This is a genomic window from Streptomyces sp. NPDC088124 (genome assembly GCF_040685895.1).
Lineage (GTDB): Bacteria > Actinomycetota > Actinomycetes > Streptomycetales > Streptomycetaceae > Streptomyces.
In genome coordinates, this window is record NZ_JBFBJB010000014.1 from 112,549 (window position 1) to 168,728 (window position 56,180).

Here is a 56,180-nt window from a genome sequence, read left to right on the forward strand (position 1 = left end):
GTTCCGCCCTTACGTACGGGAAAGGCCGCCGGCGGCGTCCTCAGCGCGCCCCCACGGCCGCGTGGCTCTGGGACGAGGTCGGAGCCGACACCGACTGCGACTGCGACTGCGAAGCCGGGCGGACCGGAGCGAGCCGCCGCTCCAGGGGTGTGACGACGCTTCCCCAGAAGCGGTCCACCGCGTCGTCCACACTCCGGATGAAGCCGGACTCGGCGCTGCCGCGCGTGGCGCCCATGCTCTTGAACAGGGAGAGCCGGAAACCGGTGATCTCGCCACCGCCCTTCGGCAGCAGATCCGCCGGCTCGGGGCGCAGCCGCTCCAGCGTGCCGCGCGGCCCGTCGCCGTGCTCCGCCAGCAGCGTCTGGACATGCAGGTCGGCCGGTGCCTCGGCGAGCTGCCGGATCAGTCGCTTCGCCCAGGTGAGCGGGTACCCCTGGTCGGGCGCGGGGACGTCGACGGAGGTACGGAGCCGGCCGGTGCGCAGATCCGCGGTGAGCGCGAGGATCCCCTGGATGCCCTCGATCCGCAGCTCTGCCTGGAGCCGCCCCTCACGGCCGTGGTGGCGTCCTCGCTCAGCGACGCCAGCCCGACATTGGCCCCCTTGGTCATCTCGTGCATCGTGCCGCACCCACCCCCCACTACGGGGCCGCCGCGCCCCCGTACGGGCGGCCCATCGCATCGCGCTCATGTGACGCGCCGCACAGAGTGCGGCACGGGAAGTGAACATTAGCGTCCGAAGTACCTGTTTGATGGCGCTTTGCAGGGAACTGCCGACCTGGCGTCACCGCCTACGCGTGGGGCGAGGGAGGGGCGAGGCGCACGGTGAGGCTGACACGGTCCTTGCCGTCGACATGGGCGATCGCGTGACCGGGGCGGTCGACTCCGTCCAGGTGCAGTGATATCGGGCCGCCCTCCCCGGTGAAGTTGCGCCACCAGGTCTTGCGTTCGGGCAGGCCGACGCGGATCGTGACGACATCGGCGGCCCGCCGATAGGCCACGGGCGTGCTAAAGGTACGTCCCGAGCGTCGTCCCGTGTAGGTGACGACGGTGAGGCGCCTGTTCACCAGCCGGCCGCTCCGGGGCGAGGAACGCAGCCCGACCACACACCCGTTGAAACGGTCGACGAAACGCTTCGGCATCGGCGCTTTGAGCTCCACGGAAACTCCAGGAATCGATCGGCACCATCAAGTGGAAGACGCTCTCCACTTGCTGTCACTGTAGCGCCGCGGGCGGCGTGATCGGCTCAGGTGACCTGAAGTGAGAGTGATGGGCGTCGAGACGTCTCGTATGCGAGGCCCGCGCCTCCGGCGAAGCCCTTACCTCCGGCGGAACCCGCGCCTCGGACGAGGCCCGTGCCTCCAGCGCGCTCACCGCGCCGTGGGCGTGGCGTGCCGCCGTGCCCGGGAAGGCGCCGCGTGCGAACTGGGCCGCGCGCAGCCATGGTTGGGCGTAGACGTACCGGGCCCGGCGCTCGATGCCGGTCGCGAGGCGGTCCACCGCCGGGACCAGGGGGTTGATACGGCGCGTGGGCCAGGGCAGGGACGTGCGCAACTCGCCCACCTGGTCGACCTGTTCGGCGGCCCGCACCATGTCCGTGTCCGTCCAGCTCAGATAGGCGACGCCCGTTCGCGCTCCGTGGTGGGCGAGTTCGGCGCGGAGGCTGTGCGCGAAGGCCTCCACACCGGATTTCGAGGCGCAGTAGGCCGACAGGGCCGGGGTGGGAGCGAGGGCGGCGAGGGAGGCGATCTGGAGGTAGTAGCCGCGGGACCGGATCAGCGCGGGCAGGAAGGCACGGGCGGTGTGCACACTGCCGAACAGGTTGACCTCGACGACGCGCCGCCACACGTCGGGGTCGGCGTGGCGGAAGAGGCCGCCCGTCCCCACGCCCGCGTTGGCGACGACGACATCGACCGTGCCGAAGCACGCCTCGACGGAGCGGGCCGTACGGTGCAGCATGTCCTCGTCGGTGACGTCGACCTTCCAGTACGCCGCCTCACCTGCCAGTTCGCCCGCCACACCCGCCAGTTCCGCCTCGCCCAGGCCGAGGAGGGCGACCCGGGCGCCGCGCGCGGAGAGGGTACGGGCGAGCTGGGCGCCGACGCCGCGGGCGGCTCCGGTGATGACGACGGTACGACCCCGGAGGGGCGGGCGCCTGCGCATGGATGGACCTCCGAACAGGAACAGGGACAGGGGTGTCAGGCACGTTCCAGTGCCAGCACCGCGTTGTGGCCGCCGAAGCCGAACGAGTGGCTGACCGCCCGGTCGACCCGCTGCCGCAGCGGCTGTTTGGTCACGCAGTCGAGGTCGAACTCGACGGCGGGCGCGTCCAGGTTGGCGATCGGCGGTACGACCCCGTGCTCGATGGTGAGCACGGTCAGCGCCGCCTCCATCGCCCCGGCCGCCCCCATGCAGTGCCCCAGCACGCCCTTGGGCGCGGTGACCGGCGGCCGGTGCGGATAGACCCGGCTGATCAGCGCCGCCTCGGTCGCGTCACCCAGCGGCGTCGACGTGCCGTGCGCGTTGACGTGCTCGACGTCCCCCGCGTGCCACCCCGCGTCGCGCAGCGCCACCTCGACGGCCCGCTGCGCCACGGCGCCCGAGGGGTGCGGGCTCGTCGGGTGGTGGGCGTCGGTCGTGGCGCCGGCGCCCGCCAGCAGCGCGCGCGGCCGGGCGCCGCGGGCCCGCGCGTCCCGCTCCCGTTCCAGCACCATGATCGCGGCGCCCTCGCCCATCACCAGCCCGGCGCGATCGGCCGCGAAGGGGCGGCAGAGCAGCGCCGGGTCGTCGCCGGGGCCGGCGAGCGCGGCGGCGCCCGACCGGGCGAACCCGATCACGGCGAGCGGGAAGACGGTGGCCTCCGTGGCCCCGGCCACCGCGATGTCGCACTGTCCGGTGGTGAGCAGGTCCCGCGCCACGGAGAGGGCGGTGACCCCGGAGGAACAGGCCGTGCAGGGCGCCATGCTGGGGCCGGTGGCCCGCATCTTGATGGCGATCTCGGCCGCCGCCATGTTGGGGATGGTCAGCAGCGTGCCCGTCGCCGAGATGGCCTCGGCACCGCGCCGGTCGAGCGCGAGGGCCTGCTCCGTCACGCTCGCGGAGCCGCCGCTGCTCGTCCCGACGACGACGGCGACCCGGGTTCCGTCCCAGCTCCGCGGGTCGAGCCCGGCGTCGGCGACCGCCTCACGCGCGGCGAGCAGGGCGAACTTCACGTGCCGGCCCATCCGGAAGGCCGTCCGCCCGCCGATCGCGGCGTCCAGGTCGATGCCGTCGACCGTACAGGCGAAGTCGACGACGCACCCGCTCAGCCCGGGGACGGTACGGGCGGGGGAGACGCCCGCGCACACCCCGTTCCAGGTGGACTCCGTGTCGTTCCCTGCCGGGGTCATCATCCCCAGCCCGGTCACGGCGACGGCGGGCCGGGCCCCGGCACCACCGGTCATCGGCCGACGCCCACGGCCGCCTTGTCGAGGAACGCGGTGATCTCGGCGAGCGTGGCGCCCTTCAGCAGCGTCTCCGAATCGGCGACGACGCCCAGCCGCTCCTTGATGATGACGGCGAACTCGGCGACCGCGAGGGAGTCCATCTCCAGGCTGTCCATGGTGGCTTCGGGGTGGATCTCGACGGCCGGCACCTTGAAGGTCTCGGAGAGGACCTCCGTGATCTTCGGGTGGATCGCGATCGCGGAACGGGTCACCGGGCGGAGCACATGACAGGTCGCGTGGCTGGTTCCGTGGCCGGTCGTGTGGCCGGCCGCATGGCCGGATGCGGGGCTGGTGGCAGGACGGGTTGCATTCATGGCATGTCCTTTCAAAAGGTACTCAAAGCACTCAAGGGGCCTAGTACGGCAAGTTTCTCAAAGTGTTGATAAACCTCAAAAGCCGATGGACAACATGAAATCGATCTGATAAGGGCGGTACGGACGGCGGCGTCCGACGGCACGCGGCACACCGTGGCGACGTCTCCGCCACGGCCCACCCGCCCTCCGGGTCGTCGTACGCGTCGGTGTACCCCGCGCCGGAGATGGGCCGGTCCGCGAGCATCTCCTCGGGCAGCGCGAAGGATTCGACCAGGGTGGGCGCGTACGTGGCCAGCTCGGCGATGAGCCGCTCGATCACCTCCGGGAGTTCATCGACGAGACGGGGTGTCAGCAGGGCGTGGGCCAGCAGGTCGCCGCTGTTCCGGTCGATCCACTGGAGCGCGAAGAGCCGGTGCAGCGACCGGAGCGGCCCGAGCGCCGAGCCTGCCTCGCACCCCTTGCCGGTTCCGGACCCGCAACCGTCGCCGGCCCCGGAACCGGAACCGGCCACCGCACCGGGTCCGGAGCCCAACTCGGCCCCCAACGGCTCCAGTTCCAGCTCCGGCTCCAGCTCCGGCTCCGCATCCAGCTCCAGCTCCGACTCCGGCTCCGGCTCCGGCTCCGGCTCCGGCTCCAGTTCGCGCAGCCGCCGCTCCGCCGCCGTGTACGCCTCGGCCGCCCGCCGGTACGCGTGCGCCTCCACGGCGCGGAGCGCCGCGCCGGACGCCGCGTTCCAGCGGGAGAGGGGGTCGCCCTGCGGTGCGCGGGCCATCCGGCGGCGGGCGCGGTCGAGCCACAACTGCTCGACGGCCACCAGGAGATCACCCAGATGGCCCGTGTCGTACCACTCCGGGGAGACACCGTCCGTATGTCCGGGAGCCGGCACCGGCCCCGGCTCGTCCATGCCCGGCCGCGCCGCCCCGGTGGCCCGCTCCGGGGCCCGCGCCGAGAACAGCAGCTCCGCCGCCGCCTTCGCGTAGATCGCGGTGTTGTCGCCCTCCGCCGTGATCGCGCCCTCGATGTTCGCGAGCAGCTCGGTCATGCCGTTGCGTGCCAACAGCCCCTGGGCGCCGCACCGTTCACGGCACTCCATGATGATCTCGCGCGCCCGCCAGGTGATCCACCCCTTGGCGACCGCCACCAGCCGCTCGGTCTCGCCCCGGTTCGCCTCGGTGCACGTCTCCCACGCGTCGACCGCCGTACGGTGCAGCAGTGTCATCGCGAAGAGCGTCGCCAGGCCCCCGGCCAGCGGCCCGTGGTGGCTGCGGTGCGCGAAGACCGGCACCCGTTCCGCCGCCCGGGGCCCCGAGATCATCCGGTGCCCGCCGTACCGTACGGCGAGCGCGAGCGCGACGCGCGCTCCGCCGAGGGCGCCCGCGCTCATCGAGAGCTTTCCCGCCGTGACCCGGCCGATCGAGGCCAGGAAGCGGCGCCTCCGGTTGTTCTCCGCGCTGCTGAACGCGCCGTCCCCGTCGAACCGGCCGAGCCGCCCCCGGACGCCGCCCAGCAGCGCGTCCCGCGCCACGAAGACCCGGTCGAACGAGGTCACACAGTGGTCCAGCGGGCTGCCGAACCGCTCGGACAGCAGCCGCACCCGTACCCCCGGGAGCGTCCGGGAGCCGTCCGTCAGCGGCGCCAGGAAGAGGAAGACGCCGTGGTCCGCCCCGTCCACGAGCAGCCGCGCGGCCACCACCCCGCTCTTCGCGCCGCCCGTGGTGCTGGTGTTGGGCATGAACTTCTGCGCACCCGCGTGCGGCGTGTGCAGGACGAAGCCGTCCCTGGCGCGGTCGTACGTGGCCGTCGTCTCCAGGGCGACCGCGTCGTTGCCGTGCGCCACCTCCGTACAGAGGAAGGTGCCGATCCGGCGCAGCGTCAGGAAGTCCGTCAGATCGCGCTCCACGGCCCCGGGGTCGCCGTCGGCGGCGGCGTCGTGGTCGAGCAGGCTGCCGAGGAAGAGGTTGTAGTGGATGCCGGCCACGGTCGTGAAGGACGGGTCGATCGGCCCCAGCCACTCGTGCAGCGCCGCGACCCCGCGCGGGTCGGCGGCGAGCCCCGCCGGGCTGTCGATCGCGCCGTTCACGGCCCGCAGCCGGTCGTACGCGAGGGCCAGCCGCTCGGCGTCCGTCGCGTCCGGCCGGTCGCGGAAGAGCCCGTCGGCGGCGAACCGGCGCCACGGTCCGTGCTCCCGCTCGAAATCGTCCCCGTACAGCACCCGCGTCAGCTGCCTCGTCATCGCCTTCCCGGCGTCCACGGCACCGCTGTTGATCATTACGCTCACCTGAGAAGAACGAGCGACGGTTGATGAAGAAACGAATTTCCCGCACCCAGGGCCACAAGACATTCGTTCGGCCGATCCGTCCCGCGCGCCCGTCACCAGCACGTTCCGCACCCCGTCAGACTCTCCCGAACGCCAGTGCGACATTGTGTCCGCCGAAGCCGAAACTGTGGCTGACCGCGCTCCGCACCCGCTGCCGCCGCGCCTGCTTCGTCACGCAGTCGAGGTCGAACTCGACCGCCGGGGCGTCCAGGTTGGCGATCGGCGGGATGAGTCCGTGTTCGAGCGTCAGGACGGTCGCCACCGCCTCGATCGCCCCCGCCGCCGCCAGCGTGTGCCCCACCACCCCCTTCGCCGCCGTGACCGGCGGCCCGTGCGGGAAGACGCGCTCGATCAGCGAGGCCTCCATGGCGTCGTTGAGCGGCGTGGAGGTGCCGTGCGCGTTGACGTGCTCGACGTCGTACGCGCTCCACCCCGCCTCCCGCAGCGCCGTCTCCACGGCCACCTGCGCGATCCGGCCGCCCGGCGCGGGCGCCGTCGGATGGTGCGCGTCCGTGCTCGCGCCCGCGCCGGCCAGCAGCGCGCGCGGCACCCGGCCCCGGGCACGCGCGTCCGCCTCCCGTTCCAGTACGAGCATCCCCGCGCCCTCCCCGATGACGAACCCGTCCCGGTCGGCGGCGAACGGCCGCGACGCCCCGGCCGGGTCGTCCGTGCGGGTCGACAGCGCGCCCATCCGCGCGAACGCCGTCACCACCAGCGGGGTCAGTACGGACTCGGCGCCCCCCGCGACCACCACGTCGCACTCCCCGCCGAGCAGCAGGTCCCGGGCGACGACGAGCGCGGTCGCCCCGGACGCGCAGGCGGTCACCGGGGCCAGGCTCGGCCCCCGGGCCTTGAGCGCGATGGCGACCTCACCGGCCGCCGCGTTCGGGATCATCATCGGCACCAGCAGGGGCGAGACGGACTCCGGCCCGTGCGCCTGGAGTTTGAGCGCGTTGTCGGCGAGTACGGACACGCCGCCCACCCCGACGCCGAGGACCACCCCCACCCGGGCGCCGTCCCAGGTCATGGGGTCGAGACGGGCGTCCGCGACCGCCTGCCGCGCGGCGATCAGGGCCAGCTTCACGAACCGCGCCATGCGCCACACGGAGCGGCCGCCCACCGCCGCGTCCACGTCGAGCACGCTGTACGCGGCGTCACGCGCCGCGCCGGGCGCCGGGTCACGCGCGGTCCCGTTCGCAGTGCCGTACGCCGTCCCGCTCGCGGTGCCGTACGCCGTCCCGCTCGCGGTGCCGTACGCCGTCCCGTCCGCCCTTCCGTCCGGGGCCCCGTTCGCGGCAGCCCCTAAGTCGCCGCCGCCCCAGCCCCGTTCAGGTTCTCCCTCAGGCCCTCGCTCCGACGGGTCGCCGATCGCGCACACGAAGTCGACCGGCATCCCCGCCAGTTCGGGCCGCCGCCGGGCGACGGACCGGCCCGCGCACAGCCCCGCCCAGAAGGCCGGCTCGCCGACACCCGCCGGTGTCACCACCCCGAGCCCGGTCACCGCCACCCCGGCCCGCGCCACCCGCTCAGCCGTCCCCGTCATGATGCGTTCCTTCCCATGGTGCGTACTTTCCGTCGTCGAAAGGCGCGGCCCGTACGGTTCCGGGCCAGCTCAGGGCCGCCGTCCCCCACGTGAGGCCGCCGCCGAAAGCGGTGAGCAGCACGCGGTCGCCCGCGCGGAAACGCCCCCGCGCCGCCGCGTCCGCCAGGGCCAGGGGGATGGAGGCCGCGCCGGTGTTGCCGACGCGGTCGAGGTGGGTGACACAGCGTTCCGCGCCGATGCCCACCCGTTCGGCGACGGCCCGCAGGATGCGGGCGTTGGCCTGGTGCGGTACGAAGTGGTCCACCTGGGCCGGATCCCAGCCCACGGTGTCCAGCAGGGCGCGGCAGGAACCCGTCATCCGCTCCACCGCGTGCTGGTAGACGGCCCGGCCCCGCATCCGGAAGAACTCGTCACCCGCCGCGACCGGAGCGCCGGGACCACCGAGGCCACCAGGACCACCGGGGCCGCCGAGGGCGCCGAGGGCGCCGAGGCCACCGGGACCGCCGGAGCCGACCGTCTGGGAGCGGGCCCGCGAGCCGCCCCCCGCCACGGTGATCAGTTCCCGTCCCGAGCCGTCGCTGCCCAGGTCGAAGCCGAGCAGCTCGCCAGGCGAACCGGTTCTGCCCGCGCCGATCAGCGCCGCCCCCGCGCCGTCCCCGAACACCACGCCCGCCGCCCGGTCCCGGGGGTCCAGCCAGGTCGAGTACACATCGGCGCCCACCAGCAGCACCCGGTCGTAGAGCCCGGACACCACCAGGCCGTGGCAGACGGCGAGGCCGTAGACGAACCCGCTGCACACGGCGCCCAGATCGAACGCGGGCACCGCGCCGAGCCCCAGCCGCGCCGCGAGTTCGGGCGCCGTCGCGGGGCAGGGGTGGTCGGGGGTGGCCGTGGCCAGCACGACGGCGTCCACGACATCGACCCCGTCCACCGCCCGCTCCGCCGCCGCCCCGCACGCCCCGCCCCGGCAACCGCCCCGGTGCGCCCCCGATCCGCCGAAGCCCCCGTGCCCCCGGCCCCCGTCGCCGATCAGCAGCCGGGCCGCCTCGTACGCCAGATCCCCCGTCGCCATCCCGGGCCCGGCGCGGTGGCGGGCCTCGATGCCCGTACGCCTGCGGATCCACTCGTCGTCCACGCCCCACGCGGCGGGCAGCGCCTCGTTACGGACCGGCTCGCCCGGGACCCAACCGGCGACGGCCTCCAGTACCGCCGTCCGCGCACCCCGCGTACCCCGCGCGCCCCGCACACCCTGTGTATCCCTCACACCCCGCACGACCCGCGAGTCCCACCGACTCCGGGCCTGCCCGCTCGCCACTCACGGCCCCCATCCGGTTCACGATCACGGTCGACCACTTCGACCGGATGTCAAACTCCTTGCCCGGCAAGGGGGTTACTGGGCCATTCGGGGGACAGCGGAGGGGCGCGCGGAGGGCGCGGACCCGCCGGTCGCGGACCACCCCGGGAAGTGGATGCGCGCCGCCGAGACGCCGATGCCCGTCGGGCCCGGGGGCGCCCAACGGCCCGTACGGCTCCGGTCCTCAAGGATCTCGTGCTCCTTGTAACGCCTGCAGCCGTGGTGCCAGTTGAGGATCCCGGCCAGCCAGTTCTCCAGCTCCCGCACCCGGCCGTCCAGCATCCGCCGCGTCTCCGCGTCCAGTTCCGCGTCGTCGTACAGCACCGGCAGTTCCTCCGCCACGACGTGCTGGAACTGGCGCATCCGCGACTTCATCAGGTCGTCCACGACGGTCAGGGCCGCCGGATAGTCGCAGTTGAAGAAGTTTTGCACCACCAGCAGAGCGTTGTGCGCCTCGCCCTCGAACTCGATCTCCTTCTGGTACGAGAAGACGTCGTTGACCAGGCACGCGTAGTCCTGCGCCGCCTTCTCCAGGGACCTCATCGGCCCCGACCGGAAGACCTCCGGCTCCGCCTCGCGGCCGTGGCCCAGCCGCGCCAGGGCCATCGTCAGGTCCGAGCCGAAGGTCGCCCGGCGCATCTCCAGATAGTCGACGGGGTCGGGGATACGGTTCTGCGCCTGGTTCGTCAGCTCCCACACCCAGGAAGCCGTCATGTCCTCGACCGCCGTGCGCAACGCGCGCCGCGCGGGCTCCGCCATCGGCCCGGCCGTACGGACCCACAGATCGGCCAGCCCGCGCTCCAGCGCGGTGGCCGGTGGCGGCGTCGGTCCCGTCCCGGTCGGCATGAAGAGGGCCAGCCGCTGGTTGCACGCCTTCGCGCCCGCGACATCGCGCGCGGCGCCGTAGACCACCGGGTAGTAGTCGTCCGCGTACGTCCCCCAGGTCAGCCAGTCCGAGGTCAGGTCGAGCCCCTCCGGGGTGGCGTCCGGATGGATGCCGGCCGAGCAGAGCGGCAGGTCGATCCGGCGCAGCCGCTCCTCGTCCCAGATGCCCGATCCCGGCAGCCCCGGCTGGGCCGCCAGGAGTCCCATCCGGTGGGCCCACTCGACCGTGTGCGCGCGCGAGCGGTCGAGATGCGGGCTGAGGGAGAGCGCGTACGGCATCTCGAAGTCGGGCAGCACGGAGGGCCCGACACGCCGGAACGGCACATGGCTGAAGCTGCGCACCCGCGCCGCCGCGCCCACCCCGAGGGCCTGCCGTGCGGGTCTGGCCGGGCTCGCGTGCCCTGGTGCCGCGCCTCGCGGCGTTGTCGTCACTCGACGACGCTCCGCGTCGCCTCCCTCCTCCGCCTTGCGATCCACGGCACCAGACCCCGCTCCCTGATCCGACCAGACCCGAACGACAGACCCGAGACTGCGCGGGGTGACCGTACCCAGCCCCATGGCGCGCGTGATGTCGGCGGCGGCCGTACCGAGCCCGACGGGCGTCATGGAGAACCCGGGCCACCCGCCCCCCGCGCCCGCGTGGTCCCCGTCCTTCCCCGAGTCGCCCGTCCCGGGCTCCCCCACTCCGTTCATGTAGCGGCTGGAGCGCAGGTGCCACTCGTGGCCGCCCGACTGCCAGTCCTGGAGGCCCTTCACATAGGCGAGCGTGTCGGCGCACTCCCGCGGCCCGAGCCCCCGCTCCGCGAAGAGCGGCGCCAGTTCGGTCAGCGCCGTGTTCTCGAACTGCTGGATCCGGGAGGTCAGCAGGTCGTTGACCGCGTCGGCCGCCTCCTGCGTCGTACAGCCGAGGAAGGTCTCCAGGACGAGTACGCCGTTGCTCAGCTCGCCCTCCTCCTCGATCTCCCGCTCGTACGAGAAGAGGTCGTTGCGCAGGTGCACCGCGTCCGAGAACGCCTCCTTCAGCACCCGCAGCGGCCGGGAGTCCGCGACGGCGTCGGGCACTTCGGCCCTGGCCGCGTACTCGACGAGCCCCGCCGACCAGGGCGCCCCGCCCACCTTGCGGCGCATCTCGATGTACTCGACCGGGTTCGCGACGCGCTCCGCGTCGATGTTCGCCAGTTCCCAGTCGGACTCGTTGAGCAGGTTCTCCGTCGACTCGGCGAACCGCCGGCGCCACGCCATGGACATGCTCGGGACCGTACGCGCCCACAGGTCGGCGAGCCCCGCCTCGACGGGGTTGGCGGGCTCGGGGAAACCGGCCGACAGGTCCATCGGCATGAAGGCCGCGAGCCGTTCGAGATACGCCTTGCCGCCCGCCCGGTCCTGCGGGCGTTTGTAGACCTCCAGGAAGTGGTCGTCGAAGAAGAAGACCCACACGTACCAGTCGGTGACCAGCGACAACGCCGGTCCGTCGCAGTCGGGATGGGTGTACGCGCACAGCAGCGCGTAGTCGTGGGAGTCGAGGTCGCGCTCCTCCCAGACTCCCGAGCCCTCCAGCATCCCCATCGTCCTGGCCCACTTCTTCGAGTGCGTCCTGGCCTCTGCCAGGTGCGGATTGAGGCGGGCCGGATAGGCCAGGTAGAAATCCGGCAGTTCAAAGGGGTGCGTCACGAGCGGGCGGCCTTTCACGGGTGCGGCGGCGAAGTACCTGCACCGCGATCTACCCGTCGCCCCGCTCCCCCATACGGACCACAAAATAGTCATATGAACGCATTGTCAGTGCGTGTTGTCCGCCCCTCTCCTCCGCCCCGCGCGATCATCGCCCCATGAGCACCACGATCCGGCTCGCACAGCAGCCCGAGGCCGACGAACTGCTCGGCCGCAGCCCCCTGGCCGCCCTGGTCGGCATGTTGCTGGACCAGCAGGTCCCCATGGAGTGGGCGTTCTCGGGCCCCTACACCATCGCCGTCCGCATGGGCGGCGACGACCTCGACGCGCGCGAGATCGCCGCGTACGACCCCGACGCCTTCACCGCCCTGCTCTCCGACAAGCCCGCCGTGCACCGCTACCCCGGGTCGATGGCCCGGCGCGTCCAGCAGCTCTGCCAGTACCTGGTCGAGCACTACGACGGCGACCCCACGGCGATCTGGCGCGACATCACCACCGGCGCCGAGGTACGGGACCGGCTGAACGAACTGCCCGGCTTCGGGACGCAGAAGTCCCAGATCTTCCTGGCGCTGCTGGGCAAGCAGTTCGGGGTACGGCCCGAGGGCTGGCGCGCGGCGGCGGGCGCGTACGGCGACGAGGGGTCCTACCGCTCGGCGGCGGACATCACGGGCCCCGAATCGCTGGCGAAGGTACGGGCGTTCAAGCAGGAGGCCAAGCGCGCGGCGAAGGCGGCGAAGCAGCACTGACCAGGGTCGCCGGGCCGCCCGGCGGTCGCCGGACGGGGTCGTTCCACGCATGATCGACCGAAACGTTCCGTGACCTGCGCCACACCTGTTCCCAGACGGCGCCGCCCCCGCTACTTTTCTCCGACATTCGCTCACATTCGTTCGCACCGGAAGGACCCTTGTGAACGCAACGTCCCGCAGACTCATGGCCGCGGCGGCCGCCACCGCGCTCGCCGCCCCGCTTCTGCTCTCCGCCTCCTCCCCCGCCGCCGCGCGACCGCACGACCCGGCGAAGGAAGCCGCGCGGAACGCCGCGAAACTCTCGAAGAAGCTGGTGCGTTCGGCCTCCGCGAAGGACGCGTACCGCCACCTGGAGAAGTTCCAGCAGATCGCCGAGGAGTCGGACGGCAACCGCGCCGCCGGCACCGCGGGCCACGAGGCCTCCGCCGCCTATGTGTACGGCCAGCTCAAGAAGGCCGGCTACAAGGTCTCGTACGACACCTTCGACATCACGTACATCGAGACGCTCGCCGAGAAGCTCTCGGTCACCGCGCCGACGCCGCGCGACATCACGATCACCGCCATGTCGTACACGAAGTCCACCCCGGAGGGCGGTGTGCGGGCCGAGCTGGCCGCCGTACCGCTCGACGCCACGACCGGGTGCGAGCCGGGCGACTACGCCTCGGCCGACTACACCGGCAAGATCGCACTCATCCAGCGCGGGGGCTGCGCCTTCGCCGACAAGCAGCGGGAGGCGGGCGCGGCGGGGGCGGTCGCCGCGATCATCTACAACAACACCGAAGGCGCGCTCAACGGGACGCTCGGCGGCCCGGAGGCCGGTGTGATCCCCACCGGCGGCATCACCCAGGAGGCGGGCGAGGCACTGGCCGCCGAGGCCGCGGCCGGCCCCGTGACGGTCTCGCTCGACGTGCGCCAGCTCCAGGAGGAGCGCACCACCCGTAACGTGATCGCCGAGACCAAGGGCGGCAGGTCCGACCGTACGGTGATGCTCGGCTCCCACCTCGACTCGGTCACCGAGGGCCCCGGCATCAACGACAACGGCTCGGGCTCGGCGGGGCTGCTGGAGGTCGCGCTCAAGCTCGCCAAGACGCACGACAAGCCGGCGAACAAGGTGCGCTTCGCGTGGTGGTCGGCGGAGGAACTGGGCCTGCTGGGCGCGGAGTCGTACGTCGGGAAGCTCACCGACCGGCAGCGCGCGGACATCTCGCTCTACCTGAACTTCGACATGATCGCCTCACCGAACTACGCCCAGTTCGTCTACGACGGCGACGACTCGGACGGCGAGGGCGCGGGCCCGGGTCCCGAGGGCTCGGCGCAGATCGAGAAGGGCATCACCGACTTCCTCGACAGCAGAAACGTTTCGCACGAGGGCACGGACTTCGACGGCCGCTCCGACTACGGCCCCTTCATGGACGCGGGCATCGCCTCGGGCGGCACGTTCACGGGCGCGGAGGGCCTCAAGTCGGAGGAGCAGGCGAAGCGGTACGGGGGCGAGGCGGGGGTGGCGTACGACAAGTGCTACCACGCGGCCTGCGACGACCTCTCGAACATCAGCATGCGGGCCTTCGACATCAACGTCGACGTGATCGCGAACGCGGTGGGCACCTACGCCCATGACCTCAGCTCGCTGAAGAAGCCGGCGGCTTCGCAGCAGTCGGCCCATTCGCAGCAGTCGGCCCAGACGGCACCGTCGGCACCGACGGGCGCCGACGGCTCGGCCGGGAAGACGACGGCTCCGGTGCGCGACAAGGGCCACACGCCCGCCTCGTAACACGAGGAAGCACAGGTAATACGGCTGACAGGAGCGGCGGAAGCAGAAGCGGGGCGCGCGGGGAGTCGGCATCCCCCGCGCGCCCCGCCCGCTTCCGCCCCGCGGCCCCGGTCCGTACGGCTACTCCTGCGGCGGGGCCGGCCTGATGACGGCGAAGCGCGCGCCGAAGGGGTCGGCGAGCTGCGCCATGCGGCCGATGTCCGGCGCGTCCGTCGCGGGCATGACGACGGAGCCGCCGTTCCCCTGGACCGCGGCGACCACCGCGTCGGCGTCGTCGACGGCGAAGTACGGCAGCCAGCGCGCCCCCTCGCCGTCCTGGACCGGAGCGACCCCGCCGAACGAGGCGTCCTGCTGGTCGCCCTCGCCGGTGGAGAGCACGGTGTACGTCATGCCGGGCGCCGGCAGCTCCTGGAAGCGCCAGCCGAAGAGGGCCCGGTAGAAGGCGAGCGCGCCCGCGCCGTCACCGGTGTGCAGTTCGGCCCAGCAGAGGGTGCCGGACTCGGAGGCGGTTTCGAGGCCGCGTACGGAGGCGGGCTGCCAGACGGCGAAGTCCGCGCCCTGGGGGTCGGTGAAACAGGCCATGCGCCCGGCGTCCATCACATCCATCGGTGCGACCCGTACGGCGCCGCCGTGCTGGGTGACCGAGCGCGCGGTGGAGTCGGCGTCCGGGCTGTTGAAGTACACGGACCAGGCGGCTTCGGCGCCGTCCCCGCCGAGCGGCCCGATGGCCGCGAGCGTCCTGCCGTCCTTCTGGAAGAACCCGTAGCCCCCGGCGTCCGGACCGGCCGACTGTACGGTCCAGCCGAAGACGGCGGTGTAGAAGGCGGCCGAGGCGTCGATGTCGGGGGCGGCCACGTCGAGCCAGTTGGGCGAGCCGGTCACGAACTCGGTGCTGAGCAAGTCGTACACCCTTCCTTTCCCGCATTCCTGAGGAATTCGGAGATGTCGGAGATTCCGCCAGAGATTACGGCGGAATCGGCCGGAAGCACCTCGCCGAAACGCCAGGAGGCCCGGCAAGAGGGAAGAGGCAGGTCAAGCGGGCTAAGTCGGGGCGTGGCCGCTCAGGAGAGGGGTCTCTTGACGCCCGAAAGGAAGATGTAGAAAGCTCCGGTACGAAAAACCAGCACGGGGCCTCCGGTGCTCTTGCTGTCACGAAGGGGAACGGAGCCGGGGATACCGAGGCCTATTTCCACGCAGTTTCCGCCGTTGTTGCTGCTGTAGCTGCTCTTGACCCACGCCGCCGCCACCCACGCCGCCGCCGTCACATCGCGGTTCCTCATGGTGGCCATACCCTTCCATCGCGTCACGGATCAGCACGGCGGACTCGGAAGCGGATAGGGCATCCGCCCTGAGCACATCATAGGACTGCGCATGACGGGCGGTGACTTCCGGATCATCGCTGAAGTGTCCGCGGTCGAGGGATTCCGAGTACACCCACAACTGGCCGTCGGGCATGGTGATGAGCGACATGGAGGTACTGGGACGCACCACGCCCCGGGAGCCGGCCGGGACGACTTGTACACGAATGTTGGGCAGCTTCCCCACGCGCAGCAGATGCGCACACTGATTCCGCATGACGGCATCACTGAATACGGCGTTCCGGATACAGCTTTCGTCCAGGACGGCAATGAGAAGCGGTCCTCCGGTCGAAAGGAACCGGTGCTGCCGGCTGAGGCGCGCGCGGACCATCTCCGCCAATTCGTCGCCGGTGGCGACCTGGGCGAAAAGGTCCCGCGCGTAGTCCTCGGTCTGCAGGAGTCCCGGCATCACCTGGTTCTGGTACTCGCGCAGCGCGACCGCCTGGGCGTCCATGGCGGCCCGGCGCTTGAACCAGTCCGGATGTTCCACCTCCGGATACCAGTCGATCTTCTCCCAGAGCTTGCGCAGGATCCCGCCGGTCCGCAGCACCACATCACACGTGTCGGTGAACTTGTCGTCGGGAACGCGCGTGCCGGCCTCCACACGTGCTACGAACGACCTGTCGCACGGCACTCTCTCCGCGAGCCCGGCCTGGGTGATGCCGATGGAGTCCCGTGAATGCTTCAGCACTTCACCGAATACGGCCGCCGTACCGGCCGCCTTCTCCCCACCTTCCGCATTGCGCCGCCCCATTGGGCCTTCCTTTCTCGGGTGACAGATCGTGTCTGGCACGCACGGGGCGTTGCGCACGCCCCTGGCGCAGAGCAACGCTAGTAGCACGCAATGTAGTTGCACCGCCCCGAGGACGACAATGCGCAGTGATTCGAACTCAATCCCTATCCCCGCACCGGAATTGGGCGCCGTCACGGCGGACCCGCGCGCGCCTCTCCCGCCCCTTCGCACACCCGGTGTCCCCCCGCCCTCTCCCCTCCACCCCACTCGCCCCACCACCCTCACCACCCTCACCGACCCCACGGCCCTCATCGCCCCTCTCTGAGCCGACGCACGAACTCCGTCGAGGAAAATCCGCCGAGGAAAGGTGACCCGTTGCCCAGAGCGACCGTGCTGCTGTCGAAAAGGGATTGCTGGTACTGCGAGGCATGCTGGAAAAACAGCGTCGAGGCGGTACGCACCACACCGGACGGCACACGAGATCTCCTCTGTCTCGAATGCGCGCAGGGAAACTATCCGAGACGGGTCGACCTCTTTCCGCCGCTGGGAATCTACGGACTCATGCCGCGCAGGGTGAGAGTGAGGGTGCCGGCGCGCGACGGCAGAGGCGCCCACCCGGTCGCCCCGTCGCTCTCCGCCAGCCCCGGCCCGCACCCGCCACCGCACCCCCGCCGCCAGTCCCCGCCGGGCACGCCCCCCGTGTAGCACCCCCGGGGTCGCCCGGGCACGCCTCGTTCCCGCTTCGTTCTCATCCCGCCCACACTTCGCTCCCCCTATGTCACCGAATGAGACCTTTGCGCTCCTGCGTCATGGCTGCGCCCGGAGCCGCTCGCCCGGTAGGCTTTCCGTGTGATCTTCAAGCGCATCGGTAACGGGAGGCCGTATCCCGACCACGGCCGGGAAAGCACCCGGCAGTGGGCGGATGTCGCGCCGCGCCCGGTCCGCCTCGATCAGCTCGTGACGACGAAGGGTCAGCTCGACCTGGAGACGCTGCTCGCCGAGGACTCCACCTTCTACGGGGACCTGTTCGCGCACGTCGTGAAGTGGCAGGGCGACCTCTACCTGGAGGACGGGCTGCACCGCGCCGTCCGCGCCGCGCTCCAGCAGCGCCAGGTGCTGCACGCGCGCGTGCTGGAACTGGAGCTGGGCATGGGCTGACGGGCCGGACCCCGCCCCCGCCGTGGCCCCCGCTGAGCCTTTTGGGCCCATTCCCGCACTCCAACCGCCCAAACGGTTGATCATTTAGTAGGAAACAACCACGGCGCGCACTACGCTGCGCCCATGAGCATGCTCACTCCCCCCGGCATGGGCGGAAAGTACCGCATCACGGGTTCCACATACCCCCGTATGCGCCGCCCCCGTCACCGCCGCAGGATCGTGCTCGCGGCCGTCGCCGCCGTCGTCGCCCTCGGCCTGGCCGGCTGGGGAACACTCCAGCTCATCGACGTCTTCTCCGGCGGCAGCACGAAGAGCACGGCCACCGGCGGCCGGGACACGCCCCGCTGCACACCGTCCCCCACCACCACACCCGCCAGGGCCCTCCCCAGGCCCGGCCAGATCACGGTCAACGTCTACAACGCGACCCCGCGGGAGGGACTCGCCAAGACCACCGCCGACGAGCTGAGAAAACGCGGCTTCGTCATCGGGAAGGTGGGCAACGCCCCCGAGACGTACGACAAGAAGGTTCCGGGCGCCGGGATACTGCTCGGGGCGACGACCGCCTCGGACAGCGCCCTCACCGTCCTCGGGACCCAGCTCAAGGGCGCCACGTCCAAGGCCGACACCCGTACGACGAAGGACGTCGACCTGATCATCGGCACGGCCTTCAAGGCGCTGGACGTACAGAAGGACGCGGACCAGGCGCTGGCCACACTGAGCACCCCGGTGAAGCCCTCCTGCTGACGGAAGGGGCCGGGCCTTCGGTGGAAGGCACCGAAGACCCGGCCCACGTCCCGTCCGACGAAAGCCCTGGTCGGCTAGTCGACGGTGCCGTACATCCGGTCGCCCGCGTCGCCCAGACCGGGAACGATGTAGCCGTTCTCGTTGAGCCGCTCGTCGACCGCCGCCGTCACGACCGTCACCGGCGTGCCCGCCAGCTCGCGCTCCATCACCTCGACGCCCTCGGGCGCCGCGAGCAGCACCACGGCGGTCACGTCGTCCGCGCCGCGCTTGATCAGCTCCCGGATCGCCGCGACGAGCGTGCCGCCGGTCGCGAGCATCGGGTCCAGTACGTACACCTGCCGGCCGGAGAGGTCCTCGGGCATCCGGGTCGCGTACGTGGACGCCTGGAGCGTCTCCTCGTTGCGGATCATGCCGAGGAAGCCCACCTCGGCGGTCGGGAGCAGCCGCACCATGCCGTCGAGCATGCCGAGACCGGCCCGGAGGATCGGGACGACCAGGGGCCGCGGGTGGGAGAGCTTCACCCCCGTCGTGCCCGTCACGGGGGTCTCGATGTCGACCTGTTCGGTCCGTACGTCCCGGGTGGCCTCGTACGCGAGCAGGGTGACCAGCTCGTCGGCGAGCCGCCGGAAGGTCGGGGAGTCGGTGCGCCGGTCGCGCAGGGTGGTGAGTTTGTGCGCGACCAGCGGGTGGTCGACGACGTGAATCCGCATGGCGTCCACAGTAACCGGGGGCCAATGCCTCACGCGCTGCCAGGTTAGAGGTCGCGCGGACAGGTGGGGCGGGAGAAGGAGCGGGGCGAGGGGCAAGTCCGGCAAGGCGGAGGAGGGAGGCGACGCGGAGCGTTGTCGACTGACGACAACGCCGCCGGGCGCCGCCCATCGGCACGCGACGCCGCCCCACCTGTCCGCGCGACCTCTGAGGTCTGGAATGCCAGGAACGGGCTGGCATCAACCCTCATGGGCGAGGGAAGGTAGAAGGGCCAAGGACACAGCCTTGAGGTGGTGAGGCGTCGATGAGTCCCGAGTCACCCCCGGATCCCGAGCCGGAGCCGGACACCACGGGGAGCGGCGAGAGCGAGACCGAGGCGGCGCGCCGCCGGCGCCGCGCGCAGTTCCTGCGGGAGCTGAACGAGGCCAAGGCGCTCCGCGAGCGCGTGAAGCCCCGGCAGGCACGGGCGGCACGGATGCGCCAGCAGATGCGGATGCGTACGTTCCGCTGGTAGCCACGCCCGACCCGCCGGGAGCCACGCCCGGCCACGGGACCGGATCCGGAAAGCCCCGGACCGCCCCCCGGACCGCCCTCCGGACCACCCGCGGGCCCGGCGGAAGCCATCCCGCGCCCGGGTCCGAACAGGGGCCTAATAAAATGGCGCCACGACGCAACGGCGGAAGACCTCTCGCGAAGCGCCGGTTTCTGCCACGATTCCGAGTAGGCGGGGCCGAGCAGCGCACCGCCGGACCGTCACACCTCTGACCAGTGGGAGAGTCACGGTGTACTTCGCCGCACTGCTCGCGCGCACCGAAGACGGGTGGGAAGCGAGCGATACAGAGCTCGACGATGTGGAGACCTTGTCGGATCTCACCGACCTGGCCCGCGAAGCCTCGGTGGACGAGGACACGGTGCTCGTCTTCATCGAGCAGGAGGACGCCTGGTTCGGCATCCTCCGCGTGGAGGGCGAGGAAGATCCTCGTATCTACGTCTCCGACGCGGCCGCGGCCGCGCGCTCCTCTTACGGGGAGATCCTCATTGATGAACTGCTCGGCGGGGACGAGGACGACCCGGCCGACGACCTCGACGCGCTGGACCTCGACGGTACGGAGGCCGGCGAACCGGACGACGAGTACGAAGGAACCGATACCGACACTGACACCGACACCCCCGCCAAGGCCGCGGAAACCGTGCCCACGGGCGCCGTCGGCGACCGGGAGATCCTGTCCGACCTGGGCCTCTCCGAGGCCGATCTGCTGGCGCTGGAGAGCGACGCGATGGCCGAGATCGCGGAGGCCCTGGGCGCGGCGGAAGTACTGGAGACCGTGCGCTAGGGTCTTTCGTTTGGATCAGGCTGGATCAGGGAGCGCCCGCCGCGTCAGCGGCTGATGTCGCTGTTGGTGCCGTGGATCGCAAGGCGGAGGAGGGAGGCGACGCGTGAGCGTCGGCTCCCCCGTATCCGCCGTCAACGCCGCGAGGCGCGGCCCGCCGCGGTAGCGGCTGATGTCGCTGCGGGCACGCGAGCCCAGCATGATCCAAACGAGAGGCCCTAGATGGACGAGCCCGACCCGGTACGCGCACCGTGGCCGGCCCCCATGCGCCTCGCCCTGGACGAGGCCGTACGGGCCGGCGGGTCCGATGACGTACCGGTCGGCGCCGTCGTGCTGTCCCCGGACGGCACGACACTGGCCACGGCCCACAACGAACGCGAGGCGACGGGCGACCCGACGGCCCACGCGGAGATCCTGGCGATCCGCAGGGCGGCCGAGAAGCTCGGCGCGTGGCGCCTCACGGGCTGCACCCTGGTGGTGACCCTGGAACCGTGCACGATGTGCGCGGGCGCGATCGTCCAGTCCCGCCTGGACCGGGTGGTGTTCGGCGCGCTCGACGAAAAGGCGGGCGCCGCGGGCTCCCTCTGGGACGTCGTACGCGACCGCCGCCTGAACCACCGCCCGGAAGTGATCCACGGCGTCCTCGCCGAGGAGTGCGCCACCCTCCTGACCGCCTTCTTCCGATCCCGCTGACCCCCGACCACCTATCGATTTCAAACCACGGCCCACCTTGGGCTAAGCTCTCTCTCGGTAGCGTGTCCGAGCGGCCGAAGGAGCTCGCCTCGAAAGCGAGTGTGGCGCAAGTCACCGAGGGTTCAAATCCCTCCGCTACCGCTCTCACACCCTCCTGACCTGCGAAATCGCGGTCAGGAGGGTGTTTTGCGTGAGGGCGTTCCGCGCGCTGGGGTTGTTTGTTCCTTCACGTCCTCCGCCACGGACCTGTCGAGCGCCGCCCGTACGAGAGCCGCGGCGAAGGTGGCCAGTTGCTGTGCCGATACCAGCTTCGCCAGTTCGCCGGGGTCCGTGGGGAGTCCTAGGCGCTGGGCGCCCTGGGCGGCCTTGGCGTCGACGTAGGGTTCGAGTTCGGGCCAGACGCCCTGGACCTCGCGCAGGAAGATGTCCGCGCCGGCGGGGCCGATGCCGGGCAGTTCCTGGAGGAGTTCGCGCATGCGGCCGGGGTCGCCGCCGGCCTTCTCGCGCAGGCGGCGGAGGTCGCCGCCGTAGTGTTCGCGGAGGAATACGGCGCCCTTGCCGAGGGTGGTGGACGTGCTCTCGTCGTAACGCCGGTAGTGGCCCGCGCCCAGTGCGTCCACCCGCTGCTGCCAGGTGGCGTCCGCCATCCGGCGGGGGGTGCGCAGCTCCGCCTCGAAGAGTTCGTGCGCCGCGCTGACGGCGACCGAGGCCCGGATACGGGCGCTGAGCAGGCAGGCGAGGACCAGCAGTTGGTAGAGCGGCTGGGGGGTGTCCCTGAGCCGGATGCCCGCCTGGGCCGCGTAGGTCTGTCCATGGGTGTCGAGCAGTGCGCGGGCGGTCTCGCGGCGCGTGGCCGTGGCGCTCATGGTGTCCTCCCTGAGCGGTAGTGCGGCGCTTTCCGAATTCCGTATGAATGCTCGGTCTAAATTGTTTCAGAAGGGATGTTCTGCCGCAGGTCGGAGACCCCGGACCTACGTCGACCGCCAGCGGTAGCGGCGTTCCGGGCGGCCGGCCATGCCATAGCGGACGGATACGTCGACGCTGCCGGTGGTCATCAGGTGTTCAAGGTAGCGGCGGGCGCTGACCCGGGAGATGCCGATGAGGCCGGCGCACTCGGAGGCCAAGAGGGTGCCTTCGGCGGTGCGGAGCGCGGTGGTCACCAGGCGGGTCGTCTCGGCGCTCATTCCCTTGGGCGTGGCGGGCGCGGGCGCGGCCGGGGCCGCGGCGGGCCGGGTGAGCAGGCGGTCCACGTCGGTCTGACCGCTGATCACCGTGTTGTCCAGGCTGTTCCGGCGCTCGGCGTACTGCGCGGGCAGGTGCGCCGTGAACACGGCGCCGTCGAGGGTGTTGGCCACGGCGACCTCGCCGCCGCGGCGGGTGCAGACCAGTTGGGTGAGGGCCAGGCCGATCCCGCGTTCCCCGCCCTGGGCCGCCTTGGTGGTGAAGCCGCGGGTGAACACCTCACGGGCCAGTTCCGGCGCCACTCCGGGCCCCGAGTCCCGTACCACGATCTCCACGCCGGAGGCGTCCTGCCGCAGCTCCACCTCGACCCACGGGTCGCCGTGCACCTCGGCGGCGGCGTCGATGGCGTTGTCCACGACCAGCACGCATGCCGAACATGCCGCCCGCGCCGGTGATGAAGATGACGGGGGCGATCGGCTTGAGGGTGTTGTCGTACAGGTCCTCCAGGAAGTCCCTGCTGCGGCCGTGCCGGGTGCCGAGGACGTACGACGCGGTGATCCCGGTGATCAGCAGGGCCACCGGTGTGCTGCCCGGCACGCGCAGCGCCTCGACCCAGCCGACGTTCTCCGCCAGGCGTCCCGTGTCCACCGCAGTGCGCAGGCCCGTGTTGAGGAAGATCAGGGTCAGGATCGCGACCGCGGCTATGAGCAGCAGCGGTAGCGTTCCCAGGGTGGTCGGATCACTCAAGGGCGTGTCCGCCCACTACCTCCGCAAGGAGTACGCCGATCACCTCCGCGAGTACCTGTGGGGCGCGCACTTCTGGTCACCCTCATACTTCGCGGCCTCCGCCGGCGGAGCACCGCTGTCCGTCATCAAGGAGTACATCGAGCAGCAAAAACGCCCGCTGTGACGCGGGCGTCAGAGCAGTCCGGAGAAACCATTCCTCCCGAGCCCTAAAGGGCCGGGATTCCTGGCTGGATCACGTTGAACCTTATGTTCGCCCCTTCTCGGGGATCGTGCTTGTTCTCGCCGGCCGTACTCGTTCTCGCCGACCGTCCTCGTTCTCAGGGGCCGCCTTTGACGATCTTCATCGTCTGGTGGGACTCCACCCGGTGCACGGCGGGCAGCCGGGCCAGGCGGTTCATGAGGAACTCCTCGTACGCCGCGAGGTCGGCGACGTTGACGCGGACGAAGTAGTCGGGCCGGCCGAGCAGGCGTCTCACCTCGGTCACCTCGTCGAAGCGTGTCACGGCCTTCTCGAACTCCTCCGTCGTCTGACGGTCGTTGACGGTGATGTCGACGGCCACGACGATCTCGCAGGAACGGCCGGTCGCCACGGGATCGAGCACCGCCCGGTAGCCGGTGATCACCCCCTCCTCCTCCAGGCGCTTGACACGGCGCAGGCAGGGGGCGGGCGTCAGGCCGATGCGGCGGGCGAGCTCGATGTTGGTGATCCGGCCGTCCCGGCTCAGCTCCGCGAGGATGGCCCGGTCGAGTGCGTCGAGCGCGGGTCGCTCGGAATCGGTGGCCACGCCGACAGGATAGCGACCGACGGTCAGCCGGCAGTTGTGCGCCAGGCGCCCGCCGCCGCGGCCCGTACGACGTACTCCTCGAAGGTACGGGGCGCGCGGCCCAGCAGGGTGGCGACGCCGTCCGCCGTGCCGGTGAGCAGCCCGCGCTCCATCAGCTCGAACATCGCGGTGAGATGGCGGGCGTCGTCCTCGCCCCAGCCCTCCTCGACCAGCGCCGCGGTGTACCCGTCCGGCGAGACCCGGCGGTAGGTCATGGGCAGCCCGGATGCCCGGGAGATCAGCTCGACGGCCTCGGCGAAGGTCAGCGCGCGCGGCCCGGTCAGCTCGTAGGTCCGCCCGGCGTGCCGGCCGGGCTCGGCCAGTACCGCGGCCGCGGCGTCGGCCACGTCCTCCAGGTCGACGAACGGTTCGGGGACCGCACCGGCCGGGAGCGTGAGTTCGCCCGCGGTCAGCGGGGCGTGGAAGACGTCCTCGTCGAAGTTCTGCATGAAGTTCGACGGCCGCAGTACGGTCCACTCCAGGGCCGAGCCGCGCACGGCCTCCTCGGCCGAGCGCATGTCCAGCCCGAACGGGGAGTCGCCCCAGGTGTCGGCGCCGTGCCCGGAGAGCAGCACCAGGCGCCGCACTCCGGCGGCCTCGGCGCGCGCCACGAGTTCGTGCACCGGCCCGGGCACCGGCGGCGGCACCACGTAGACGGTGGTGACGCCCCGGAGGACCTGATCCCAGCCCGCGGGTGCGGACCAGTCGAAACGGGTCCGGCTGGACCGGGACGCGGCGCGCACCGGCGTGCCGCGCAGTCGGAGCCGGGCGGCGACCCGTCGGCCGGTCTTGCCGGTGGCGCCGAGGACAAGGGTGGTGTCGTTGTTGGTCATGACACCGATTCAACGGCTGCCGCTCGGACGAATCCATAGGCAAAAAGCCGGATTGCCTGTGTCATCGTCTAGCCTCTGTGGGGTGGACGCGTTCGGTGATCTCTTCCGCGGGGTGCGGGCCCAGGGCTCGTTGTTCGGCCTCTCGGCCCTGTCCCCGCCCTGGGCCCTGCGCTTCGTGGACGGCGCGCCGCTGACGTTGTGCGCGGTCCTCGGCGGCGCGGGCTGGCTCGTGCCGGAGCACCGTCCGCCCGAGCGGCTCGGCGCCGGCGAGACGGTCATCGTGCGGGGCCCCGCTCCGTTCACCTTCGTCGACGAGGTCGGTACGCGGGCCGAACCGATCGTGTGCGGCGAGGACTGTGCGACGCCCGAACAGGGCGGGACCCGGCACCGGCTCGGCTGGAGCGATCACGCCGGTGCGGGTACGGGGACGGGCGTCGGCTCCGACGCCGGTGCCGGTACGACGACGCTGGTCGTCGGCGCCTACCCGGTGCGCGGCGAGATCAGCCGCAGGCTGCTGGACGCGCTGCCCGTCGTGCTGCGCGTCCCCTCCGGTGGCGGGGCCGACCCCGTACTGGACCATCTGGCCGCCGAGGCCGCCGCCGACATCCCGGGTCAGCAAGTGGTCCTCGACCGGCTGCTGGACTGGCTGCTGGTGTGCGCGCTGCGCGAGTACTTCGACCGTCCCGGCGGCGAACCGCCCGCCTGGTACGCCGCCCAGCGGGACCCGGTGGTCGGCGACGCGCTGCGGCTGCTGCACGCCGAGCCCGCGGCGCCGTGGACGGTCTCCTCGCTGGCTGGGCGGACCGGGGTGTCGCGGGCCACGCTGGCGAAGCGGTTCGCCGACCTGGTCGGCGAACCGCCGCTGACCTATCTCACCCACCGGCGCATGGCGCTCGCGGCCGACCTGCTGGCCGAGCGGGACGCGACGACCGTCGCGGAGGTCGCCCGCGCCGTGGGCTACTCCGACGCGTTCGCCTTCAGCGCGGCGTTCAAACGGATCCGGGGCGTCAGCCCGAGTGCGTTCCGGCGCACCGCGACGGCCGTTCCGGACGGGCGCCGGCTCCCCGGCGCGTAAGCCAGATCCCCGGTGCGTAAGCCGGCTCCACGGGACGGGAACCGGCTCACCGGGACGGGCACCGGCTCCCCGGGACGGGCACCGGCTCCCCGGTGCGGAAGCCGGCACCCCAGCGCGGCGGAAGCCGAGCCCCCGGCCCGGAGCCGTGTCCGGGCGGCCCGTACCGCATGCCGTCCGTCAGGACTGGGCGCGCATCGCCTCCAGCGGGTGGGCCCGCAGGACGCGGCCGGCCGGGATACGGATGGCCAGGACGGCGGTCAGGACCACCGTCGCCACGATCGCCGCGAAGACCCAGGGCGGGCCCGCGGGGAGGGGGTTCGTGGTGAGGCGGAAGGAGAGGACGGCCAGGGGGAGCGCAGCCGTCACCGTGCCCAGGACCGCCGCCGTCGCCGCGAGGAACGTGGTCTCCGCCGTCAGCATCCGGGCGATCTGGGCGCGCGTGCCGCCCGAGAGGCGGAGCAGGGCGAGTTCGCGGGTCCGCGCCGTCGTGGTCGTGACCAGCGTCGTCGCCGACGAGAGGGCCACGTATCCGAGGATCACCGCCAGCAGCAGCCGGTTCAGCCAGTCCTGGGAGCGGGTCTGGGCGTCCTGGGCCGCCTGGAGGGCCGTACGGTCCCCCACCGCCAGGCCCGGATGGTCCGCCGACAGGGCGCCCAGGGCCTCGGCCACCGCCGCCCCGTTCGCGTCGGGGGCCGTGGCGACGAGGACCGTGTCCGCGAGCCGGTCCGTGGTGTGCGGGACGACGGTGGCGGCCGGGAGCAGGACATCGCCGAAGCCCAGGTTGGGGCGGAACACGGCGACCACCCGGGGCTGCACGCGCGTGCCGTCGCCGAGGGCGAGGTTCACCCGGTCACCGATGCCCTTGCGCAGATAGCGCGCCTCCGTCTCGCTCAGCGCGACGGTGTCGCCGCGCAGATCGCCCAGGGTGCCCTCGGCGACCGGCAGGTCGAGCGTGCCCCGCAGGCCCCCGGCGTCGACGCCGTACGCCCGCGACCGCGACAACCGCTCGTCGAGCAGCGTCCGTTCGACCGCCACCACCTCGGTGGCGACCAGCGGGGTCGCCGCCGTCACCCCCGGTACGCGCCGGGCCGCCGCCGCGACGTCCGGGGCGACGCCGCCCGGTCCCGTCACCACGTACGGTGCGACGGTCGCCTGCCGCGCCTGGTACTGCGTCGCCTCCGACAGCGTGGTCTGGCTGTAGAACTGGCTGCTCGCGAAGCCGATCGTCAGCGCGAGCGGGGTCACGGCCGCCGCCAGCCGCCGGGAGCCCGCCGCGCTGTTGGCCGCCGCGAGATACCCCGACACCCGGAAGTGGCGCAGCAGCCCCGCGCCGGCGATCCGGGCGAGCGCGGCCATCAGGCGCGGGCCGAGCATCGCGGCGGCGATCAGGGCGAGCATCGAGCAGAGCACCGCGGGCAACGTGGCCAGGTTCTGCGGTACGAACGCCACCGCGACGAGCGCGACGGCCGCCAGGCCCAGTACGACGTACCCGCCGGCGATCCGGCCGCGCCCGATGTCCGGGCGCTCCACCGTGGACTCCCGCAGCGCCGCCACCGGACCGATCCGCACCTGACGGCGGGCCGCGGCCCACACCGCCAGCCGCGCCGTGCCCAGGCAGAGCAGTACGGCGACCACGGCGGGCACCGGGCCGAGCGAGAGCGTGAAGCCCTCCTCGATCACGCCGATCCGGGCGAACCCGTCACGCAGTGCCTGCGCCGCGAGATAGCCGGGCGCCACACCGAGCAGCGCCGCCGCGCCGGCCACCAGTTGCGCCTCGGTGGCGAGCATCCGGTGGATCTGCCGGGGGGTGGCCGCCACCGCGCGCAGCAGCGCGATCTCGCGCCGCCGCTGGTGCACCACCAGCGAGAGCGTGCCCGCCACGACGAGGAGGACGATCATCAGGACGAAGCCGCTGAACGAGCTGGACACCAGGGTCAGTACGGAGCGGGACTGCGCCGCCCCGATGAACTCGACCTCGCCGCGCTCCACGCCCGCGCGCACCACCGCGCGGTCGGTCCCGTACCCCTCCTTCTCCAGGGCGTCCGTCACCCGCCGGGTGAGGGTGTCGTCCGTGAACGTGGGCAGCCAGGCCAGGAGGGCCGGCGCGGCCGTCCGTACGCCCGGGTCCCCGACGACCGCGACCGCCACGACCTCGCGCGGGTGCCCGGACAGGGCGCGCGCCCGGTCGTCGGTGAAGAACAGGGCCGACTGGCGCGGCAGTTCGTCGGCGCCCCGCGCCGCCGCCACTCCGACGACCCGGTACGGTACGACGCCGTCCGCCGTCGCGATCCGCACCGTCGACCCGACCCCGGCGCCCGCGCGCCCGGCGGTCGCCGCGTCGAGCACCACCTCGCCGTCGCCGCGCGGCGCCGCGCCCTCGCGCAGCGTGTACGGGGTCAGCTCCGCCGAGCCCCAGCCGTGGCCGAGGACCTCGTGCCCGGACGGGGCGGGAACCGGGCGCCCGTCCTCGGTCAGGAGCGTGGCCGGGAAGCTGATCTCGCCCGTCGCGCTCCGTACGCCGGGGACCGCGGCGATCCTCTCCACCAGCTCCGCCGGCAGCATCGCCCGCTCGGGCAGGGTCTCCACGAGGTCCGGGCCCTCGGGGTCCACCGCCGTGACCGACTGCGCGGCGCCGACCACGACCGGCGCGGCGGCGTACCGCTGCGGCGCGATCCCGGCGAAGAGGCCCGACTGGAGGAGTACGCCGCAGGCGGTGACGAGGACGGCGCCGCCGAGCACCGCGAGGAACGACGCGACGAACCCGGCGCGGCGAGCCCGGATGGACTGCCAGGCGAAGGCGAGACCGGATGCCATGGCGGGCGCGTTCCTGCCGGGGGCCGGGTTCTCGCCGGGGGCCGAGGTCTTGCCGGGGGCCGGGTTCCTGCCGGGGGCCTGATTCTCGCCGGAGGTCCTCATCGGTCCCCCAGGTGCGTCATCCGCGCCGCGACCGACTCCGCGGTGGGCGCGTCGAGTTCGCCGACGAACCGGCCGTCCGCGAGGAAGAGCACCCGGTGCGCGTACGACGCGGCGACCGGGTCGTGGGTGACCATCACCACGGTCTGGCCGAGCGTGTCGACCAGGGCCCGCAGCAGCCGCAGCACCTGCGCCCCGGTGTTGGTGTCGAGCGCGCCCGTCGGCTCGTCGGCGAAGACGACGTCGGGGCGGGTCACCAGCGCGCGGGCGACGGCCACGCGCTGCTGCTGGCCACCGGAGAGTTCATTGGGCCGCCGGTCCAGCAGCCCGTCGAGGCCGACCGCGGTGACGATCTGGGCCAGCCAGTCGGGGTCGGCGTGGCGCCCCGCGAAGCGCAGCGGCAGGGTGATGTTGTCGGTGACGCCGAGCGCCGGTATCAGGTTGTACGCCTGGAACACGAAGCCGATCCGGTCGCGCCGCAGCTCCGTCAGAGCCGTCTCCTTCAGCGTGCTGAGGTCGGTGTCACCGAGCAGCACCCGTCCCGACGCGGGCCGCTCCAGCCCGGCCGCCAGGTGCAGGAAGGTGCTCTTGCCCGAGCCGGAGGGGCCCATGACGGCGGTGAACCGGCCGCGCGGGATCCCGGCGGACACCTCGCGCAGGGCGATGACGGCCCCCGCCTCGCCCGGCGCCCCGGGTCCGCCCGCGCCACCGGAACCGCCCGGACCGTACACCGCTGTCGCGGCCTCCAGCCGTACGGCGAAATCGGACGACGGCCCCGGAGTGCGCGGCCCTCCCGGCTCCTTGAGCCATCCCTTCGTCGCCATGCCCGACCTGCCCCTTCGTCCGCTCAACTCGACAGTGGAGAAGTCGACTTGGCGCCGGCCGTCGGGCCGCGCGTCGACGCGTCGACGGTAGGCCGCGGGCATTGACATGAACCATCCCGTACATGCCATGATCGAAGGTAGAGCCAACTCCACCATGCGTGCGCCAGGGAGCATCCCAGAAGTGACCGACCCCGCCCCGGGCCGACAGCGGTCCTGGCTTCAGACGCGGGCGCGGAACACGCTGCGCCAGGTGAAGTTCCTCGCCGTCGGCGCCTGTTCCGGCGTCGTCGCCCTGTTCGCCCTGATCGCGCTCCTGCTGACGGCCTCGCTGATCGTCACGCTGCCGCTGCTGCCCCGCACCATCCGGCTCATCCGCCGGCTCGCCGCGTACGAACGCCGCCGCACCGGCGCGTTCCTCGGGACGCCGATCCCCTCGCCCGGGCGGGAGCGGGCGGGGAAGGGCGACGACCTCGTCGACGCGCTGGCCGACCGCGCCACCCGGCGCGACATGAGCTGGCTGACCCTCCAGGCCACGTTCGGCCTGCTGACCGGGCTGGTGGCCGTCGGTTCGCCCGCGGGCGTCCTGCAGAACGTGGGGATCGCCGTGCTCTGGCCGGTCGTCCCCGGCGCCAGGACCACCCTGGACACGCCCGTCGAGTCGTGGGGCGACGCCCTTCTCGCGCTGGCCACCGCCGCCGGGTACGGGGCGCTCGGCGTGCTCCTCGTCCCCCCGCTGGCCCGCTGGTACGCGCGGAGCAGCGCGGCGCGGCTCGCGCCCCCGGCGGCCTCCCTCGTCGAGCGGCTCGCCGAGGTCACCGCGACCCGGGCCGCCGCGCTCGAAGCGCACGGCACCGAGCTGCGGCGCATCGAACGCAACCTCCACGACGGCACGCAGAACCGTCTCGTCGCCGTCGTCATGCACCTCGGGATGGTGGAGCGCGCCCTGCACCGCGACCCGGAATCTGCCGCTCCCATGGTGCTCACCGCCCAGAACGCGGCCACCGAGGCGCTCGCCGAACTGCGCGAGGTGGTCCGCTCCATCTATCCGCCCGTACTGGCCGACCGCGGGCTCTCCGGCGCGGTCGCCGCGCTGGCCTCGCACTGCGCGATCGACTGCACCCTCGACGCGGGGGAGCTGCCGCGCGCGCCCGCCGCGGTCGAGGCGGCCGCCTACTTCGTGGTGGCCGAGGCGCTCACCAACGCCGTCAAGCACAGCGGGGCGCGGCGGATCACCGTATCCCTGCGCGCCGAGGGCGACCTGCTCACCGTCGAGGTCACGGACGACGGCCGGGGCGGCGCCGACGAGGCGCTCGGCACCGGGCTCGTCGGGATCGAGCGCCGGGTGGCCGCGTTCGACGGGACGACCCGGCTCACCAGTCCGCGCGGCGGCCCCACCGTGCTGCGCGCCACCATCCCCCTAGGAGTGTGACCCCGTGCGGATCGTGATCGCGGAGGACGACGCCCTGCTGCGGGCGGGCCTCACCCATCTGCTGCGCGCCGAGGGCATCGAGGTCAGCTCCGCCGTCGACAACGGCACCGACCTGCTGGCCGCCGTCGCCGCCGACCGCCCCGACCTCGCGCTCGTGGACGTACGGATGCCGCCGACCTACCGCGACGAGGGGCTGCGCGCCGCCGTGGAGGCGCGGCGCCGGCAGCCGGGGCTCGCGGTGCTGGTCCTGTCGGCGCACGTGGAGGACAGTTACGCCACCGAGCTGCTGGCCGACGGCAGCGGCGGGGTGGGCTATCTGCTCAAGGAGCGGGTGGGGAAGGTAGGCGACTTCCTGGCGGCGCTGGAGCGGGTGGCCACCGGCGGTACGGCGATGGACCCGGAGGTCGTCGCCCAGCTGCTGGTACGGCGCCGGGCCGACGACCCGCTGCACAGCCTGACCCCGCGCGAGCGCGAGGTGCTGGGGCTGATGGCGGAGGGCCACTCGAACGCGACGATCGCCGGTCTGCTGACCGTCTCCGCAGGCGCGGTGCACAAGCACATCGGCAATATCTTCAACAAGCTGGGGCTGCCCACGACGGACGCCGGCCACCGGCGCGTGCTGGCCGTGCTCGCCTATCTGAAGGCGTAACGCACAGGGAGATGTGGTCCCGAGGATGGCCCGGGGGATGGTCCAAGGGCCGGGGGTGTAGTCACCACCACCCCGCATACCCCTGCGAGCGGGATTACGCGCGCCCGGGGGTCTCGGACAGGGTACTGATCAACCCGGTCACGCCGACCGGAACGACTCCGGTCACCTCGACCGGTGCGACCAAGTCTCCGAGGAGTCCCCGTGTCCGAGCACGCCCCCACCGCCGCCCCGGCCACCGTGTCCCCCGCCCCCGACCGCCGCGGTTTCCGCCGGAGGGCCACCGCGCTGGCCGCCCTCACGCTGATCGCCGGCCTGGGCATGCCCGCCGCCCACGCGGCGGCCGACACGGGCGGCGCGACCGGTACGGGCCGGAGCGCCGATGCGGGCCGGAGCACCCACCGGGACAGGGAAGTGATGCGGGAGCTGGTGGACGGGCTCGTGCGGGACGGGGCGCGCCCCGCCGCGCTGGCCGCCACACGGGAGCGGGACGGCCGTACGGCGACGTACACCGCCGGGGTCGGCGACCTCGCGACTGGGACCCCGGTCCCGGCGAACGGGCAGGTACGGATCGCCAGCAACACGAAGACGTTCACCTCGGTGGTGGTGCTGCAGCTGGTCGGCGAGGGGAAGATCGGCCTCGACGAGCCGGTCGAGACGTATCTGCCGGGACTGCTGCGCGGCGACGGGATCGACGGCAGCCGGATCACCGTGCGCCGGCTCCTCCAGCACACGAGCGGGCTGCCCGAGTACACCCAGGGCATCGCCGGGAACTTCGCCGAGTTCCAGCACCGCTACATGGAGCCGCGCGACCTGATCGACATCGCGCTGGAGGGGAAGGCGTCCTTCGAGCCCGGCGACGGCTGGGAGTACAGCAACACCAACTACATCGTCGCGGGACTGATCGTGCAGAAGGTCACCGGCCGGCCGCTCGGCGAGGAGATCACCAAGCGGGTCATCCAGAAGATCGGGCTGAAGCACACGTACTTCCCGGCGACCGGCGAGCAGAAGATCCGGGAGGAGCACCCGAAGGGCTACCACGCGGACCGGCCCGGCGGGCCGCTGCGCGACGTCTCGGTGTCCGACTCCAGCGCGGCGTGGGCGGCGGGGGCGCTGGTCTCCACCAACAGTGACGTGAACCGGTTCTTCACCGCGCTGCTCGACGGCAGGCTGCTGAAGCCGGCGCAGCTCAAGGCGATGCGTACCACCGTCCCGGCCACCGGGGACCCGTCGCCCGGCGCCCGCTACGGACTCGGCCTGATGAGCAAGCCGCTCTCCTGCGGCGGCGTCTACTGGGGGCACGGCGGGGACATCCCGGGGTACGAGACCCGCGGCGGCGTCACGGAGAAGGGCAGGGCCGTCAACATCGCCGTGACGGTGCTGCCCGGCGGGCCGGCCGAGCTGACGCAGATGGAGGAAGCCGTCGACAGCGCGCTCTGCCGCTGAGCAGCGGAAGCGGCGGCGGAGGGAGCAGCGGCGGGAGAAGGAGAAGCGGAGGCAGGGGGAGCGGCCTCGGGGGGATGAGCCGCTCCCCCCGGGGGGAACCGGCCCCTTGGGTCCGCGCCGCGTCAGGGGGGAGTGCGCGGCACGGACCCCGCAGAGGGGGGCCGGTTCGTCGCCCGCGGACTCTTGCCGGATCCGCAGGGCTCCTCTCCATCGTGCGGCCCGCTCCGACCCGCGCCACCCGGCAAAGGGCCCGGACTTCCGGGTCCTTGGTCCATAAAGGCAGCATCAAGGGAAAACCGGCCTCAGGGCATCGGCGTTCATACGGTTAGACTCTCGCGACCGCACGTGAGGAGACCGGGGAGGAAGCGGCCGATGGGGCAAGCGAAGAAGATCGTGCTGTACGGGCTCGCCGTCTTCGTGCTGTACACGATCATCACCTCCCCCGACCGGGCAGCGGACCTCGTCCAGGTAGGGTTCGAAGGCATTTCGAGCGCCGCGCAGGGCGTCGGTGACTTCATGTCGGCGCTGGTCAACTGAGACAGGCCGACCGCCCGGCCCGGCTCGGCCCGGCTCGGCCCGGCCATACGACAGGAGTGCCTCTTGATCCGCCACCTGGTTCTCTTCAAGCTCGACGAGGGCGTCTCGCGGGACGAACCGCGGGTGGCCGCCGGTGCCGCGGCCTTCATGAAGCTGGGCGGACAGGTCCCGGAGGTGGCGTTCTGGGAGTGCGCCTGGAACATCACCGACCGCCCGATCGCCTACGACTTCGCGATCAACTCGGCCGTCCCGGACCGTGATGCGCTCCAGCGCTACCTCGACCACCCGGATCACCAGGCCGCCGTCGCACAGTGGCGTGAATTCGCCACCTGGGTGATCGCCGACTACGAGTTCTGAGCCATTCGCTCCCCACGCCCCGCACCTCCCCGGCGCGGGGCATTTGGGTTTATTACCCCATCTCGGCGTCAACACGGTTTTTTCGGGTGCTTGCACACAGTGGACATGTCTTGTGATGCTATGACCGCTTTTGACGGATGAGTTGACGTAGTCGACCGCGAAGGGGTGGCGCAATCGTGCCGGCCAGTACTACGCCTCAAGTGCCACCCCAGACCGAAACCGAACGCCGGACCGAGCCCGCCCCGCGAACCGAACCCGAGCAGCAGCCCGCCCCACAGAGCCGGGGCGCGAACACCCGGGCCCTCACCCAGGTCCTCTTCGGCGAGCTGAAGGGGCTGGAGCCGGGCACCCGCGAGCACACCCGCGTGCGCGCGGCGCTCATCGAGGCGAACCTGCCGCTCGTGCGCTACGCCGCCGCCCGCTTCCGCAGCCGTAACGAGCCAATGGAGGACGTCGTCCAGGTCGGCACGATCGGGCTGATCAACGCCATCGACCGGTTCGACCCGGAACGCGGCGTCCAGTTCCCCACCTTCGCGATGCCGACCGTCGTCGGCGAGATCAAACGCTACTTTCGGGACAATGTGCGGACGGTGCACGTACCGCGCCGGCTGCATGAACTGTGGGTCCAGGTCACCGGCGCCACCGAGGACCTGACGACGGCTCACGGCCGCTCCCCCACCACCGCCGAGATCGCCGAGCGGCTGAAGATCTCCGAGGAGGAGGTCCTCGCCTGCATCGAGGCCGGACGCTCGTACCACGCGACCTCCCTGGAGGCCGCACAGGAGGGCGACGGGCTCCCCGGGCTGCTCGACCGGCTCGGCTACGAGGACCCCGCGCTGGCCGGGGTGGAGCACCGCGATCTGGTCCGGCATCTGCTGGTGCAACTGCCGGAACGGGAGCAGCGGATCCTGATGCTCCGGTACTACAACAACCTGACGCAGTCACAGATCAGCCAGGAGCTGGGCGTCTCCCAGATGCATGTGTCAAGACTGCTCGCGCGCAGCTTCGCCCGCTTGCGATCCGCAAATCGGATCGAGGCTTAACCCCCAGGGGTAGAACCCCGCATCTTCCCGCCCCTGATCAAAACACCGCATATCCCACCCTTGTTGGACATACTCCACAGCGAGATGTCGACATGTCACTACAGCGTGTTGCCGACATGTGACATTCTGCTGGAACCGCGTTTGCCGCGGCCTCGGCACCGGTATTCAGGTGGAGGCTGCGTTCCTCCGACGGGAGCGGCCGACGCGACCGTCCGCGACCTCAAGGGGGTGGCATGTCCGTAGAACAGGGCAGCTCGAAGGTGCTCACGCTCACGAAGAGCGCTCCCGTGCCCGATGCTCTCGACCACGTGGACCAGGACCAGGCGGTCCAGCCACGGGCGTCCCAGCCGGAAGCCATCGACACCCGTACTCTGTCCCGCTCCCTGTTCCTGCGGCTCGCCGTGCTCGACCAGGAGAGCCCGGAGCGCGCCTACGTACGCGACACCCTCATCGAGCTGAACCTGCCGCTGGTGCGGTACGCGGCGGCCCGGTTCCGCAGCCGCAACGAGCCGATGGAGGACATCGTCCAGGTCGGCACGATCGGGCTGATCAAGGCGATCGACCGGTTCGACTGCGAACGGGGCGTGGAGTTCCCGACGTTCGCGATGCCGACCGTCGTCGGTGAGATCAAACGCTTCTTCCGGGACACGTCCTGGTCGGTACGGGTGCCGCGCCGGCTCCAGGAGCTGCGGCTCGCGCTGACCAAGGCCAGCGACGAGCTGGCGCAGAAGCTGGACCGCTCGCCGACCGTGCCCGAACTCGCCGCCGTACTGGGCGTGTCCGAGGAGGACGTGGTCGACGGCCTCGCGGTCGGCAACGCGTACACGGCGTCCTCGCTGGATTCGCCCTCGCCGGAGGACGACGGCGGGGAGGGCTCGCTCGCGGACCGGCTCGGTTACGAGGACATGGCGCTGGAGGGCGTCGAGTACCGCGAGTCGCTCAAGCCGCTGCTCGCCAAACTCCCGCCCCGCGAGCGGCAGATCATCATGCTGCGGTTCTTCGCGAACATGACCCAGTCGCAGATCGGCGAGGAGGTCGGCATCTCGCAGATGCATGTCTCGCGGCTGCTGACCCGCACGCTCGCGCAGCTGCGGGAAGGCCTGATCTCGGACTGAGGCACGCGGACCCCGCCCACCGCCCGGCCGGCCCACGGAGAGTCGAAGACTTCCGGGGACGCCGACGGATGACGACGCGGGCGGGGTACCGATTCGACGAGCCCACCGGCCACCGGGCCGGTGTCAGGCGAGGGCCAGCCAGGCCACGACGGCCAGGACCGCGACGGCCGCGATCACACCGATGATCACTCCGGCCTTCGGCCCGCTCTGCTGCTGAGGCGCCTGTCGGCGCTGCGGTTCCCCGTCGTCGACGAACGCGCGGAACATCTGGGTGCTGCCCGCCGGGTCAGGAGTGCCCTCGGGTCCCTGCGGGGCTTGGGAGTTGTGTGCCATACGGCAGGACCCTAGCGAACACCGGGACCTCACCCAACCCCGGGCCCACGGCCGATGGCCGGTCGGGACCGCTCCGTACCCCGTGACCCTCCCGGTACCCCCTTGAGCCTCCCCGCGGCCTCCCCATGACCTTCCCCGTGCGAAGTCTTTTGGGTTCCTTTACTCCGATGAGCCCGATTTAGTTTGCCTTCAGCAACCAACTGATCCTATGGTCTTATGGTTGCCCTAAGCAACAAGATGTCGGGAGGCGCCATGGCGGCCGCACGGAGTCAGTACGCGGAACTTTCCCGGCAGCTCAGTGCTGTCGGGGCCGTCAAACGCAGCCTCGCGCGGGTCCTGCCCGCCGACTGCCCGGGCGGCTCCGCGGCCGTACTGACCCTGCTGGAACGCCACGGCGAGATGCGCATGAGCAGACTCGCCGAGCTGCTCGCCGTCGACATGTCGGTGACCAGCAGACATGTCGCGCACGCCGCGGAACGTGGCTGGATCGAGCGGTTGCCCGATCCGGCCGACAAGCGCTCGCGCATCCTGCGGCTCACGCCCGCGGGGCGGGAGCTGCTGGGCGAGCTGGACCGGCGGGTGACCGAGATGTTCGCCAGAACGCTCGACGACTGGACCGACGACGAGGTCGGACAGCTCAACGCGCTGCTCGCACGGCTGCGCGGCAGCTTCGGCGACTGCCGCGACCGGCACGAAGGCCGGTACGAAGTCCGGCACGAAAGCCGGCAGGAAAGCCGGTCCGAGAACGGCCGGCCGTACGACACAGAAGATCCATACGCCCGTACACCCACGCGGCAAGAGACGTAAGACAAGGAAGCACATGGCTACGACCACACCAACGGGTGTGCGGGGCGGCCACGCCAAGCGCGGCGGCGACCCCGCCGCCGCGAACGGCGCGCCGATGACCCACCGCCAGATCATGGAGGCGCTCTCCGGGCTGCTGCTGGGGATGTTCGTCGCGATCCTCTCCTCGACGATCGTCTCCAACGCCCTCCCGGAGATCATCTCCGACCTCGGGGGCGGCCAGAGCGCCTACACCTGGGTGGTGACCGCGGCGCTGCTGTCGATGACCGCGTCCACCCCCATCTGGGGCAAGCTCGCCGACATCTTCAGCAAGAAGCTGCTGGTCCAGATAGCCCTGGTCATCTTCGTCCTGGGCTCGGCCGTGGCGGGCCTCTCGCAGAACGCCGGCATGCTGATCGCCTGCCGGGTGGTCCAGGGCATCGGCGTCGGCGGGCTCTCCGCGCTCGCCCAGATCGTCATGGCCGCCATGATCGCCCCGCGTGAGCGCGGCCGGTACAGCGGCTACCTCGGCGCGACCTTCGCCGTCGCGACCGTCGGCGGCCCGCTCCTCGGCGGTGTCATCACCGACACCTCGTGGCTGGGCTGGCGCTGGTGCTTCTACGTCGGCGTCCCGTTCGCCGTCCTCGCGCTGATCGTCCTCCAGAAGACCCTGAAGCTCCCCGTCGTGAAGCGCGAGGTCAAGGTCGACTGGAGCGGCGCCTTCTTCATCAGCGCGGCCGTCTCGCTGCTGCTCCTCTGGGTGACCTTCGCGGGCGACAAGTACGACTGGGTCTCGTGGCAGACGTACGCCATGGTCGGCGGCTCGGTCCTGCTCGGCGCGATCTTCATCCTCATCGAGTCCAAGGCCACGGAACCGATCATCCCGCTGCGGCTGTTCCGTAACCGCACCATCACCCTCGCCTCGCTGGCCTCGCTCTTCGTCGGGGTCGCGATGTTCGCGGGCACCATCTTCTTCAGCCAGTACTTCCAGCTCGCCCGGGGCAAGTCGCCGACGATGTCCGGCGTCATGACCATCCCGATGATCGGCGGGCTGTTCCTCTCCTCCACCATCTCGGGCCAGATCATCACCAAGACGGGCCGCTGGAAGATCTGGCTGGTCAGCGGCGGCGCCCTCACCACGGCGGGGCTGGCGCTGCTCGGCACCATCCGGTACGACACCCCGTACTGGCACGTGGCCGCGTACATGGCGGTCATGGGGCTCGGCGTCGGCATGATGATGCAGAACCTGGTCCTCGCCACGCAGAACCAGGTCGCCCCGCAGGACCTCGGCTCCGCCAGCTCCGCCGTCACCTTCTTCCGCTCGCTGGGCGGCGCGGTCGGCGTCTCGGCGCTGGGCGCGGTGCTCGGCAACCGGATCACGCACTACGTGAAGGAGGGCCTGGCTGACCTCGGCCCGCAGGGCGCGGCGCTGGGCCACGCCGGTACGGGCGGCGGCTCCATCCCGGACATCGCCGCGCTGCCCGCGCCGCTGCGGCCGGTCATCGAGGCGGCGTACGGCCACGGCGTCGCCAACGTCTTCCTGTACGCGGCTCCCGCGGCGCTGGTCGCGTTCATCCTGACGCTGTTCATCAAGGAGGTCGCCCTGAAGTCCCGGACCACGGCCGGCGGCGACGACAACCCGTCAACCGGCGCGAGCCCGGCGAGTGCCGCGAGCGCCGCGGTAGCGGCGGAGACGGCGCCCCTGCCCGCGGCGGCGCCCGCCGCCGCCCTGGCCTCCGCGGCCCCGGCGGCCTCCCTGGGCACCACCCCCGTGGCGGCCCCGGCGGCAGCCACAACAGCCCTGGTCACGGCCTCCGCCGGGGGCCCCGGCGGAGCCGACAACGCCGTGCGGGGTCTGGTGCTCGGCTCCGAGGGCGCCCCGGTGCCCCGGGCCGCCGTCACTCTGATCTCCCTGGCCGGGCGCCAGCTGGCCCGCTCCGTCGCGCAGGCCGACGGCGGCTACTCCCTGGACGCCCCGGGCCCCGGCTCGTACGTCCTGATCGCCTCCGCCGACGGCTTCCAGCCGCAGGCGTCCACGGTGGTCGTCGGGGACGAGCCGCTCGCGTACGACATCCTCCTGTCCGGTACGAGCGGCCTCACCGGGGCCGTGCGCGCGGCGGACGGCGGCGCGGCCGTCGAGGGCGCGATGGTCATCGTCACCGATGTGCGCGGCGACGTACTGGCGACGGGGCGGTCCACCGAGCACGGCGAGTTCGCGTTCGGCGAGCTGATCCCCGGCGCGGTGACGGTCGCGGTGAACGCGGCGGGCTTCCGTCCGCAGGCGCTGCCGGTGGAGATCGGCGGCCAGGGCGTCACCCGCGTCGAGGTCGCGCTCCGGGCCGGCGCCCTGCTCCAGGGCACGATCCGGGCGGGCGCCGACCGCCGCCCCGCGCAGGACGCGCGGGTGACGCTGGTCGACGCGGCCGGGAACGTGGTCGCCACGGCGACGACCGGGGACGACGGGGCGTACGCCTTCGCCGACCTGGACTCGGGCGAGTACACGGTGATCGCGACCGGATACCCGCCGGTGGCCGGCGCGCTGACGGTCACGGGACGCGGCATCGACGGCCACGACATCGAACTGGCCCACCCCGGCGCGTAGTTGCTCCTCCCGTGTGGGGGACCTCGGGGGGTGTGGGGCCGTACTCTGCCCCACACCCCCCGCATCGGGGCCCTGTTGGCGGGCGGCATCGGGATCGGCACGGGATCCCGTACGGGATCGGCAGGATCGAGGAGAGAACAGGGATGGGACTTCGCGGACAGGTACGGACGCGCGACGGCTGGGCGGTCCAGCACGCGATCGTGACCATGACCGACATGACCGGCACGCAGGTGCTGCGCACCGGGGCGGACGAGGAGGGGACCGTACAGGACAGCTCGCCGCTCGTGCCGGGCCCGTACACCGTGGTCGTCACGGCCGTCGGCTACGCGCCGGTCGCCTCCACCGCGCTGGTCACCAGGACCGGCCGGGCCGACCTCGGCACGGTGACGCTGGTCAGGCAGGGCGGCGTGGAGCTGCCGCCGCCGGGGGTGTGGAGCATCGACCCGTCGCACTCGTCGGTGGGCGCGGTGGCGCAGCACCTCGGGATCTCCAGCGTGCGCGGGCGGTTCACCGAGTTCGGCGGCCGGATCGAGATCCTCGACACCGGCGGCGGGCCCGAGGAGGCGCGCGTCGAGGCGGTCATCAACGCGGCCACCATCGACACGGGCAACGGGCTGCGCGACAAGCACCTCAGGTCGCCGGACTTCCTGGACGTGGCGCGCTTCCCGGAGATCACGTACAGCGGTACGGGGCTGTCCCCGGCGGGCCCCGACCGCTGGAAGGTGCACGGCCGGCTGTCGCTGCACGGCGTCGTACGCGACCTGGACCTGGACCTGAGCTACCTGGGCACGGGCCCGGACCCGTGGGGCGGCGTACGGGCCGCGTTCCACGCGACGACGGAGCTGCGGCGCTCGGACTTCGCCATGAACTACAACCAGGTGGTGCAGGCGGGGATCGCGGCGATCGGGACCACGCTGCGGGTGGAGCTGGAGATCCAGGCGGTGCAGGGGGAGAACCTGCCGGAGGCGTAGGGGCGTACCGGCGCGGGGGCACAGGACGTCATAGGCTGCGCGCCATGGCACCGAACATCGCAACGAACACGACCGTGGATCTCGCCGGACTGCTGGAGTTCGTACGGCCCCGGCACCGCGCGATCCTGCTGACCACCCGCGCCGACGGCCGCCCCCAGGGCTCCCCGCTCTCCTGCGGGGTGGACGACTCGGGCCGGATCGTCGTCTCCACGTACCCCGAGCGCGCGAAGACCCGCAACGCCAAGCGTGACGAGCGGGTGAGCGTGATCGTGCTGTCGGACGACTGGAACGGCCCGTGGGTGCAGGTCGACGGGACGGCCGAGGTCATCGACTCCCCCGAGTCGGTCGAGCCGCTGGTGGAGTACTACCGGAACATCGCGGGCGAGCACCCGGACTGGGACGAGTACCGGGCGGCGATGGTGAAGCAGGGCAAGTCGATCATCCGCGTCACGCCGGAGCGCTGGGGCCCGCTCGCGACGGGCGGCTTCCCGGCGCACCTGGCCCCGTAGCGCCGGGTGTCGGAGGCAGGGCCGGACACGTGGTAGAACCGGGCGGCGCTCAGGTCCGCCGCCCGGCGGGGGGCCGCTGCTGCCGGTGGAGTCGCGCGAGGGCGGCGAGTTGGGTCCGTTCCCGCTCGGTCGCCGGGCGGAGCGCGATCAGCGCGGCCTGCCAGGTATGCCCGGAGGGGCGGACGAGACAGGCCAGCGGTCCGGCGAACAGACGCGGGAGTACGCCGAAGCCATCACCGCGGGTGCCGTGCGGCGCGGCGCGATCACGGAGCAGCAGGCGAAGGAGCGCCTTACGCTCCTGTCCCGACGCCAGGCGCTGATCGCGCGGACACCGCCCCCGCAGTTATACGTCCTGCTCGACGAGAGCTGTATCAGGCAACGTGTGGGCGGGCCCGAGTCCTGGCGGAGCAACTGGGGCATCTCCTGGAAGTCGCTGACATGCCCAACACCGTGGTGCAGGTAGCCCCGTTCGAACTGGGCGAACACCGCTCCTTCCCGCTGCCGATGAGAGCGAGGACGTGAACGAGTCGAGAGGTGATGGCGCCGGCCCGGCACTCGGCACGAGTCAGTACGGTGATGCCCAGCTTGACCCCGCCGAGTTCGGTCTCCAGATCCGCGAGGATCTGGCGCATCTCATCGAGGGAAGAGGTGTCGGCCACGACGAGGACATCGAGGTCGCTCCAGCCGTGCTGGTACTTGCCCCGTGCGCCGCTGCCGGTGACGGCCAGCAGATCGATCAACGGGCGCAGGCCGGTGGTGCGGTCGAGGAATTCGGCCAGGTAGGACTCCAGGTTGACGGGCAGTCCGAGCGCGTTGACCGGCATGGTTGAGGGCTGGTGCTCCGGCCAGCGTCGATCGAGCGCGATGCGGTCCAACCGCCGCTCCAGCTCCAGGCGCGGCCCGTCGTTGCCGATGACCTCGTGGGCGAGGGAGACGATCTTGTCCGCACCTCGTGCGCTCTTGACGAGGTCGCGGTCGATGACGTCCTGGGCGCCGGCGGTGCTCCGCCGGGTGCGGGTGGCCTCGGAGGCGTCCAGGTAGGCGATGGTGAGCTGGGATCCGAGCATCCGGGCGAGTTCGACGGTCGAGTCGAAGTCGTGCAGCGACTCGATGCTGACGGAGTCGAGGAAGTGGTGGGCCTGGCAGAAGCGGTCCAGCGAGTCCACGATCAACTCGGCCTGCACGACCGGTCCCAGTCGGTACGGGTCGCGAATCCCGGCCCGGCCGGCGGCGTTCTCGATGAGGTACCCGATCTTGAGGCGGGCGTGACCGTGCTGGGTGCGCAGGTACTCGCCGGCCGTGCTCTTGCCGCTTTCCGACATGCCGCCCAGCGCTGTGACGTGCACTTCGGCCAAGGCCCGGCCGGGCACCTCCGGGTGCAGCGGCTCCAGAAGCCGACGCACCTCGTCCTGGACGGCGACGGTCGGCCGATCGCCGATGCGGATCGCCACCGGGAAGCGTCCCTCGTCGACGAGGCGGTTGATCTGCTCATGGAGATGACGTTGGTAGGCCGCGTAGATGTCGGTGACGGTCATCTCGTGGGCCAAGCTCCGCCGGGTACCTTCCTCCGGATCGTCGCAGTGCAGTAGGACGAGGGCGTGCTCGTCCTCCTCGGCGGCCCGCAGGTCGGTCTCGTACGGGGCCAGCAGGAGCCGGGCCTGGTCAGTGGCCTGCGCGGCGTCCAGGTCCTCTCGTACGGCGACCGTGGCTGCGACTGACGCCTCCAGCATCGGGATGCCCCGGTCCAGCAGCCGTACCGGCGAGGAGAAGGGGTGCCGAGAGCGTTCCAGGTAGGAGGTGGCGAGGACATCGGCGACCTCCTCGACCGGGCCGGTCTCGAACCACCAGCGGGCCAAGCCGCCGGCCTTGATGGCGTTCCAACGGGGGTCGTAGCGGTCGAGCGGGCCTGCGGAGTTCACGGCCGGGCCCATGCGCCGGGCGAGGATTCCGATCTGCTTGGTCTTCCCGGTGTTGTCGGGGCCGCTGAACGCGACCGAAATGGGGAGGGGGTACGTGTCGCTGTTGTACGGGTTGGACATCGGCTTCCCTTCACGGGTGATGCGGAAAAGGGGATACGTCGGTGAGGCACCGTGGATGGCCTGCGGCAAACGAGGTGGGCTCCGGCCCCGGCCGGGGAGGACAGACTGAGGGCGGAGGGTCTATACGGGTCCGTCGGCGGGCGGGACGTCCTCGACGCTGAGCGTCGGCTGCGCCGACGGGACCGGCGCGGAGGGGTGCTCGGTGTGGGCCAGAAGGCTGGCCGTGACGAGCCCGGAGGCCGTGCCGAGGGCCCAGATCCAGCTCAGGACCGTCTCCAGCGGGTCGGATAACGGGGAACGGATCACCGCGTCGCCTCGCGTGCGACAGGGTGCCGAGCGGCACCGGGCCGTCGTGTGGGCGGGACCGCGCGGGTCCGTGCGCTGTCCGTGGGCATCTCCACCATCGGGTCCTTTCACGTGTCCGGGCAGGCGCCAATAGGCCCTGAACAGGGCCTATTCGAGCCATTCGGAGATCTGCGGGGTGATGTTCAGTGAACGACGGGCCGCGCTCCCGGGACAGGGCCCAGGATGTAGTCCTGCGTAATCCCGCGTAATCCAGGTGGGGAGGGTGACGGGGTGCCGAGGAACCCGGCCGTCGCGGAATTGATCAAGCGGGCCTGCCAAGAACGCGGCTGGGGCCCCTCGGAGTTGGCGCGTGCTCTCGGCCTGGCCGAATGCGGTGACCCGCGCCGCCTGCAGCGACAGCACGCCCGGCGGTGGATAGAAGGCGAACGAACCCCAGGCCACTGGTGGCCCTACATCGCACAGGTGCTGGCGCTCGACCCCGAGGCGATCAACCTCCCGGAGCCCACGCCTGCGGCACCCCACACAGATACCGTTGCATCAGTCCTGCACCTGGGAAGGAGCGACGTGGAACGCCGGGAATTCATTCTCGCCTCCAGCGGATACGCCCTGTCCGCACTCGGCCTGCCCGATATGGACAGCATCACCCGCCGGACCAAGACCGCCCCTCCCGGAGCGGTCCGCGTCGGCCAGGGCGAGGTGGCCGCCGTACGGCACATGGTCAAGGCACTCGGCGACTCTGCCTCCGAACTCGGTGGCGGGCACGCCCGCCACCTGGCGGTCCGCTACCTCACCCAGGACGTCGCTCCGTGGCTGGAGGGGCACTTCACCGAAGCCACCGGCCGCGACTTGTTCGCCGCGACCTCCCAGCTCGTTCATCTCGCCGGCTGGATGGCTCAGGACGAGGGCGACACCCCCGAACTGCGGGGACTCGCCCAGCGCTATTACGCCCACTCCTTCCGCCTGGCCGCCGAGGCCGGCGATCCGGAACTGTCGGCAACGGCTCTCCGGGGCCTCGCTGTCCAGTGCGGCGATCTCGGCTACCGGGCCGAAGCCGTTCAGCTCGGCGAAGCCTGCGTGGAGTACGGCCGCCACCTCGACAATCCGCGTGCGGTCGCCTATTACGAGGCCACCCTCGCCAACGCCGCCGCCCAGGACGACGATCGCCGCATGGCAACCAAGCACCTCGCCTTGTCCGAGACCGCCATCGGCAGACCGACCGCCGCAGCCGGCGACTCCTGGGCCGCCCACTACTCCCCTGGCCGCTGGGCCCATGAATCCGGCATGATCCTCTCCCGCCTCGGCGACCTCGACGCCGCCGATGAACACCTCCACCTGGCCCTCGACATCCACGGCCTCGACCGCCGCCGCACCCGCGCCATTGTCCTCGCCGACCTCGGCGGCGTCCGCCTCCGCCAAGGCGACGTCGACGGCGCCATGGCCACCTGGAGCGACTTCCTGGACTGCGCCGACGGCATACGCTCGGTGAAGGTCCACGCCGCACTCCAGGACATGCGCGTCCGCCTGCGCAGGTACAGCGGCGTTCCGGAGGCCCAGGTGCTCCGCGAGCAAGCGGCTCGCTTCTCCGACTGACCCGGAACCCCAGGGCCCCAGGGCCCCAGGGCTTGAGCTTCGGGTTTCGGGGCGGGGGTCCGTGCGGTGACGAGCTGGGGGATGGGGGTGGTGGGGTACCCCGGGGCTTGAGCTTCGGGGGTCGAGCTCTGCTTGTAAGGATCGGTAGGTTCTTGTTTCCCACCCACCCTCCCTGTCGCGGAGGTTGACGTTTCGCGATCGGGTTGCCACGCAGGGTGATGAGCGTCTAGCGTGCCCCTGAACGGAAAACGGCCTCCGCCCGGTGTTGTCGCACCTGACGGAGACCTCACCAGCTAGATCATCAAGGCGTTGATCTTTGTGGCTGCTTCGCAGTTTAGTGTTGCGCCGCCGCGCGTGCACACCGCTTCCCATCCGATGGCCAGTGCCGGGTACGGCAAGCGTTCGGCTGCCGGTCAACCGGCCCTCTCCGCAGACGACTTCGCACTCCTGCCGGGGCGTGAGGCGGCCATCGCCGGGTTCATCGACCGGCTGCCCGACGGGGCCGATATCTCGGTGAAAGCCCTGGCCAAGGTGATGGATTACGGGCAGTGCGCCTTACGGACCGCCCTGAACTTCCTTGAGCGGGCCGGGCATTTGCTTCGGCGGCGGGAGTTGGTGGTCGGGCCGGGCGGTGGGCGGTGGGTCACCCGTACGTGGTTCTCGCGGACCGCCCGCAGTGATGACGCCTGGGGTGCGCCTGCCGATGCGGACGAGCCGGGTACGGGGGCGGCGAGCGTCGCGGCACCGGACCAGGCTCCCGTCGCGGCGCCCGGCACACGGGTGGGGCGGTCACGCGGGTATCTCCTGCTCGCCTCGGTCGGGCGGCGGTGCCCCGCGCTGTCGCTGTCCGCCGCCGACTGCACGGCGCTCGAACCGCTGGCCGCCGAGTGGTTCGTACGCGGGTCCCTTGAGGAAGACGTACTGCGCGCCCTCACCGACGGACTGCCCACACCCGTACACCACCCCGCCGGGCTCGTACGCTCCCGGCTCACCGCCAAACTGCCGCCCGAACCTGCGGAAATGCCGGTGGTGTCGCATCGAATGGCACCGGCCGTGGTGGAGTGCGGCACCTGCCGGGCACCGGGCCGGCCGGAGGCACTGGTCGACGGGGAATGCGGAGCCTGCCGCGGTGCGCCCGCGCCCGTACGCCACCCCGCCTCACTGCCACCGGACCAGGTCCGAGCCCGCGCCGCCGAAGTACGGAAAGCCGCCACCCGCACGTAAGGGCTGCGCCGGGCGAGGGCCCCGCACAGCGATGGCGAGGGCAGCGCGCCAACTGATGGACGGACTGACGGGCCCGGAGTCAGCCCCGGTCGGGACGCGGCGGGTCCGCGTCCCGGTCACGGGCGCGGTCCCGCATCGCCTCGATGCCCGCGATGAGGAGTTCCAGCGCGAAGACGAAGTCCCGCTGGCGCATCTCCTCGACCGTGTCGCCGCCGCGCGCCGCCATGATCTCGCCCGCGTTCTCGAACGCCCCCTCGTACCCGGGCTGCCTCTCGACGGCTCCCATCGCCTGCCGGAAGTACGCGTCCTGGGTCAGCCCGGCGTCCGCGCAGCGCTGTACGAAGTGGCCCTCGATCGTGCCGAATCCGTACACGAACTGGAAGACCGCGGACAGCCCGCCCATCTGATCCTGGCGCGCCAGTCCCGTACGGCCCAGGACGCCCTGGACGGCCGCGGAGAACTCCATCGAACGCGGGCCGATGTTCAGAAACCTGCCGACGAGCGGCGAGACCCAGTGGTGCCCGACCAGCACCGCCCGGTAACTGGCGGCGAGTTCGCGGAGCTGGTCGCGCCAGTCGGCGTCCTCGTCGGCCAGGTCGGGGACGCGGACCTCGCCGAAGACCGAGTCGAGGGCGAGTTCGAGGAGGTCGTCCTTGGTGTCCACGTACCAGTAGAGGGACATCGCGGTCACCCCCAGCTCGGCGGCGAGCCGGCGCATGGAGAACTTCGCCGGGCCCTCCGCGTCGAGCAGCGCCACGGTGACGGCGGTGATGCGGTCGCGGTCGAGCCCGCCCGGATGGTCGGTACCGCTGTCCGCGCGGTCGTGCCTGCGGCCGCGGCCCGCCGGTTTCCCTTCGAGCCATACGCTGGTACGGACGGGGCGCTTGGCGCTGCCGGCTTCGGACACCATGGGGAACCTCCTGGACATCTCATGCTATGCCGCACCCGCACCGGCGTCTGACGGCGCGTCCGCCCTTTCGCCGGCACGCCCCGCACGCCCCGCACGCTCCGCCCTGCGCAGCAGCAGCGCCGCCAGCACCCCGCCCGTGAGCACGGCCACGGCGCCGACGAGCTGGCTCGTCTCCAGCCCCGCGGCGAACGCCTCCGAGATCCGCAGCCGTTCCGCCGCCCCGTCCGCCGCCGCGAGCGCCGCGGGCAGCGAGGCGGCGCCCACGGCCGCCGGAACAAGGGCGGCGAAGCGGGCGTTGAGGACCGCGCCCAGGACCGCGACGCCGAGGCCGTTGCCGAACTCGGCCAGCGTGCCGTTGATCCCCGCGCCGACCCCGGCCTTCTCCGGCGGGATCGCGCTCATGATGGCGTTGGCCATGGCCGGCATGGAGAGCGCCACGCCCGCACCCATCACGACCAGGCCGAGCAGCATCCCGCCGTAGCCGTGGGCGCCGAGCAGCGCGATCGAGGCGAGCCCGGCGGCCACCAGGGACATGCCGATGGCGATGAGCCCCGGGGTGCCGGTCCTCGGCAGCAGCCGGGCCGCGACGCCGAGCAGGTTGAGGACGACGACGGTGAGCGCGAGCGGCGCCGTGCGCAGCCCGGCGTCGAGCGGCCCGTACCCCAGGACGAACTGGAGGTGCTGGGTGAGCAGGAAGAGCGAGCCGGTCATGCCGAAGGCGACCAGGACGGCGCCGCCGACCGCCCCGGTGAAGCGCTGGTCACGGAAGAAGCGCATGTCCAGCATCGGGTACGGGATCCGCAGCTCCCACCGGACGAAGCCGCCGAGGACGACGACCCCGACGGCGGCGGCGAGCAGCACCCGGCCCGAGGTCCAGCCGTGGTCGGGTCCCGAGATGATCGCGTACACGACGGCGGTCATCCCGACGGTGGAGAGCAGCGCGCCGAGCAGGTCGGGACGGTCGCCCTCCTTGGTCCTCGACTCGGGTACGAGGGCGGCGACGGCGATCAGTCCGAGCACGGCGACGGGGATGTTGATCAGGAAGATCGCGCCCCACCAGAAGTGTTCGAGCATGACCCCGCCGAGCAGCGGACCGGCCGCGAAACCGAGGGAGCTGACGGTCGACCAGATGCCGATCGCCTTGACGCGCTCGGTGTCGTCGAAGATCTGGACGACGACGGCGAGCGTGGTGGTGATCAGCAGCGCGCCGCCGACGCCCATGCCCGCGCGGGCGGCGATCAACTGCGCGCCGCTCCCCGAGAGTCCGGCCGCCAGGGAGCCGAACCCGAACAGCGCGAGCCCGGTGATCAGGAGCTTCTTGCGGCCGTAGCGGTCGGCGGCGTTGCCGGCGGTGAGCAGCAGCCCCGACTGGACGAGGGAGTAGGCGTTGACCATCCACTGGATGTCGGCGGTGGAGGCGCCCAGCTCGCGGGTGAGGGAGGGGATCGCGACGCTGAGGATGGTGTTGTCCAGCAGCACGGTGATCTGGGCGAGACAGATGACACCGAGGATGAGCCAGCGCTGGGGGTGGCGGGCGGGGGTGACCGGGTTCTCGGCGGACGCTGTCGGCATGGGGGACTCCTTGACATCCTTGTACGGTGTATGAGACTCGCGTCGCTATACACCGTACAAGGATTTCCCCTTACACCGTATAGGCAAAATGGGTGATCGCGGCCGGTGGCTCGCGGCCTGGTGCTCGCGGTCAGGAAGCCTTCCGCGTCAGGTCGTAGAGCGTCGTGCCGTCCACGGTGACCTTCTTGAAGGTGGCCTCCACCCAGGTGGTGATGGAGGAGCTGCCGTTGCCGCCGGGGCCGCCGCCGCTGCCCGGGAGGAAGTAGTGGATCTTCCCGTCGGCCACGTACTTCTTGAACTGGGCGAGGGTCGGGGACGGGTCGCTGCCGTTGAAGCCGCCGATGGCCATGACGGGCTTCTCGGTGGCGAGCTGGTAGCCGGCGGCGTTCTGGGAGCCGATGGCCGCGGCGACCCAGGTGTAGTCGGAGGCGTTCTTCCTGAGGGCCGCCTCGACTTCGGTGCTGACGTTCGGGCCGTTGAGGAGGCCGCCCATGCCGTCGCCTCCCATGCCGCCGCGCTCGCCCATGGCGCCGCCGCCGGGCAGGCCGCCGGGCATCCCGCCGGCCGGCTGCTGACCGTTCTGGCCCGTCTGGCCGTTCGGGCCCGTCTGACCGTTCCGCGTGGGGGGCTGCCCCATGCCCTGCCCCTGCCGGCCGGGCATCCCCATTCCGCCGCCGTCGCCCCCGCCAGGGCCACCACCGGGGCCGCCGCGCCCCCCGCCCCCGCCGAAGCCGCCCATCGAGGCCGGGCCCGCCGTGACGATCGAGCCGGTGTGCGCGCTGTTGACCGTGGTCAGGGTGTACGCGAAGGGGCCCGCCAGCGCGGCCACGGCGGCGAGAGCCGCCGCGGCGAGAGCCGGTCGCCGTCCCAGCCGGCCCGCGCACAGCAGTCCGGCCGCGGCCACCAGGCCGCCGATCAGCACCGCCCAGCGCAGCCACGGCACGTACTCCGCGGTCCGGCCGAGCAGGACGAACGCCCAGACCGCGGTCGCCGCGGCCGTCACCGCGAGCGTCGCCGACGCCAGGAGACGCGCCCGCTCCTCCCACAGCACCGCGACGCCCATGCCGATGACGGCGGCGATGTACGGGGCCAGGGCGACCGTGTAGTACTGGTGGAAGATGCCGGCCATGAAGCTGAAGACGACCGTCGTCATCAGCAGCGCGCCGCCCCACACGAGGAACGCCGAGCGCGCCGTGTCCGTACGCGGGCTCCTGCGGGTGATGACGAGTCCCGCGACGAGCAGGATCAGCGCGGCGGGCAGCAGCCAGGAGATCTGGCCGCCGACCTCGGAGTTGAACATCCGGCCGATGCCGGTCTCGCCCCACATGCCACCGCCACCGCCGCCAGGGCCACCGGCGCCGCCGCCCCCGACGCTGCCGGTCTCGTTGCCGTTGATGCGGCCGAGACCGTTGTAGCCGAAGGTCAGTTCAAGGAAGGAGTTGTTCTGCGAGCCGCCGATGTACGGGCGGGAGGACGCGGGCCACAGCTCCACGATCGCGACCCACCAGCCGCCCGCGGCCACCATCGCGCCCGCCGCCAGGGCGAGCCGGCCGAACCTGCGCCGTACGGACACGGGCGCGCAGACCGCGTACACCAGCGCCAGCGGCGGCAGGATCAGGAACGCCTGGAGCGTCTTCGTCAGGAAGGCGAGGCCGATCGCGACCCCCGCCCACACCAGCCACTTCGTCCGGCCCGCCTCCAGCGCGCGCAGCACGCAGTAGATGGTGACGGTCATCAGCAGCGCGAGCAGCGCGTCCGGGTTGTTGAAGCGGAACATCAGCGCGGCGACCGGCGTCAGCGCCAGGACGACGCCCGCGGCGAGCCCGGCGACCGGGCTGAAACGGCGGCGTACGGCGGCGTACAGCACCGCGATCGTCCCGACCCCCATCAGCACCTCGGGCACCAGGATCTGCCACGAGCCGAGCCCGAAGAGCCGTACGGACAGGGCCATCGGCCACAGCGCGGCCGGCGGCTTGTCGACGGTGATCGAGTTCGCGGCGTCGGAGGAGCCGAAGAAGAACGCCTTCCAGCTCTCGCTGCCCGCCTGGACCGCCGCGGAGTAGAAGGAGTTGGCGTACCCCGAGGCGCTCAGGTTCCAGAGCTGGAGGAGCGCGGTGGCCAGCAGGAGGGCGAGCAGGGCCGGGCGCACCCAGGCCGGGTCCTCCGGCCTGCCCCGCCAGAGGCGGGCGGCGCGTCCGGCACCGGCGGCGCCGCGGGCGTGGCGGTCCGCCGCCATGGCGGGCCCGTCGGGCTGAAGAGTCGTGGTCATCGGGCGTCCCTTGAGGAGAGATCGGCGGAGGAGGAAGCGTCTGCGGGGCTGTCGGTGCGCCGGTCCGGGAAGACCCAGGCGCGCAGGAGCAGGAAGCGCAGCACCGTCGCGGCGAGGTTGGCGGCGATCAGTACGGCCAGTTCGACGGAGTGCGCGGGGTTGCCGGAGGCCGCGTCCAGGGCCGCGAGCGAACCGCTGGTCAGGGCGAGGCCGATCGCGAAGACGACCAGGCCCTGGGCCTGGTGGCGGACGGCACCGTCCCGGCCGCGTACCCCGAAGGTGAGCCTCCGGTTGGCGGCGGTGTTGACGATCGCCGAACTGAAGAGGGCGGCGGCATTGGCGAGTTGTGGACTCGCTGTGGTGCGGAAGAGCGAGTACAGGAGAAGATAGAAGAGCGTGGACAGGGCACCCACGACACAGAAGCCGACCAGTTGCCTGGCGAGACCGCCGGGAACCCCACTGATCCGGCGGTCCCTCGGATCGTCCCCGAAGGGCCTCGCCAGCCGGTCCAAAGGCAGCGCGCCCACCGCGAGCGCACGCCCCACGCGCCAGACGCCCTTCAGATCCTCGGTCGCGGTGCTGATGATGTTCACCGTGGAGTCGGGGTCGTCGATCCAGTCGACCGGCACCTCGTGGATCCGCAGTCCGGCGCGCTCGGCGAGCACCAGCATTTCCGTGTCGAAGAACCAGCCGGTGTCCTCGACCATCGGCAGCAGCCGCTGGGCGACATCGCGCCGTATCGCCTTGAACCCGCACTGGGCGTCACTGAACCGAGCCGACAGGGAGGACTTGAGAATGAGGTTGTAGGCCCGCGAGATGAACTCACGCTTCGGCCCCCGCACCACCCGCGACGACCGGGAGAGCCGGGAGCCGATCGCCAGATCGGAGTGCCCGGAGATCAGGGGGGCGACCAGCGGCAGCAGCGCGTTCAGATCGGTGGAGAGGTCCACGTCCATGTAGGCGAGGACGGGTGAGTCGGAGTGCGACCAGACGGTACGGAGCGCCCTCCCTCGCCCCTTCTGCTCCAGGCGGTACGCCCGTACCTCCGGCAGCTCCGCGTCCAGCCGGGCGGAGACCTCGGGGGTACGGTCGGTGCTCGCGTTGTCCGCGATCGTGATCCGGAAGCTGTAGGGGAAGGTACGGGCGAGATGGTCGTGCAGACGCCGCACACATGGTTCGAGGTCCTGGTCCTCGTTGTAGACGGGAATGGTCACATCGAGTACGGGGGCCTCGGTCACCTCGACCGGGAGATGCTCCCGGGCCGGGAGGGTGCCCCATGAAGTGTCGGTTCGCATGGTCAGACACTCGCGAGGCGTGCTGTCACGGCCGTGTGGTGAGCCTGTGCCCTGTCTGTGAGTCGTACGGGACCGGCCCCCGCGGCGCCTCCGGACCCCGCGGCGCCCCAGCGTCCCGTGGCGTCCCACCGGCCCGCGGCGCCCCGGCGCTCTGCGGGATTGCCGTATCCGATCCCCACGCGGCCGGCGCGTGCGGCAGCCGTACGGAGAAGACGGTCCGGCCGGGGGCGCTCTCGACCGTCACGGTCCCGCCGTGCGCGGTGACGACCGCCTGGACGATCGCCAGACCGAGCCCGGTGGACCCTGCCGCGCGGGAGCGCGAGGCGTCGCCGCGCGCGAAGCGCTCGAAGACATGGGGGAGCAGCGCGGGAGGGATACCCGGCCCGTCGTCCCGCACATCGAGCACGACCGAGGCACCGTCCCGGCGCACACGGGCGACGACGGTGGTGCCGGGCGGGGTGTGCGTACGGGCGTTGGCGAGGAGGTTGACGAGGACCTGGTGGAGCCGGGAGGCGTCACCGTGCACGGTGGCGGGCGGCTCCTCGGGCCCCGGCAGCTCCAGCCGCCAGTGGTGGCCCTGCCCGGCGGCGTGCGCGTCGCTGAGCGCGTCCACGACCAGCGGGGAGAGATCGGTGGCCTCGTACGAGAGAGGGCGTCCCGCGTCGAGCCGTGCCAGCAGCAGCAGATCCTCGACCAGCCCGGTCATCCGTTCCGCCTCGGCCTCGATCCGGCCGAGCGCGTACCGGGTGTCGGGGCCGGTCTCCTCCCGGCCGCGCCGGGTCAGTTCGGCGTACCCGCGGATGGAGGCCAGCGGTGTGCGCAGCTCATGGCCCGCGTCGGCGACGAACTGCCGGACGCGCGTCTCGCTCTCCTGCCGGGCGGCGAGCGCGGAGCCCACGTGTCCGAGCATCCGGTTGAGCGCGGCGCCGACCTGCCCGACCTCGGTACGGGGATCGGCCTCGGCGGCGGGCACCCGGACGAGCGGCGCCACCTCCCCGCTGTGCAGCGGCAGTTCGGAGACCTGGGTGGCGGTGGTCGCGACCCGCCGCAGCGGACGCAGCGCGACCCCGACGAGGGCCCCGCCGGCGATCCCGGCCGCGACCAGACCGGCGAGGGTGACACAGACCTCCACGAGGACAAGGGTGTTGAGATTGTCCTGGACGTCCTTGAGCGGGATACCGACGAGGAAGTCGCCCTTGAAGCCCTCGATGTAGGTGACCCGGTAGTCGCCGAGTCCCGGCAGCGCGACCGTGTGCGGGCCGCTGTCCCGCGCGACGGTGGCGAGGGCGGCGCTCTGTGCCGGGGTGAGGTCCTTGTTCGAGACCGGCGGCCAGGAGGAGCTCTTCTGCTCATCGCTGACGAGGCCGCGGCCGACCGTCCCGTCGGCCGAGACCACCGCGCCGACGGTGCCGAGCGGCGCGCCACCGCCGGTGACCACCTCCAGCGGATCCTTGCTGCCGCCGGGGACCCCGCCGGGCGGCGGGGCGTCGGCGACGACCCCGTCCCGGGGCCCCGCGGCGCGTTCCGCGACGGACCGTACCTGCTGGTCCAGCTGGCCGTACAGATAGGAGCGGAAGGCGATCGTGGTGACCGCCCCTATCACCGCGGCCACCACGGCGATCAGCGCGACCGCCGACACCACCAGCCGGGTCCGCAGCGACCAGCGCCGCCCCATCACCCCTCCGGTGCCCTTCGCACGCGTCATCGCGGGGCGTCACCGGGCTCGCCGGGCTTGATCAGATAGCCGGCGCCGCGCCGGGTGTGGATCATCGGCGGGCGGCCCGCGTCGATCTTCCGGCGCAGGTAGGAGATGTACAGCTCGACGACGTTGGCCTGGCCGCCGAAGTCGTACGACCAGACCCGGTCGAGGATCTGGGCCTTGCTCAGCACCCGGCGCGGGTTGCGCATCAGATAGCGCAGCAGCTCGAACTCGGTCGCCGTGAGGTGGATGGAGCGCCCGTCGCGGGTGACGTCGTGGCTGTCCTCGTCGAGGGTCAGGTCCCCGACGACCAGCAGCGACTCGCTCCGTACGGCAGCCGCGCCGGAGCGCCGGATCAGCCCGCGCAGCCGGGCCACGACCTCCTCCAGGCTGAACGGCTTGGTGACGTAGTCGTCCCCGCCCGCGGTCAGCCCGGCGATCCGGTCCTCGACGGAGTCCTTGGCGGTGAGGAAGAGCACCGGCACCTGCGGCAGTTCGCGGCGCAGCCGGCCGAGGACGGCGAGACCGTCCATGTCCGGCAGCATCACGTCCAGCACCACGGCGTCGGGCCGGAACTCCCGCGCGCCGCGCACGGCACCGGCGCCGTCCCCGGCGCTGCGCACCTCCCAGCCCTCGTACCGCAGGGCCATGGAGAGCAGCTCGGTGAGCGAGGTCTCGTCGTCGACGACGAGCACACGGACGGGGCTCCCGTCCGGCCTGAGCATTTCGGTACGCCCGCGGGGCGAGGTGAGGGTCATGGTGCCCACCCTGGGCAAGCGCTCTGAGAGAGGCCTTGCCGCTTCCTGTGAATCCCCTGAGAATGCGGGTCACGCCGGGACGGGACCGAGACCGAAGAGCCGGGCCCCGTTCCCGTGGCAGACCGCGCGCAGCCAGCCGTCACCGAGCCCGAGCCGTTCCAGGGCTTCGAGCTGATGGACGTACGGGTACGGCAGGTTCGGGAAGTCCGTGCCCAGCAGGATCCGGTCGCCGAGACCGGCGAGCCGCGCCCGCTCCGCGTCCGGGAAGGGCGCGAACTCCTCGCTGAAGTCCGTGAAGGCCATCGTGGTGTCGAGCCGTACCTCACCGTACCGCTCCGCGAGATCCAGGAAGTCGGTGTACTCCGGCATCCCGAGGTGCGCGACGACCAGCCGCAGCCGCGGATGCGCCGCGAGCAGCCGCCCCACCGGTCCCGGCCCGGTGTGCTTCCCGGGCACGGGCCCCGAACCGCAGTGCATCACCACCGGCACACCGGCCTCGGCGAGCAGCCCCCAGGCGGGGCCGAGCAGCGGGTCGTTCGGGTCGTACGCCCCCACCTGGACGTGCGCCTTGAAGATCCGCGCACCGCCCTCGACGGCTTCCCTCACATACCGCCCGACGCCCTCCTCGGGGAAGAGCGTGGCGGTCCGCAGACAGTCGGGCGTACGGTCGGCGAAGCCGGCGGCCCAGCCGTTCAGCCAGCGGGCCATGCCCGGCTTGTGCGGGTAGACCATCGACGTGAACGCGCGGGCGCCGAACGCGCGGAGCAGGGCGAGGCGTTCGGCCTCGTCGTGGCGGTAGGTGATGGGCCACTCCCGGCCGGTGAGGGGCCCGGCGGAGTCGAAGTAGGCCCACACCTTGCGCAGGACGCGGTCGGGCATGAAGTGGGTGTGGACATCGACGAGTGCGGGCACCCCGATCCGCTCCCGGAACCGCCGAACGGCATCCACCTCACCGCCCACCTCACCGCCCATGTCATCGCCCATGTCAGAACAGCCCGTCCTGCACATCGCCGCCGGCGCCCCGTACCTCCGCGACGGGCACGGTGACCGCGTCCGCGCCGCCGCCCTCGACCAGCTCCCAACCGCTCATGAGCCGCGTGTCCAGCACGACCACCTCCCTCTCGTCACCGGCGGGGGCGAGATGCAGATCGGGCCCGGCGGCGGCGACCAGCCGCCCCGCGACGCTCCCCCCGTCGACCAGTTCGCCGACCACCCCGCGCACGGCCGCCGTACCCGTACGCTCCAGCCCGAACACCCCGGCGTGGTCGACGGCACCGAACGCCATCCGCTCCAGCGACTGCGGCCACCCCTCCAGCGCCGCCGCCCGGGCGTGCAGCCGCTCCACCTGGCCCGCCCGCTCGACCGCCCCCGGCAGCGCGTACCGCACGGCCCGCTTCGCCGCGTACGGGACCCGGTCCGGCACCCCGAGGCCCCTGCGCACCAGCTCCTCCGTCCGCCGCGCGGCCATCAGCGGCCCCCGCCCGAGCCAGGAGAACACCACCGCGCCCTGCTCCAGCAACCGCGCGGACCCGCGCTGCTCGGCG

General features: G+C 72.0%; 54 protein-coding genes, 1 tRNA gene and 3 pseudogenes (1 of these 58 running past the window's edge). 27 read left to right on the plus strand and 31 right to left on the minus strand.

Annotated elements, in window-relative coordinates:
- Positions 1–40: 40 nt before the first annotated feature.
- The 9 genes and pseudogenes from AB0P17_RS14010 to AB0P17_RS14050 form a co-directional block, all read right to left on the minus strand.
- Positions 41–550: pseudogene (locus AB0P17_RS14010) on the minus strand (TerD family protein); the annotation flags it as partial.
- A gap of 238 nt (positions 551–788) precedes the next feature.
- Positions 789–1,139, minus strand: a complete 351-nt coding sequence (locus tag AB0P17_RS14015; protein ID WP_365810661.1) for a hypothetical protein — start codon at positions 1,137–1,139, stop codon at positions 789–791.
- 73 nt (positions 1,140–1,212) lie between these two features.
- Positions 1,213–2,160 carry an SDR family oxidoreductase gene (locus AB0P17_RS14020; protein ID WP_365810663.1) on the minus strand — a complete coding sequence of 316 codons (948 nt, stop codon included), beginning with the start codon at positions 2,158–2,160 and terminating at the stop codon, positions 1,213–1,215.
- 35 nt (positions 2,161–2,195) lie between these two features.
- On the minus strand, positions 2,196–3,440 hold the full coding sequence (locus tag AB0P17_RS14025) for a beta-ketoacyl-[acyl-carrier-protein] synthase family protein (protein WP_365810665.1): 1,245 nt from the start codon (positions 3,438–3,440) through the stop codon (positions 2,196–2,198).
- Complete coding sequence (locus AB0P17_RS14030) at positions 3,437–3,694, minus strand: acyl carrier protein (RefSeq protein ID WP_365810667.1); 258 nt, start codon at positions 3,692–3,694, stop codon at positions 3,437–3,439. Before AB0P17_RS14030 ends, AB0P17_RS14025 begins: the two co-directional genes overlap by 4 nt.
- Before the next feature lie 142 nt (positions 3,695–3,836).
- The gene (locus tag AB0P17_RS14035; RefSeq protein ID WP_365810669.1) at positions 3,837–6,065 is read right to left on the minus strand and encodes an acyl-CoA dehydrogenase; all 2,229 of its coding nucleotides are present in this window, start codon (positions 6,063–6,065) and stop codon (positions 3,837–3,839) included.
- Positions 6,066–6,189: 124 nt separating this feature from the next.
- Positions 6,190–7,656 (minus strand): beta-ketoacyl-[acyl-carrier-protein] synthase family protein, encoded by a 1,467-nt coding sequence (locus AB0P17_RS14040; RefSeq protein WP_365810671.1) that lies wholly within the window; start codon positions 7,654–7,656, stop codon positions 6,190–6,192.
- Positions 7,640–8,920, minus strand: a complete 1,281-nt coding sequence (locus AB0P17_RS14045) for a beta-ketoacyl-ACP synthase 3 (RefSeq protein WP_365810673.1) — start codon at positions 8,918–8,920, stop codon at positions 7,640–7,642. Before AB0P17_RS14045 ends, AB0P17_RS14040 begins: the two co-directional genes overlap by 17 nt.
- 126 nt (positions 8,921–9,046) lie before the next feature.
- Complete coding sequence (locus AB0P17_RS14050) at positions 9,047–11,566, minus strand: germacradienol/geosmin synthase (RefSeq protein ID WP_365810675.1); 2,520 nt, start codon at positions 11,564–11,566, stop codon at positions 9,047–9,049.
- Between the two features lie 155 nt (positions 11,567–11,721).
- Here AB0P17_RS14050 and AB0P17_RS14055 point away from each other — a divergent pair, with 155 nt between their 5' ends.
- Both AB0P17_RS14055 and AB0P17_RS14060 read left to right on the plus strand, forming a co-directional pair.
- Positions 11,722–12,309, plus strand: a complete 588-nt coding sequence (locus AB0P17_RS14055; protein WP_365810677.1) for an HhH-GPD-type base excision DNA repair protein — start codon at positions 11,722–11,724, stop codon at positions 12,307–12,309.
- A gap of 184 nt (positions 12,310–12,493) precedes the next feature.
- Positions 12,494–14,080, plus strand: a complete 1,587-nt coding sequence (locus AB0P17_RS14060; protein WP_365810784.1) for a M28 family metallopeptidase — start codon at positions 12,494–12,496, stop codon at positions 14,078–14,080.
- Between the two features lie 120 nt (positions 14,081–14,200).
- Here the strand turns inward: AB0P17_RS14060 and AB0P17_RS14065 are convergent, their stop codons facing one another.
- From AB0P17_RS14065 to AB0P17_RS14080, 4 genes are all read right to left on the minus strand, one after another.
- Positions 14,201–14,980, minus strand: coding sequence for a VOC family protein (locus AB0P17_RS14065; protein WP_365810679.1), 780 nt, complete (start codon positions 14,978–14,980; stop codon positions 14,201–14,203).
- Between the two features lie 161 nt (positions 14,981–15,141).
- On the minus strand, positions 15,142–15,273 hold the full coding sequence (locus AB0P17_RS14070; RefSeq protein ID WP_365810680.1) for a DUF397 domain-containing protein: 132 nt from the start codon (positions 15,271–15,273) through the stop codon (positions 15,142–15,144).
- Complete coding sequence (locus AB0P17_RS14075) at positions 15,230–16,192, minus strand: helix-turn-helix transcriptional regulator (protein WP_365810682.1); 963 nt, start codon at positions 16,190–16,192, stop codon at positions 15,230–15,232. The genes AB0P17_RS14070 and AB0P17_RS14075 overlap by 44 nt, the downstream gene beginning before the upstream one ends.
- Positions 16,193–16,479: 287 nt before the next feature.
- Complete coding sequence (locus AB0P17_RS14080; RefSeq protein ID WP_365810793.1) at positions 16,480–16,647, minus strand: hypothetical protein; 168 nt, start codon at positions 16,645–16,647, stop codon at positions 16,480–16,482.
- Between AB0P17_RS14080 and AB0P17_RS14085 the strand changes: the two genes are divergently transcribed.
- The 3 genes from AB0P17_RS14085 (at position 16,568) to AB0P17_RS14095 (ending at position 18,073) form a co-directional block, all read left to right on the plus strand.
- Positions 16,568–16,876, plus strand: coding sequence for a hypothetical protein (locus AB0P17_RS14085; RefSeq protein ID WP_365810786.1), 309 nt, complete (start codon positions 16,568–16,570; stop codon positions 16,874–16,876). The two genes, AB0P17_RS14080 and AB0P17_RS14085, sit on opposite strands and share 80 nt — an antisense overlap.
- Positions 16,877–17,020: 144 nt before the next feature.
- Positions 17,021–17,329, plus strand: coding sequence for a type II toxin-antitoxin system VapB family antitoxin (locus tag AB0P17_RS14090; RefSeq protein ID WP_365810684.1), 309 nt, complete (start codon positions 17,021–17,023; stop codon positions 17,327–17,329).
- A gap of 123 nt (positions 17,330–17,452) precedes the next feature.
- The gene (locus tag AB0P17_RS14095) at positions 17,453–18,073 is read left to right on the plus strand and encodes a LytR C-terminal domain-containing protein (protein WP_365810685.1); all 621 of its coding nucleotides are present in this window, start codon (positions 17,453–17,455) and stop codon (positions 18,071–18,073) included.
- Between the two features lie 74 nt (positions 18,074–18,147).
- Here AB0P17_RS14095 and upp read toward each other — a convergent pair whose 3' ends face one another.
- A complete protein-coding gene (upp, locus tag AB0P17_RS14100) occupies positions 18,148–18,783 on the minus strand; it encodes a uracil phosphoribosyltransferase (RefSeq protein WP_365810687.1) in 636 nt (211 codons plus the stop codon).
- Positions 18,784–19,085: 302 nt separating this feature from the next.
- Between upp and AB0P17_RS14105 the strand changes: the two genes are divergently transcribed.
- The 4 genes from AB0P17_RS14105 to AB0P17_RS14120 all read left to right on the plus strand — a co-directional run bounded on the left by AB0P17_RS14105 (position 19,086) and on the right by AB0P17_RS14120 (position 20,946).
- Positions 19,086–19,295 carry a hypothetical protein gene (locus AB0P17_RS14105; protein ID WP_365810689.1) on the plus strand — a complete coding sequence of 70 codons (210 nt, stop codon included), beginning with the start codon at positions 19,086–19,088 and terminating at the stop codon, positions 19,293–19,295.
- A 268-nt stretch (positions 19,296–19,563) separates the two neighbouring features.
- Complete coding sequence (locus AB0P17_RS14110) at positions 19,564–20,115, plus strand: hypothetical protein (protein ID WP_365810690.1); 552 nt, start codon at positions 19,564–19,566, stop codon at positions 20,113–20,115.
- A gap of 219 nt (positions 20,116–20,334) precedes the next feature.
- Positions 20,335–20,805: a tRNA adenosine(34) deaminase TadA gene (gene tadA, locus AB0P17_RS14115; protein ID WP_365810692.1), complete on the plus strand. Its 471-nt coding sequence runs from the start codon at positions 20,335–20,337 to the stop codon at positions 20,803–20,805.
- 56 nt (positions 20,806–20,861) lie between these two features.
- A tRNA-Ser gene (locus AB0P17_RS14120) sits at positions 20,862–20,946 on the plus strand.
- Between the two features lie 32 nt (positions 20,947–20,978).
- On the opposite strand, the gene AB0P17_RS14125 is transcribed toward AB0P17_RS14120, so the two are convergent.
- The 3 genes and pseudogenes from AB0P17_RS14125 to AB0P17_RS14135 form a co-directional block, all read right to left on the minus strand.
- Entirely contained in the window at positions 20,979–21,671 is a 693-nt protein-coding gene (locus AB0P17_RS14125) for an endonuclease (protein WP_365810693.1), read from the minus strand.
- A 105-nt stretch (positions 21,672–21,776) separates the two neighbouring features.
- Positions 21,777–22,412, minus strand: a complete 636-nt coding sequence (locus AB0P17_RS14130; RefSeq protein ID WP_365810695.1) for an ATP-binding protein — start codon at positions 22,410–22,412, stop codon at positions 21,777–21,779.
- A gap of 64 nt (positions 22,413–22,476) precedes the next feature.
- Positions 22,477–22,734: pseudogene (locus AB0P17_RS14135) on the minus strand (GntP family permease); the annotation flags it as partial.
- On the opposite strand from AB0P17_RS14135, the gene tnpA reads away from it, so the two are divergent.
- Positions 22,691–22,897 carry an IS200/IS605 family transposase gene (tnpA, locus tag AB0P17_RS14140; RefSeq protein WP_365810697.1) on the plus strand — a complete coding sequence of 69 codons (207 nt, stop codon included), beginning with the start codon at positions 22,691–22,693 and terminating at the stop codon, positions 22,895–22,897. The pseudogene AB0P17_RS14135 and the gene tnpA overlap by 44 nt on opposite strands.
- Positions 22,898–23,051: 154 nt before the next feature.
- On the opposite strand, the gene AB0P17_RS14145 is transcribed toward tnpA, so the two are convergent.
- The gene (locus AB0P17_RS14145; RefSeq protein ID WP_365810699.1) at positions 23,052–23,519 is read right to left on the minus strand and encodes a winged helix-turn-helix transcriptional regulator; all 468 of its coding nucleotides are present in this window, start codon (positions 23,517–23,519) and stop codon (positions 23,052–23,054) included.
- Positions 23,520–23,542: 23 nt separating this feature from the next.
- Positions 23,543–24,391: an NAD(P)H-binding protein gene (locus AB0P17_RS14150; RefSeq protein ID WP_365810701.1), complete on the minus strand. Its 849-nt coding sequence runs from the start codon at positions 24,389–24,391 to the stop codon at positions 23,543–23,545.
- A gap of 82 nt (positions 24,392–24,473) precedes the next feature.
- Between AB0P17_RS14150 and AB0P17_RS14155 the strand changes: the two genes are divergently transcribed.
- Entirely contained in the window at positions 24,474–25,466 is a 993-nt protein-coding gene (locus AB0P17_RS14155; protein WP_365810703.1) for an AraC family transcriptional regulator, read from the plus strand.
- A gap of 177 nt (positions 25,467–25,643) precedes the next feature.
- Here the strand turns inward: AB0P17_RS14155 and AB0P17_RS14160 are convergent, their stop codons facing one another.
- Entirely contained in the window at positions 25,644–28,382 is a 2,739-nt protein-coding gene (locus AB0P17_RS14160) for an ABC transporter permease (protein WP_365810704.1), read from the minus strand.
- The gene (locus AB0P17_RS14165) at positions 28,379–29,203 is read right to left on the minus strand and encodes an ABC transporter ATP-binding protein (protein WP_365810705.1); all 825 of its coding nucleotides are present in this window, start codon (positions 29,201–29,203) and stop codon (positions 28,379–28,381) included. The genes AB0P17_RS14160 and AB0P17_RS14165 overlap by 4 nt, the downstream gene beginning before the upstream one ends.
- 181 nt (positions 29,204–29,384) lie before the next feature.
- Between AB0P17_RS14165 and AB0P17_RS14170 the strand changes: the two genes are divergently transcribed.
- The 7 genes from AB0P17_RS14170 to AB0P17_RS14200 all read left to right on the plus strand — a co-directional run bounded on the left by AB0P17_RS14170 (position 29,385) and on the right by AB0P17_RS14200 (position 35,776).
- Positions 29,385–30,632, plus strand: coding sequence for a sensor domain-containing protein (locus AB0P17_RS14170; RefSeq protein ID WP_365810706.1), 1,248 nt, complete (start codon positions 29,385–29,387; stop codon positions 30,630–30,632).
- 4 nt (positions 30,633–30,636) lie between these two features.
- A complete protein-coding gene (locus AB0P17_RS14175; RefSeq protein ID WP_365810708.1) occupies positions 30,637–31,281 on the plus strand; it encodes a response regulator transcription factor in 645 nt (214 codons plus the stop codon).
- A 414-nt stretch (positions 31,282–31,695) separates the two neighbouring features.
- The gene (locus AB0P17_RS14180) at positions 31,696–32,724 is read left to right on the plus strand and encodes a serine hydrolase domain-containing protein (RefSeq protein WP_365810787.1); all 1,029 of its coding nucleotides are present in this window, start codon (positions 31,696–31,698) and stop codon (positions 32,722–32,724) included.
- Positions 32,725–33,096: 372 nt separating this feature from the next.
- Positions 33,097–33,261 (plus strand): hypothetical protein, encoded by a 165-nt coding sequence (locus AB0P17_RS14185; protein ID WP_365810710.1) that lies wholly within the window; start codon positions 33,097–33,099, stop codon positions 33,259–33,261.
- Between the two features lie 63 nt (positions 33,262–33,324).
- Positions 33,325–33,618: a Dabb family protein gene (locus tag AB0P17_RS14190; protein WP_365810711.1), complete on the plus strand. Its 294-nt coding sequence runs from the start codon at positions 33,325–33,327 to the stop codon at positions 33,616–33,618.
- Between the two features lie 176 nt (positions 33,619–33,794).
- Positions 33,795–34,661 carry an RNA polymerase sigma factor SigF gene (locus AB0P17_RS14195; RefSeq protein WP_365810713.1) on the plus strand — a complete coding sequence of 289 codons (867 nt, stop codon included), beginning with the start codon at positions 33,795–33,797 and terminating at the stop codon, positions 34,659–34,661.
- A gap of 233 nt (positions 34,662–34,894) precedes the next feature.
- Entirely contained in the window at positions 34,895–35,776 is an 882-nt protein-coding gene (locus AB0P17_RS14200; protein WP_365810715.1) for an RNA polymerase sigma factor SigF, read from the plus strand.
- Between the two features lie 123 nt (positions 35,777–35,899).
- On the opposite strand, the gene AB0P17_RS14205 is transcribed toward AB0P17_RS14200, so the two are convergent.
- Positions 35,900–36,109 (minus strand): hypothetical protein, encoded by a 210-nt coding sequence (locus tag AB0P17_RS14205; protein ID WP_365810717.1) that lies wholly within the window; start codon positions 36,107–36,109, stop codon positions 35,900–35,902.
- Positions 36,110–36,361: 252 nt separating this feature from the next.
- Here AB0P17_RS14205 and AB0P17_RS14210 point away from each other — a divergent pair, with 252 nt between their 5' ends.
- The 7 genes and pseudogenes from AB0P17_RS14210 (at position 36,362) to AB0P17_RS14240 (ending at position 42,563) form a co-directional block, all read left to right on the plus strand.
- On the plus strand, positions 36,362–36,916 hold the full coding sequence (locus tag AB0P17_RS14210; protein WP_365810719.1) for a MarR family transcriptional regulator: 555 nt from the start codon (positions 36,362–36,364) through the stop codon (positions 36,914–36,916).
- Between the two features lie 13 nt (positions 36,917–36,929).
- On the plus strand, positions 36,930–39,494 hold the full coding sequence (locus AB0P17_RS14215; RefSeq protein WP_365810721.1) for an MFS transporter: 2,565 nt from the start codon (positions 36,930–36,932) through the stop codon (positions 39,492–39,494).
- A 143-nt stretch (positions 39,495–39,637) separates the two neighbouring features.
- Positions 39,638–40,465, plus strand: a complete 828-nt coding sequence (locus AB0P17_RS14220) for a YceI family protein (protein ID WP_365810723.1) — start codon at positions 39,638–39,640, stop codon at positions 40,463–40,465.
- Between the two features lie 44 nt (positions 40,466–40,509).
- Entirely contained in the window at positions 40,510–40,974 is a 465-nt protein-coding gene (locus AB0P17_RS14225) for a PPOX class F420-dependent oxidoreductase (protein WP_365810725.1), read from the plus strand.
- A gap of 166 nt (positions 40,975–41,140) precedes the next feature.
- A pseudogene (locus AB0P17_RS14230) lies at positions 41,141–41,496 on the plus strand (Scr1 family TA system antitoxin-like transcriptional regulator).
- Positions 41,493–41,804 carry a hypothetical protein gene (locus AB0P17_RS14235; RefSeq protein ID WP_365810727.1) on the plus strand — a complete coding sequence of 104 codons (312 nt, stop codon included), beginning with the start codon at positions 41,493–41,495 and terminating at the stop codon, positions 41,802–41,804. Before AB0P17_RS14230 ends, AB0P17_RS14235 begins: the two are co-directional and overlap by 4 nt.
- 90 nt (positions 41,805–41,894) lie before the next feature.
- Positions 41,895–42,563, plus strand: coding sequence for a hypothetical protein (locus AB0P17_RS14240; protein ID WP_365810729.1), 669 nt, complete (start codon positions 41,895–41,897; stop codon positions 42,561–42,563).
- Between the two features lie 570 nt (positions 42,564–43,133).
- Here the strand turns inward: AB0P17_RS14240 and AB0P17_RS14245 are convergent.
- Positions 43,134–43,319, minus strand: coding sequence for a hypothetical protein (locus AB0P17_RS14245; protein ID WP_365810731.1), 186 nt, complete (start codon positions 43,317–43,319; stop codon positions 43,134–43,136).
- A gap of 564 nt (positions 43,320–43,883) precedes the next feature.
- On the opposite strand from AB0P17_RS14245, the gene AB0P17_RS14250 reads away from it, so the two are divergent.
- Complete coding sequence (locus AB0P17_RS14250; protein WP_365810732.1) at positions 43,884–44,909, plus strand: tetratricopeptide repeat protein; 1,026 nt, start codon at positions 43,884–43,886, stop codon at positions 44,907–44,909.
- A gap of 354 nt (positions 44,910–45,263) precedes the next feature.
- A complete protein-coding gene (locus tag AB0P17_RS14255; RefSeq protein WP_365810734.1) occupies positions 45,264–46,133 on the plus strand; it encodes a hypothetical protein in 870 nt (289 codons plus the stop codon).
- Between the two features lie 79 nt (positions 46,134–46,212).
- On the opposite strand, the gene AB0P17_RS14260 is transcribed toward AB0P17_RS14255, so the two are convergent.
- The 8 genes from AB0P17_RS14260 to AB0P17_RS14295 all read right to left on the minus strand — a co-directional run.
- The gene (locus AB0P17_RS14260; protein ID WP_365810735.1) at positions 46,213–47,043 is read right to left on the minus strand and encodes a TetR/AcrR family transcriptional regulator; all 831 of its coding nucleotides are present in this window, start codon (positions 47,041–47,043) and stop codon (positions 46,213–46,215) included.
- 24 nt (positions 47,044–47,067) lie between these two features.
- Positions 47,068–48,615 (minus strand): MFS transporter, encoded by a 1,548-nt coding sequence (locus AB0P17_RS14265; protein ID WP_365810737.1) that lies wholly within the window; start codon positions 48,613–48,615, stop codon positions 47,068–47,070.
- A gap of 130 nt (positions 48,616–48,745) precedes the next feature.
- Positions 48,746–50,851 carry a glycosyltransferase family 39 protein gene (locus AB0P17_RS14270; RefSeq protein WP_365810789.1) on the minus strand — a complete coding sequence of 702 codons (2,106 nt, stop codon included), beginning with the start codon at positions 50,849–50,851 and terminating at the stop codon, positions 48,746–48,748.
- Between the two features lie 29 nt (positions 50,852–50,880).
- A complete protein-coding gene (locus tag AB0P17_RS14275) occupies positions 50,881–52,179 on the minus strand; it encodes a bifunctional glycosyltransferase family 2/GtrA family protein (protein WP_365810739.1) in 1,299 nt (432 codons plus the stop codon).
- Between the two features lie 25 nt (positions 52,180–52,204).
- Positions 52,205–53,854 (minus strand): HAMP domain-containing sensor histidine kinase, encoded by a 1,650-nt coding sequence (locus AB0P17_RS14280; RefSeq protein WP_365810791.1) that lies wholly within the window; start codon positions 53,852–53,854, stop codon positions 52,205–52,207.
- A gap of 26 nt (positions 53,855–53,880) precedes the next feature.
- The gene (locus AB0P17_RS14285; RefSeq protein ID WP_365810741.1) at positions 53,881–54,636 is read right to left on the minus strand and encodes a response regulator transcription factor; all 756 of its coding nucleotides are present in this window, start codon (positions 54,634–54,636) and stop codon (positions 53,881–53,883) included.
- A gap of 69 nt (positions 54,637–54,705) precedes the next feature.
- Entirely contained in the window at positions 54,706–55,620 is a 915-nt protein-coding gene (locus AB0P17_RS14290) for an amidohydrolase family protein (RefSeq protein ID WP_365810742.1), read from the minus strand.
- Position 55,621: 1 nt separating this feature from the next.
- Positions 55,622–56,180 carry the 3' portion of a DUF2797 domain-containing protein gene (locus AB0P17_RS14295; RefSeq protein ID WP_365810743.1) on the minus strand. The gene runs 329 nt beyond the window's last position, so 559 of the gene's 888 nt are visible here — the last part of the coding sequence; its start codon lies off the right edge, out of view — the gene reads right to left on this strand; it ends in the stop codon at positions 55,622–55,624.

Coding starts and splice junctions, on each gene's coding strand:
- AB0P17_RS14290 (WP_365810742.1), bottom strand. CDS start 55,620: ATGGGCGATGACATGGGCGGTGAGGTGGGCGGTGAGGTGGATGCCGTT.
- AB0P17_RS14125 (WP_365810693.1), bottom strand. CDS start 21,671: ATGAGCGCCACGGCCACGCGCCGCGAGACCGCCCGCGCACTGCTCGAC.
- AB0P17_RS14270 (WP_365810789.1), bottom strand. CDS start 50,851: ATGGCGGCGGACCGCCACGCCCGCGGCGCCGCCGGTGCCGGACGCGCC.
- AB0P17_RS14200 (WP_365810715.1), top strand. CDS start 34,895: ATGTCCGTAGAACAGGGCAGCTCGAAGGTGCTCACGCTCACGAAGAGC.
- upp (WP_365810687.1), bottom strand. CDS start 18,783: ATGCGGATTCACGTCGTCGACCACCCGCTGGTCGCGCACAAACTCACC.
- AB0P17_RS14015 (WP_365810661.1), bottom strand. CDS start 1,139: ATGCCGAAGCGTTTCGTCGACCGTTTCAACGGGTGTGTGGTCGGGCTG.
- AB0P17_RS14210 (WP_365810719.1), top strand. CDS start 36,362: ATGGCGGCCGCACGGAGTCAGTACGCGGAACTTTCCCGGCAGCTCAGT.
- AB0P17_RS14040 (WP_365810671.1), bottom strand. CDS start 7,656: ATGACGGGGACGGCTGAGCGGGTGGCGCGGGCCGGGGTGGCGGTGACC.
- tnpA (WP_365810697.1), top strand. CDS start 22,691: ATGAGCAGCAGCGGTAGCGTTCCCAGGGTGGTCGGATCACTCAAGGGC.
- AB0P17_RS14105 (WP_365810689.1), top strand. CDS start 19,086: ATGAGTCCCGAGTCACCCCCGGATCCCGAGCCGGAGCCGGACACCACG.
- AB0P17_RS14160 (WP_365810704.1), bottom strand. CDS start 28,382: ATGAGGACCTCCGGCGAGAATCAGGCCCCCGGCAGGAACCCGGCCCCC.
- AB0P17_RS14265 (WP_365810737.1), bottom strand. CDS start 48,615: ATGCCGACAGCGTCCGCCGAGAACCCGGTCACCCCCGCCCGCCACCCC.
- AB0P17_RS14150 (WP_365810701.1), bottom strand. CDS start 24,391: ATGACCAACAACGACACCACCCTTGTCCTCGGCGCCACCGGCAAGACC.
- AB0P17_RS14185 (WP_365810710.1), top strand. CDS start 33,097: ATGGGGCAAGCGAAGAAGATCGTGCTGTACGGGCTCGCCGTCTTCGTG.
- AB0P17_RS14035 (WP_365810669.1), bottom strand. CDS start 6,065: ATGATCAACAGCGGTGCCGTGGACGCCGGGAAGGCGATGACGAGGCAG.
- AB0P17_RS14220 (WP_365810723.1), top strand. CDS start 39,638: ATGGGACTTCGCGGACAGGTACGGACGCGCGACGGCTGGGCGGTCCAG.
- AB0P17_RS14075 (WP_365810682.1), bottom strand. CDS start 16,192: ATGGGGCGGCGCAATGCGGAAGGTGGGGAGAAGGCGGCCGGTACGGCG.
- AB0P17_RS14285 (WP_365810741.1), bottom strand. CDS start 54,636: ATGACCCTCACCTCGCCCCGCGGGCGTACCGAAATGCTCAGGCCGGAC.
- AB0P17_RS14260 (WP_365810735.1), bottom strand. CDS start 47,043: ATGGTGTCCGAAGCCGGCAGCGCCAAGCGCCCCGTCCGTACCAGCGTA.
- tadA (WP_365810692.1), top strand. CDS start 20,335: ATGGACGAGCCCGACCCGGTACGCGCACCGTGGCCGGCCCCCATGCGC.
- AB0P17_RS14280 (WP_365810791.1), bottom strand. CDS start 53,854: ATGGGGCGGCGCTGGTCGCTGCGGACCCGGCTGGTGGTGTCGGCGGTC.
- AB0P17_RS14215 (WP_365810721.1), top strand. CDS start 36,930: ATGGCTACGACCACACCAACGGGTGTGCGGGGCGGCCACGCCAAGCGC.
- AB0P17_RS14020 (WP_365810663.1), bottom strand. CDS start 2,160: ATGCGCAGGCGCCCGCCCCTCCGGGGTCGTACCGTCGTCATCACCGGA.
- AB0P17_RS14025 (WP_365810665.1), bottom strand. CDS start 3,440: ATGACCGGTGGTGCCGGGGCCCGGCCCGCCGTCGCCGTGACCGGGCTG.
- AB0P17_RS14060 (WP_365810784.1), top strand. CDS start 12,494: ATGGCCGCGGCGGCCGCCACCGCGCTCGCCGCCCCGCTTCTGCTCTCC.
- AB0P17_RS14165 (WP_365810705.1), bottom strand. CDS start 29,203: ATGGCGACGAAGGGATGGCTCAAGGAGCCGGGAGGGCCGCGCACTCCG.
- AB0P17_RS14205 (WP_365810717.1), bottom strand. CDS start 36,109: ATGGCACACAACTCCCAAGCCCCGCAGGGACCCGAGGGCACTCCTGAC.
- AB0P17_RS14275 (WP_365810739.1), bottom strand. CDS start 52,179: ATGCGAACCGACACTTCATGGGGCACCCTCCCGGCCCGGGAGCATCTC.
- AB0P17_RS14055 (WP_365810677.1), top strand. CDS start 11,722: ATGAGCACCACGATCCGGCTCGCACAGCAGCCCGAGGCCGACGAACTG.
- AB0P17_RS14180 (WP_365810787.1), top strand. CDS start 31,696: ATGCGGGAGCTGGTGGACGGGCTCGTGCGGGACGGGGCGCGCCCCGCC.
- AB0P17_RS14225 (WP_365810725.1), top strand. CDS start 40,510: ATGGCACCGAACATCGCAACGAACACGACCGTGGATCTCGCCGGACTG.
- AB0P17_RS14095 (WP_365810685.1), top strand. CDS start 17,453: ATGAGCATGCTCACTCCCCCCGGCATGGGCGGAAAGTACCGCATCACG.